Annotated in this window: 57 protein-coding genes and 1 pseudogene; 50 read left to right on the top strand and 8 right to left on the bottom strand. The window is 37.9% G+C overall.

What is annotated here, in order from left to right; genetic code table 11:
* Positions 1 to 60: 60 nt before the first annotated feature.
* From AAHB15_RS22745 to AAHB15_RS22680, 14 genes are all read left to right on the top strand, one after another.
* Complete coding sequence (locus tag AAHB15_RS22745) at positions 61 to 1,230, top strand: MFS transporter (RefSeq protein ID WP_335574824.1); 1,170 nt, start codon at positions 61 to 63, stop codon at positions 1,228 to 1,230.
* Between the two features lie 63 nt (positions 1,231 to 1,293).
* A complete protein-coding gene (locus tag AAHB15_RS22740; protein ID WP_342043398.1) occupies positions 1,294 to 2,001 on the top strand; it encodes an SDR family oxidoreductase in 708 nt (235 codons plus the stop codon).
* 561 nt (positions 2,002 to 2,562) lie between these two features.
* A complete protein-coding gene (locus tag AAHB15_RS22735; protein WP_335575018.1) occupies positions 2,563 to 3,234 on the top strand; it encodes a GntR family transcriptional regulator in 672 nt (223 codons plus the stop codon).
* Positions 3,235 to 3,301: 67 nt separating this feature from the next.
* The gene (locus tag AAHB15_RS22730; protein ID WP_335575017.1) at positions 3,302 to 3,754 is read left to right on the top strand and encodes a hypothetical protein; all 453 of its coding nucleotides are present in this window, start codon (positions 3,302 to 3,304) and stop codon (positions 3,752 to 3,754) included.
* A 26-nt stretch (positions 3,755 to 3,780) separates the two neighbouring features.
* Positions 3,781 to 5,241: a 4-hydroxyphenylacetate 3-hydroxylase family protein gene (locus tag AAHB15_RS22725; protein ID WP_335575016.1), complete on the top strand. Its 1,461-nt coding sequence runs from the start codon at positions 3,781 to 3,783 to the stop codon at positions 5,239 to 5,241.
* 45 nt (positions 5,242 to 5,286) lie between these two features.
* Entirely contained in the window at positions 5,287 to 6,057 is a 771-nt protein-coding gene (locus tag AAHB15_RS22720) for a carbon-nitrogen family hydrolase (RefSeq protein ID WP_335575015.1), read from the top strand.
* 25 nt (positions 6,058 to 6,082) lie between these two features.
* A complete protein-coding gene (locus AAHB15_RS22715) occupies positions 6,083 to 6,757 on the top strand; it encodes a DUF2848 family protein (RefSeq protein WP_335575014.1) in 675 nt (224 codons plus the stop codon).
* A gap of 1 nt (position 6,758) precedes the next feature.
* On the top strand, positions 6,759 to 7,106 hold the full coding sequence (locus AAHB15_RS22710; protein WP_335575013.1) for a cupin domain-containing protein: 348 nt from the start codon (positions 6,759 to 6,761) through the stop codon (positions 7,104 to 7,106).
* 146 nt (positions 7,107 to 7,252) lie between these two features.
* On the top strand, positions 7,253 to 8,065 hold the full coding sequence (locus tag AAHB15_RS22705; protein WP_335575012.1) for an FAD synthetase family protein: 813 nt from the start codon (positions 7,253 to 7,255) through the stop codon (positions 8,063 to 8,065).
* A 38-nt stretch (positions 8,066 to 8,103) separates the two neighbouring features.
* Entirely contained in the window at positions 8,104 to 9,429 is a 1,326-nt protein-coding gene (locus AAHB15_RS22700; RefSeq protein WP_335575011.1) for an MFS transporter, read from the top strand.
* 186 nt (positions 9,430 to 9,615) lie between these two features.
* A complete protein-coding gene (gene speB, locus AAHB15_RS22695; RefSeq protein WP_335575010.1) occupies positions 9,616 to 10,560 on the top strand; it encodes an agmatinase in 945 nt (314 codons plus the stop codon).
* Between the two features lie 37 nt (positions 10,561 to 10,597).
* Positions 10,598 to 11,953: an APC family permease gene (locus AAHB15_RS22690; protein ID WP_335575009.1), complete on the top strand. Its 1,356-nt coding sequence runs from the start codon at positions 10,598 to 10,600 to the stop codon at positions 11,951 to 11,953.
* Positions 11,954 to 11,975: 22 nt separating this feature from the next.
* Positions 11,976 to 13,601 carry an amidohydrolase gene (locus AAHB15_RS22685; RefSeq protein ID WP_342043396.1) on the top strand — a complete coding sequence of 542 codons (1,626 nt, stop codon included), beginning with the start codon at positions 11,976 to 11,978 and terminating at the stop codon, positions 13,599 to 13,601.
* A gap of 128 nt (positions 13,602 to 13,729) precedes the next feature.
* Positions 13,730 to 14,311 carry a TetR/AcrR family transcriptional regulator gene (locus AAHB15_RS22680; protein WP_342043395.1) on the top strand — a complete coding sequence of 194 codons (582 nt, stop codon included), beginning with the start codon at positions 13,730 to 13,732 and terminating at the stop codon, positions 14,309 to 14,311.
* Between the two features lie 99 nt (positions 14,312 to 14,410).
* On the opposite strand, the gene AAHB15_RS22675 is transcribed toward AAHB15_RS22680, so the two are convergent.
* Entirely contained in the window at positions 14,411 to 15,073 is a 663-nt protein-coding gene (locus AAHB15_RS22675; protein ID WP_335575006.1) for a TetR/AcrR family transcriptional regulator, read from the bottom strand.
* Between the two features lie 227 nt (positions 15,074 to 15,300).
* Between AAHB15_RS22675 and AAHB15_RS22670 the strand changes: the two genes are divergently transcribed.
* From AAHB15_RS22670 to AAHB15_RS22650, 5 genes are all read left to right on the top strand, one after another.
* Positions 15,301 to 15,939 (top strand): nitroreductase family protein, encoded by a 639-nt coding sequence (locus tag AAHB15_RS22670; protein WP_335575019.1) that lies wholly within the window; start codon positions 15,301 to 15,303, stop codon positions 15,937 to 15,939.
* 31 nt (positions 15,940 to 15,970) lie between these two features.
* Positions 15,971 to 16,267, top strand: a complete 297-nt coding sequence (locus AAHB15_RS22665; protein ID WP_144567582.1) for a putative quinol monooxygenase — start codon at positions 15,971 to 15,973, stop codon at positions 16,265 to 16,267.
* A gap of 358 nt (positions 16,268 to 16,625) precedes the next feature.
* Entirely contained in the window at positions 16,626 to 17,216 is a 591-nt protein-coding gene (locus AAHB15_RS22660; RefSeq protein WP_342043394.1) for a TetR/AcrR family transcriptional regulator, read from the top strand.
* Between the two features lie 16 nt (positions 17,217 to 17,232).
* Positions 17,233 to 17,574 (top strand): DMT family transporter, encoded by a 342-nt coding sequence (locus tag AAHB15_RS22655; RefSeq protein ID WP_342043393.1) that lies wholly within the window; start codon positions 17,233 to 17,235, stop codon positions 17,572 to 17,574.
* Complete coding sequence (locus tag AAHB15_RS22650; RefSeq protein WP_335575873.1) at positions 17,575 to 17,889, top strand: DMT family transporter; 315 nt, start codon at positions 17,575 to 17,577, stop codon at positions 17,887 to 17,889.
* Between the two features lie 105 nt (positions 17,890 to 17,994).
* On the opposite strand, the pseudogene AAHB15_RS22645 reads toward AAHB15_RS22650, so the two are convergent.
* Positions 17,995 to 18,534, bottom strand: a pseudogene (locus AAHB15_RS22645) (TetR/AcrR family transcriptional regulator).
* Between the two features lie 218 nt (positions 18,535 to 18,752).
* Here AAHB15_RS22645 and AAHB15_RS22640 point away from each other — a divergent pair.
* Both AAHB15_RS22640 and AAHB15_RS22635 read left to right on the top strand, forming a co-directional pair.
* The gene (locus AAHB15_RS22640; RefSeq protein ID WP_342043392.1) at positions 18,753 to 19,550 is read left to right on the top strand and encodes a carboxymuconolactone decarboxylase family protein; all 798 of its coding nucleotides are present in this window, start codon (positions 18,753 to 18,755) and stop codon (positions 19,548 to 19,550) included.
* 152 nt (positions 19,551 to 19,702) lie between these two features.
* Complete coding sequence (locus tag AAHB15_RS22635; protein WP_335575757.1) at positions 19,703 to 20,116, top strand: cupin domain-containing protein; 414 nt, start codon at positions 19,703 to 19,705, stop codon at positions 20,114 to 20,116.
* Between the two features lie 88 nt (positions 20,117 to 20,204).
* On the opposite strand, the gene AAHB15_RS22630 is transcribed toward AAHB15_RS22635, so the two are convergent.
* Positions 20,205 to 20,753, bottom strand: coding sequence for a TetR/AcrR family transcriptional regulator (locus AAHB15_RS22630; RefSeq protein WP_335575758.1), 549 nt, complete (start codon positions 20,751 to 20,753; stop codon positions 20,205 to 20,207).
* A 274-nt stretch (positions 20,754 to 21,027) separates the two neighbouring features.
* Here AAHB15_RS22630 and AAHB15_RS22625 point away from each other — a divergent pair, with 274 nt between their 5' ends.
* From AAHB15_RS22625 to AAHB15_RS22585, 9 genes are all read left to right on the top strand, one after another.
* Complete coding sequence (locus AAHB15_RS22625; RefSeq protein ID WP_342043391.1) at positions 21,028 to 22,206, top strand: MFS transporter; 1,179 nt, start codon at positions 21,028 to 21,030, stop codon at positions 22,204 to 22,206.
* 167 nt (positions 22,207 to 22,373) lie between these two features.
* Positions 22,374 to 22,514, top strand: a complete 141-nt coding sequence (locus tag AAHB15_RS22620; RefSeq protein WP_446715893.1) for a hypothetical protein — start codon at positions 22,374 to 22,376, stop codon at positions 22,512 to 22,514.
* Positions 22,515 to 22,583: 69 nt separating this feature from the next.
* Positions 22,584 to 23,309, top strand: coding sequence for a RibD family protein (locus AAHB15_RS22615; RefSeq protein ID WP_342043390.1), 726 nt, complete (start codon positions 22,584 to 22,586; stop codon positions 23,307 to 23,309).
* A 42-nt stretch (positions 23,310 to 23,351) separates the two neighbouring features.
* Entirely contained in the window at positions 23,352 to 24,329 is a 978-nt protein-coding gene (locus AAHB15_RS22610) for an aldo/keto reductase (protein WP_335575761.1), read from the top strand.
* A gap of 481 nt (positions 24,330 to 24,810) precedes the next feature.
* A complete protein-coding gene (locus AAHB15_RS22605) occupies positions 24,811 to 25,659 on the top strand; it encodes a MurR/RpiR family transcriptional regulator (protein ID WP_335575762.1) in 849 nt (282 codons plus the stop codon).
* A 647-nt stretch (positions 25,660 to 26,306) separates the two neighbouring features.
* On the top strand, positions 26,307 to 26,960 hold the full coding sequence (locus AAHB15_RS22600) for an RraA family protein (protein ID WP_420491237.1): 654 nt from the start codon (positions 26,307 to 26,309) through the stop codon (positions 26,958 to 26,960).
* Positions 26,950 to 27,873, top strand: coding sequence for an NAD(P)-dependent oxidoreductase (locus tag AAHB15_RS22595; RefSeq protein WP_335575854.1), 924 nt, complete (start codon positions 26,950 to 26,952; stop codon positions 27,871 to 27,873). The genes AAHB15_RS22600 and AAHB15_RS22595 overlap by 11 nt, the downstream gene beginning before the upstream one ends.
* A 495-nt stretch (positions 27,874 to 28,368) precedes the next feature.
* Positions 28,369 to 29,667 carry a CitMHS family transporter gene (locus AAHB15_RS22590; protein WP_335575855.1) on the top strand — a complete coding sequence of 433 codons (1,299 nt, stop codon included), beginning with the start codon at positions 28,369 to 28,371 and terminating at the stop codon, positions 29,665 to 29,667.
* Between the two features lie 352 nt (positions 29,668 to 30,019).
* A complete protein-coding gene (locus AAHB15_RS22585) occupies positions 30,020 to 30,205 on the top strand; it encodes a Fur-regulated basic protein FbpA (RefSeq protein ID WP_342043389.1) in 186 nt (61 codons plus the stop codon).
* A gap of 479 nt (positions 30,206 to 30,684) precedes the next feature.
* Here the strand turns inward: AAHB15_RS22585 and AAHB15_RS22580 are convergent, their stop codons facing one another.
* Complete coding sequence (locus AAHB15_RS22580; RefSeq protein WP_335575857.1) at positions 30,685 to 31,926, bottom strand: helix-turn-helix domain-containing protein; 1,242 nt, start codon at positions 31,924 to 31,926, stop codon at positions 30,685 to 30,687.
* 388 nt (positions 31,927 to 32,314) lie between these two features.
* Between AAHB15_RS22580 and AAHB15_RS22575 the strand changes: the two genes are divergently transcribed.
* From AAHB15_RS22575 to AAHB15_RS22560, 4 genes are all read left to right on the top strand, one after another.
* On the top strand, positions 32,315 to 33,688 hold the full coding sequence (locus AAHB15_RS22575) for an MFS transporter (protein WP_335575858.1): 1,374 nt from the start codon (positions 32,315 to 32,317) through the stop codon (positions 33,686 to 33,688).
* A gap of 134 nt (positions 33,689 to 33,822) precedes the next feature.
* A complete protein-coding gene (gene uidA, locus AAHB15_RS22570) occupies positions 33,823 to 35,610 on the top strand; it encodes a beta-glucuronidase (RefSeq protein ID WP_342043388.1) in 1,788 nt (595 codons plus the stop codon).
* Positions 35,611 to 35,813: 203 nt separating this feature from the next.
* Positions 35,814 to 36,728, top strand: a complete 915-nt coding sequence (locus AAHB15_RS22565) for an ROK family protein (protein WP_342043387.1) — start codon at positions 35,814 to 35,816, stop codon at positions 36,726 to 36,728.
* Positions 36,729 to 37,154: 426 nt separating this feature from the next.
* Complete coding sequence (locus tag AAHB15_RS22560) at positions 37,155 to 38,330, top strand: transposase (RefSeq protein ID WP_342043386.1); 1,176 nt, start codon at positions 37,155 to 37,157, stop codon at positions 38,328 to 38,330.
* 442 nt (positions 38,331 to 38,772) lie between these two features.
* Here the strand turns inward: AAHB15_RS22560 and AAHB15_RS22555 are convergent, their stop codons facing one another.
* Positions 38,773 to 39,597, bottom strand: coding sequence for a helix-turn-helix domain-containing protein (locus AAHB15_RS22555; RefSeq protein WP_342043385.1), 825 nt, complete (start codon positions 39,595 to 39,597; stop codon positions 38,773 to 38,775).
* Positions 39,598 to 39,796: 199 nt separating this feature from the next.
* Here AAHB15_RS22555 and AAHB15_RS22550 point away from each other — a divergent pair, with 199 nt between their 5' ends.
* Positions 39,797 to 40,606: a phytanoyl-CoA dioxygenase family protein gene (locus AAHB15_RS22550; protein WP_335572060.1), complete on the top strand. Its 810-nt coding sequence runs from the start codon at positions 39,797 to 39,799 to the stop codon at positions 40,604 to 40,606.
* Complete coding sequence (locus tag AAHB15_RS22545) at positions 40,560 to 41,495, top strand: sugar phosphate isomerase/epimerase family protein (RefSeq protein WP_335572061.1); 936 nt, start codon at positions 40,560 to 40,562, stop codon at positions 41,493 to 41,495. Before AAHB15_RS22550 ends, AAHB15_RS22545 begins: the two co-directional genes overlap by 47 nt.
* Positions 41,496 to 41,833: 338 nt before the next feature.
* Here the strand turns inward: AAHB15_RS22545 and AAHB15_RS22540 are convergent, their stop codons facing one another.
* Positions 41,834 to 42,154 (bottom strand): winged helix-turn-helix transcriptional regulator, encoded by a 321-nt coding sequence (locus AAHB15_RS22540; protein WP_342043442.1) that lies wholly within the window; start codon positions 42,152 to 42,154, stop codon positions 41,834 to 41,836.
* Between the two features lie 338 nt (positions 42,155 to 42,492).
* On the opposite strand from AAHB15_RS22540, the gene AAHB15_RS22535 reads away from it, so the two are divergent.
* From AAHB15_RS22535 to AAHB15_RS22495, 9 genes are all read left to right on the top strand, one after another.
* Entirely contained in the window at positions 42,493 to 42,921 is a 429-nt protein-coding gene (locus AAHB15_RS22535) for a MarR family winged helix-turn-helix transcriptional regulator (RefSeq protein ID WP_335572062.1), read from the top strand.
* Positions 42,922 to 42,977: 56 nt separating this feature from the next.
* Complete coding sequence (locus AAHB15_RS22530; RefSeq protein ID WP_342043384.1) at positions 42,978 to 43,376, top strand: DoxX family protein; 399 nt, start codon at positions 42,978 to 42,980, stop codon at positions 43,374 to 43,376.
* A 118-nt stretch (positions 43,377 to 43,494) separates the two neighbouring features.
* The gene (locus AAHB15_RS22525; protein ID WP_335572064.1) at positions 43,495 to 44,433 is read left to right on the top strand and encodes a ring-cleaving dioxygenase; all 939 of its coding nucleotides are present in this window, start codon (positions 43,495 to 43,497) and stop codon (positions 44,431 to 44,433) included.
* 22 nt (positions 44,434 to 44,455) lie between these two features.
* Positions 44,456 to 45,064, top strand: a complete 609-nt coding sequence (locus AAHB15_RS22520; protein WP_342043383.1) for a flavin reductase family protein — start codon at positions 44,456 to 44,458, stop codon at positions 45,062 to 45,064.
* 29 nt (positions 45,065 to 45,093) lie between these two features.
* Positions 45,094 to 46,041: a ring-cleaving dioxygenase gene (locus AAHB15_RS22515; protein ID WP_342043382.1), complete on the top strand. Its 948-nt coding sequence runs from the start codon at positions 45,094 to 45,096 to the stop codon at positions 46,039 to 46,041.
* Positions 46,038 to 46,649, top strand: coding sequence for an alpha/beta hydrolase (locus AAHB15_RS22510; RefSeq protein ID WP_335572067.1), 612 nt, complete (start codon positions 46,038 to 46,040; stop codon positions 46,647 to 46,649). The genes AAHB15_RS22515 and AAHB15_RS22510 overlap by 4 nt, the downstream gene beginning before the upstream one ends.
* A 25-nt stretch (positions 46,650 to 46,674) precedes the next feature.
* Positions 46,675 to 47,100, top strand: a complete 426-nt coding sequence (locus AAHB15_RS22505) for a DoxX family protein (protein WP_335572068.1) — start codon at positions 46,675 to 46,677, stop codon at positions 47,098 to 47,100.
* 331 nt (positions 47,101 to 47,431) lie between these two features.
* Positions 47,432 to 48,031: a nitroreductase family protein gene (locus tag AAHB15_RS22500; protein WP_335572069.1), complete on the top strand. Its 600-nt coding sequence runs from the start codon at positions 47,432 to 47,434 to the stop codon at positions 48,029 to 48,031.
* A 661-nt stretch (positions 48,032 to 48,692) separates the two neighbouring features.
* Positions 48,693 to 49,181 carry a CBO0543 family protein gene (locus AAHB15_RS22495; protein ID WP_342043381.1) on the top strand — a complete coding sequence of 163 codons (489 nt, stop codon included), beginning with the start codon at positions 48,693 to 48,695 and terminating at the stop codon, positions 49,179 to 49,181.
* Between the two features lie 52 nt (positions 49,182 to 49,233).
* Here the strand turns inward: AAHB15_RS22495 and AAHB15_RS22490 are convergent, their stop codons facing one another.
* Positions 49,234 to 49,704 carry a DinB family protein gene (locus AAHB15_RS22490; protein ID WP_335572071.1) on the bottom strand — a complete coding sequence of 157 codons (471 nt, stop codon included), beginning with the start codon at positions 49,702 to 49,704 and terminating at the stop codon, positions 49,234 to 49,236.
* A gap of 443 nt (positions 49,705 to 50,147) precedes the next feature.
* On the opposite strand from AAHB15_RS22490, the gene AAHB15_RS22485 reads away from it, so the two are divergent.
* The 4 genes from AAHB15_RS22485 to AAHB15_RS22470 all read left to right on the top strand — a co-directional run bounded on the left by AAHB15_RS22485 (position 50,148) and on the right by AAHB15_RS22470 (position 54,688).
* Positions 50,148 to 50,417, top strand: a complete 270-nt coding sequence (locus AAHB15_RS22485; RefSeq protein WP_335572072.1) for a CD3324 family protein — start codon at positions 50,148 to 50,150, stop codon at positions 50,415 to 50,417.
* 139 nt (positions 50,418 to 50,556) lie between these two features.
* Positions 50,557 to 51,207 carry a FusB/FusC family EF-G-binding protein gene (locus tag AAHB15_RS22480; RefSeq protein ID WP_335572073.1) on the top strand — a complete coding sequence of 217 codons (651 nt, stop codon included), beginning with the start codon at positions 50,557 to 50,559 and terminating at the stop codon, positions 51,205 to 51,207.
* Between the two features lie 222 nt (positions 51,208 to 51,429).
* Positions 51,430 to 53,769 (top strand): outer membrane protein assembly factor BamB family protein, encoded by a 2,340-nt coding sequence (locus tag AAHB15_RS22475; RefSeq protein WP_342043380.1) that lies wholly within the window; start codon positions 51,430 to 51,432, stop codon positions 53,767 to 53,769.
* A 304-nt stretch (positions 53,770 to 54,073) separates the two neighbouring features.
* Complete coding sequence (locus AAHB15_RS22470; RefSeq protein ID WP_342043379.1) at positions 54,074 to 54,688, top strand: nucleotidyltransferase family protein; 615 nt, start codon at positions 54,074 to 54,076, stop codon at positions 54,686 to 54,688.
* A gap of 80 nt (positions 54,689 to 54,768) precedes the next feature.
* Here AAHB15_RS22470 and AAHB15_RS22465 read toward each other — a convergent pair whose 3' ends face one another.
* A complete protein-coding gene (locus AAHB15_RS22465) occupies positions 54,769 to 55,686 on the bottom strand; it encodes an AraC family transcriptional regulator (protein WP_342043378.1) in 918 nt (305 codons plus the stop codon).
* 1,047 nt (positions 55,687 to 56,733) lie between these two features.
* Between AAHB15_RS22465 and AAHB15_RS22455 the strand changes: the two genes are divergently transcribed.
* Positions 56,734 to 57,585, top strand: coding sequence for an aldo/keto reductase (locus tag AAHB15_RS22455; protein ID WP_342043377.1), 852 nt, complete (start codon positions 56,734 to 56,736; stop codon positions 57,583 to 57,585).
* The last annotated feature ends 86 nt before the right edge of the window (positions 57,586 to 57,671 follow it).

The following is a 57,671-nucleotide window of genomic DNA, read 5'->3' as shown; positions in this document are numbered from 1 at the left end:
CCGTTACAGTAAATGCTCCCAAAAAATGGGGGCAATTTATCGTAGAAAGGAGTTGTTTTTTTGGCTAAACGAAATAATTTATTGATTTTTATATTAACCATAGGAGTATTCGGCATCTTAAATACTGAAATGGGGGTTATTGGGATATTGCCTTCCATTGCTGATCACTTTCAAGTCAGTATAGCAAAAGCAGGATGGCTGGTGAGTTTTTTTGCCCTTGTTGTTGCAGTATCTGGTCCAACGATGCCTTTATTGTTTTCGGGGATAAATCGGAAGATGGTCATGTTACTTGTACTAGGTATTTTCGTATTGGGGAACATCGTATCTATTTTTTCAACTAACTTTACCATTCTATTAATGGCTCGGATCATTCCAGCTTTTTTTCATCCCATTTATTGTTCGTTGGCATTTACTGTAGCCGCTGCATCAGTAAGTAAAGAGGAAGCTCCAAAAGCTGTTTCCAAAGTATTTATAGGAGTATCTGCCGGTATGGTAGTCGGTGTACCAATCGCAAGTTTTATAGCTAGTGCAACCTCTTTACAAATGGCGATGGTATTCTTTGCTATTGTAAATATGTTGGCATTCGTTGCTACCATACTATTTGTACCCTCTATGCCTGTTAAGAAAAGACTTTCTTACGGAGCACAAGTATCGGTATTAAAAAAATCTATTACTTGGCTTTCGATTGTGTCTGTTATTTTATTAAACTCAGCCGTATTTGGAGTTTATAGTTATCTTGCAGATTATCTGAAAACTGTAACGAATATGTCTCCCAATACCATCAGTCTAATATTATTCGTATTCGGCGGAGCCAATATTATTGGAACCATTCTCGCAGGGAAGTTACTTACTAAAAATGCGATTAAATCTGTAATGACATTTCCTTTTGCATTGGGAGTTGTTTACATCCTGTTATTCTTATTTGGACAATTTACCCTACCAATGGCGATCATTACTTTAATTTGGGGAATTATAGCTGGAATAGGGGGCAATATTAACCAATATTGGATTACGTCTTCTGCTCCCGAAGCTCCTGATTTCGCAAATGGCTTATTTTTAACATCCGCTAATTTAGGAACAACATTTGGCGCAGCTGTAGGCGGGTTAATTATATCGGATATGGGCACACAATACGTCGTATTGGTGGGATTCCTATCATTGATATTAAGTTTGATAACTATTTTACTAAGAAACTACATGTTTACCCCTACACAACAACTTTCAAAATAAGGAGTATCCCTATTAGATTTTAAGATACCACTCAATCTGAGAACAAGAAATGGAGGATTTAAAATGTCAAAAGATATAAAAGTTGCACTTGTCACCGGCGGGAATCGAGGTATTGGATATGAGCTGGTTAAACAACTGGCTTTGAAAGGTTTTAAGGTCATTTTGGCAAGTCGTGACCCAGAAATGGGTCATAAAGCTGCGCAAAAACTTCAGCAATCAAATCTAGATGTTTCGTTTGTGGTGATGGATATAGATAATCAAGAAAGCATCCATCAAGCTGCAATTACAGTAAATGAGCGGTATGGAAGAGTAGACGTATTGATTAATAATGCTGGCGTGTATCTGGAGGAAAATAAAAAGTTAGTGGCAATGGACCCTTCCATTTTGGAGAGAACAATGACAACCAATTTCTTCGGCGCTTACTATTGTGTCCGGTCATTTATTCCCCTCATGGAAAAACAAGGCTATGGGAGAATTATTAATGTTTCCTCAGAATATGGGGCGATGAGCGATATGTCATATCCAGGAGTAGGAGCTTATAAGTTGTCCAAATTTGCCCTAAATGGATTGACACGATTGGTAGCAGCTGAAATCAATGGGAATATTAAAATAAATGCAGTCGATCCGGGATGGGTAAGCTCAGATATGGGTGGACCATCGGCTCCAAGAACTCCGAAACAAGCGGCTGATTCTATTCTTTGGTTAGCGACTATTGGACCCGAAGGACCTAATGGGGGATTCTTTCGAGATGGAAAACGAATCGATTGGTAACCATGTCCGCCATTGCTGATCATTAAAATTAATCAAAGATATAAGTCGGTTTTCCTAATTGGATAATCGGCTTTTATCTATAAATTTGTGAAGGAAAGTAGTTTATCATTCTTATATTTAAATTTGAAATGTTCATGAAATTTCTTTCCATAATTTGCAGTATCACATTGTTTTTTGCAGTACCTATGAAACTTCTTATAAATGATAGTGAAAGATACAACATAACCTTTTTTATTATAAGTTGAAAATTCATATATTATTGTTGCAAAATAATATGAAAATTTCTTTATTGTATTACCTTCTATTAGTTTAACTTTTTTACTAGTCTCATCCATCACAGTACAAGAGGTTTCCAATTATACATTTCTAAACATTACAGGAGATCTTCCAAAAAAGTACTTAATAACAACTATTGACATTTATCAAAAGTGGCACAAAACAAATGAAACTGGTAAAAAATATTAAAAAAGTAGTTGACCTATGCATTCTGTGTTGTGTATTATGTATACATAAAGAACAATTCATAATTTTCGCAAGTAAGAGAAAAAGAAAGGAGTAGTTATGGAAGGAGTAAACTTAAAACCAATTAAGAAAGAGAACACAACACAAGATAAGGTTTATAAGCAAATTCAAAAGGCGATTCTTTTTGGCGGTATCTCCTCAGATGAAATCTTTACAGAGGTTCAATTAGCAGAAATGTTAAATACTTCAAGAACGCCTGTAAGAGCTGCTCTGCAAGATTTAGTAAAAGAAGGATTACTCGTTTCAATTCCAAGAAAAGGAGTAACCGTAAGAAGGATTACACAAGATGAACAGGATGAAATTTTTTTACTTCGTAGTTCGATTGAAGTTCAAGTGGTTAAAAAACTAACAGAAGTGATTACCTCTCCCGATCAGCTAAAGATATTAAGACTAATAGTTAAGGAGCAGCAGGAAGCAAAAGAAAATGAGGATGCTATAAAGTTTATTGAGCTAGACCATGAATTTCATCTTTCACTTACAAGATTGGCGAACTTTAGCATTATAGAAGAAGTATTACAAAATCTTCATAATCTGACTCAGCTTATGGGACTTAAAGCGGTCAGTAAACATGGAAGAATGAAAAACGTGATAAAAGAACACATCGAAATTATCGAGGCGTTAGAAACCAGAAATGCAGAGTTAGCATCAGCAGTAATTTTAAATCATTTAGATAATACAAAAGATACTTTAAATAATTTAGAGACCTCCTAATTTCTAGGGCTTTCCTAGAAATAGGTTGCTCAATAAAAGAAATGTCGACAAAGAAAGGATGAAAAAGATGAAAACGGTAGAGTCAACCTTGAGTCATGAAATGGAAGAGTTGCTTCAAGGGCAAACCTTGGTCTTTTGTCATACATATAGCAAAAGCTTAGGCAAAGTCATTTCGACTGCCTTGTCCTGGGTGTTTGCCATCGATTGTAAGACCGTACGATTTGTCGTAGACTGTAAATCAAAAATTGTGGAGGCCGTAAATGATCATAGTGAAATCACATTAAGTTTTATCGCGAATGAAAGCGTTTACTCGTTGTCGGGCCCTTCGAAAGTCAAAGTCGAAAAAACTCAAGATATGACCTTAAAGATGGCTATTATTGAAATCGAAGTAGAGGACCTTCGGGATATTACCTTTTATGGAGCACAAATTACCCAAAAGCCGCAATTTATCAAAACATACAAAGAATCACTGATCAAAAAGCTGGATAATGAAGTAAAAGAAGTCGTTTATAATCTATAAATCTATTAATAGAGAGGAAGATCATAGTGGTTAGGACAGGTAATGAATATTTAGAGTCTATTAGGGACAATAGAAATATCTATATTGGCGGAAATAGAGTAGATGATGTAACGACACATCCGGCTTTCAAAGGAATTACCGAAACAATTGCTAACCTTTATGATATTGCTGCAGACGAAAACAATAATATGATCTATAAAACAGAAGACGGAACGCTCGCAAATAAAATTTACATGATTCCAAAAAACAGGGAGGATTTAAGAGACCGGCGTGAAGCGATTAAAACGTGGTCTGATACTACATACGGATTTGTGGGTCGGTCTCCGGACCATGTTGCCTCCTTTTTTGCAGGGTTCGCAAGCTCTCCTGAAGTATTTGAAAGGGGACTTCCAAAACTAAAAGCTAACGCTGCAAATTTTTATAAGTTTGCCAGAGATAATGACTTATATTTATCCTATGTCATTATTCCACCGCAAATTGATCGAGGTAAAGCGTCCCATGAGCAGGAGAAAAAATTCTTGGCAACAGGTGTTTATGAAGAAAGAGAGGATGGCATTGTCATTAGAGGCTCGCAAATGCTCGGAACAGGTGCGGCCGTATCTAATTATTTGTTTGTAAGCTGTATTACACCGCTTCGCCCAGGTGATGAGGATTACGCTGTTTCTTTTGTGGTGCCAATGGATGCAGTTGGATTAAAGCTATATCCGCGCCCAAGCTATGCTGCAGACAAGCCTAGCACCTTTGATTATCCACTCTCCACTCGATTTGACGAGAGTGATGCGTTAGTTGTATTTGATGATGTATTCATTCCATGGGAGCATGTTTTTATCTATAAAGACATTGATCTCGTACGGGCACAATTCCACGAAACACCTGCCCATAAATTAGGGAATAGTCAGGCTCAAACCCGATTTACCAGCAAGTTGAAATTTGTCATCGGTTTGGCGAAGAAAATCACTGCTGCAAATGGAATCGACAAAATTCCAGCTGTGCAGGAAAAACTAGGTGAATTGGCATCGCTTGCGGCAACGGCGGAGGGGCTGCTCCTTGCTTCCGAGTATGAGTGCACTATTGATAAAAATGGTACGGCCGTTCCAAACCCACGTTTCTTATATGGGGCAATGGGTTTGCAAAATGAATTGTATCCTAAAGTGATATCGATTTTCAGAGAGTTAGTTGGCGGAGGGGTTCTGCAGGTACCATCCTCATTTGAAGAGCTGGTGAACCCGGAAACAAGGGATGATATGCAAAGGTATATTCGTTCAGCCACAGTACGTTCTGAGGAAAAGGTCCAATTGTTTAAGCTTGCCTGGGATGTGATTGGCAGTGAATTTGGCGGACGTCACCAGCAGTATGAAATGTTTTATGCCGGTGCCCCATTTGTTGCGAAAGGTTTTTCTTATCGTAATTATGGATATGAGGAAGCAGAAGCCTTAGCTGCGAAGTGCTTAAATGGATATAGCATTCCGAAAGATTGTTTAGTATAAATAACGTTTTCTGAATTTTAAGTATTTAAAAGGAGGGCTAATGGGGTGAAAATCGGTTCGATTCAACTAGAAATAAAAGACAATGAATCAAAACAAGAGCGGATCCAAAGAGTCAAAAACATGTTAGGTGATATGAAAGGTTACGACTTAATCGTTTTACCAGAAATATGGGCGACGGGATATTTTGGTTTTGACCGTTATGTTGAGGAAGCAGAAGAAATAGATGGTCCATTTGTTCAGGATTTTTCGCAAATTGCTAAATCTTTAAATGTCCACCTTTTTGCAGGAAGCTTTGTGGAAAGGGAGGGTGATGACTACTTTAATACCAGTATCTTGTTTAATTCAGAAGGTGAAGTCATTGGGAGCTATCGGAAAATTCATTTGTTCAGATACGGTTCCGAGGAAGGTAAATTGCTTACCCGTGGATCAGATATCACTGTTATTGATACACCTTTTGGAAAAGTGGGGTTATCGACGTGCTACGACCTACGATTCCCAGAGCTTTATCGAAAGCAAGTGGACCTTGGTGCAGAGATCTTATTAGTCACTTCAGCATGGCCCCATCAGCGTCTTGAGCACTGGAAGCTGTTTAATGTGGCAAGAGCGCTTGAGAATCAGTGTTTTCTCATTTCCAGTAACTGTGTCGGTAAGAATCATGGCATTTTATTTGGAGGGCATAGCCAGGTGGTCGATCCATGGGGAGTCGTGATTGCCCAGGCTGGTGAAAAGGAAACGATCTTGACTGCGGAGGTTGACTTGCAGGAGATTGCTGTCATTAGAGAAGACTTCCCGCAATTAAAGCATCGTATTTTATAAGAACTGAAAGGAGTGCTATGGCCAAATGAATTTTTATGTAAATGGGAAAGAAATCAGCTGGGAGCCACAAAACTTTATTATTGCAGGCTATACGGCAAAAGATCAGGCAGCACTAAAAGCACATATAGAAGAGTTAGAAAAAATAGGAGTGGCCGCCCCTAAAGCTGTACCGATGATCTATCAGCTATCCCCGGAATTACTCAGTACAGAAAGAGTCATTTCTACCGTAAAGAACGATGGAAGCGGCGAGGCCGAAGTGGTTTTACTCCATATTGAAGGGGGATGGTATGTGGGCATCGGCAGTGACCATACGGATCGAGTCCTTGAAGCAACATCCGTACAAAAATCCAAACAGGTCTGTGCCAAGCCAATTTCAAAAGAGTTATGGCCTTTAAACAGTATAGAAGATCATTGGGATGAGATTGAATTGAAGAGCTGGTATTCAGTTAATGGTGAAGAGCATTTATACCAATCTGGAAAATTGGAGGCTTTTTTATCGCCGAAGGAGCTTTTAAACATTATTGAAGCTCGCGGCTATACCACTGCAAATACTGCGTTATTTTGCGGTACTCTTCCAATTCTCTCAAAAGAATTTCTATTCGGAGAGGAATTTCGCGCAGAATTATATGATGCGAGAAATGATAAAAAACTAGAATTGTCTTATCAAACAAAAATATTAATCGATTCTGAGGTGGTTTAAGATGACAAAAAAAGAGTTAGAATTTACCGATTACCGTAACTTTGAAGTAGAACACTTTCCTGTTAAAGGGCTGTCACAAAGGGTCATTGCAGCTATTCCGGGAAGTGAGGTAGCAACGCGTATTCTTCAGTTTGAACCTGGAACAGATACATCTCCAAACGGCGTGCAAATTCATGATTTTTGGGAGGAACTGTATATCATTGAAGGGTCGATTATTGATCTGGAATTGAATGAGGAATTTAAAGCAGGTGCCGTTGCAACCCGTCCTCCTGGGATGAAACATGGTCCATGGAAATCCCCGGACGGCTGTAAAATATTTGAAGTCCGCTACTATTCCAAAGGCCAATAAAGGAGAAAATTAGCTATATCTCTATCAAACTAGAAATAGGGTATAGCTTTTTATAAAAAATTTTAGCTTTTTGTGTATACACAATACAGTATCCTAAAAAGAAATTTGAAACAGATTTCTTAGCTTAAAGGGGAGAGTGAAGCAACTTGGAAATTGAATACATCACACATTCACTGGATGCAGTAATAACGATGAGTGAACATCATGTCATGGCCTTAGGCTTTTTTGATGGTGTTCATCTAGGTCACCAATCCTTACTGCAGCAGGCGAAAGCGATAGCTAAAAAGGAGGGTGTGAAGTTCACTGCGATGACCTTTGATCCGCATCCACATGAGATCATTAAACGTGATACCGACCGGAGATATATTACTCCACTGGATGCGAAACTGGAGAGAATAGCTGCTATTGGTGCAGACAAAATTTTTGTAGTGAAATTCAATTTTTCCTTTGCTTCCCTTCCTGCTGATAATTTTATCCAGAAATATATTGTAGGCCTTAATGCCAAACATGTCGTAGTAGGCTTCGACTTCACTTTTGGCCATAAAGCCCAGGGGGATGTTGACTACTTACGTCATTTCAGTAAAGAGAGGTCATATGAAGTAACCGTTATTTCTAAACAGACACGAAATAACCAAAGAATCAGTTCTACACTGATTCGAAAGCTGATCAGTGAAGGCGATGTTCATCGGATACCGCATTATTTAGGAAAGCATTACGAAATTAGTGGATGTCTAGTTGAATCACCTATACAAGCGTTTCATATCCATAGCAAATATATGATGCCGAAGCCTGGTCTCTATCAAGTGGAAATCCTATCAGGGACGAAAACGACCATGGGATATCTTAGATGTGATGGTGAAAGCTGCCAGCTAAGCAGCAGTGCATTGGTCTCGCTAAAAAGCGGGGAAATTACGGTTAAATTCTTACACCAATCATTGATTCAGACTGTATCAGTATAGGAAGTCAAAATAGAAGATTTATTATTGGGGGAAAGAACGTGAAAGAGAACCAAAATAAAACTGCAAGCTCCAAAAAAGTTCTATTCGCTAGTTTAATTGGCAGCACCATTGAGTTTTACGATTTCTTTCTATATGGGACCGTAGCGTCACTCGTCTTTAATAAATTGTTTTTCCCAAATGATGATCCCCTTGTAAGCTTATTGCTTGCATATGCTACTTTCGGTGTGACGTTTTTTATTCGTCCTCTTGGCGGTCTGGTGTTTAGCCACATGGGGGACAAATTCGGAAGGAAAAATACTCTCGTTATTTCCCTTATGCTAATGGGGATTTCAACGATATCCATTGGATTATTGCCAACGTATAGTTCCGTTGGAGTCTTGGCGCCGATTTTACTTGTTTTCCTGCGCCTTCTTCAAGGGATTGCCCTTGGCGGCGAATGGGGAGGAGCTGTTCTGCTGGCAGTAGAATCAGCCCCGAAACAAAAACGTGGTTTCTATGGAAGCTTCCCAGCTATGGGAATTCCGCTTGGAATGTTACTAGGAACCTTCTCCGTATCGTTGATGAGTATGCTTCCAGATGGACAATTTCTAACATGGGGCTGGAGAGTTCCATTTTTACTAAGTGCCCTATTGGTAGCCATCGGTATTTGGATTCGCCGTGGAATTGTAGAAACATCGGCCTTCCAAGAAGAAAAACAAAAAGGGAATGTGGTCAAAGTTCCACTCATTGAGACCTTTCGCTATCATTGGAAAGCCGTATTAATCTCACTAGGCGCAAAATGCGTAGAAGTTGGACCGTTCTATATCTTCACTACTTTCTTTATTGCTTACTCCACAGGCACCATTGGTTTTTCAAGAACAACAGCATTAAATGTGATTACCATTTCAACTCTTGTCACAGCACTCTGCATTCCGTTAATGGGCATCTTATCGGATAAAATTGGCCGGAAACGTGTTTTCCTTATGGGTGCAGCCGGATTAGCTCTTTTTGCTTTCCCTTACTTCTATTTACTATCACTCAAGTCCACTTTCTGGGTCTATGCAATCTCCATCATTGCTTTAGGGATTCTCTGGTCTGCCATTGCAAGTATTATTGGTACCATGTTCACGGAGATGTTCAGTACGAATGTTGGTTACACGGGAATTACACTTGGTTACCAAACAGGATCTGCCTTATTTGGAGGAACCGCTCCAATGATTGCGACTGTTTTGTTAAAGTCTTACCATGGTTCATGGACCCCCCTAGCCATATTTATTTGTATTCTTTGTGTAGCATCCTTTATTTCCGTGACATTCCTTCGTGGAACTCAAAAGGCTGCTTCAGATGCCGTTTCAGTGCCTCGAAATAAAAGTGCAGTGAAATAGTGAATTTTCACATAGCAGGTAGGTTTGACAGTAGTATCAGATTCTAGTTCACGATTTTCAAGAAAAATAGCTTACTATATTGCAACTATTTTTAGGAATAGTTTGACTATTCCTAAAAATGTGACTATAATCAAATTAAACTAACTACCGGTAGTTAACTGGTAGAAAAATAAGGAGATGGGAAAGATGAAATATCCACTAACACCAGATGTACAACCAGAGTTTTGTACGACGGGAACATTTATGAGGTTACCCTCTACCAGAGAGAATGCGAAATTAGCAATTGTAGGAATGCCTTTTGATACGGCGGCTTCTTTTCGTGTGGGGGCCCGCTTTGCTCCGCAAGCCATTCGTCAAGCATCAATGACGTTATTTCCATACCACCCTATTCATAAGGTTTATCCATTTGAAGATAGCCATGCAATTGATATTGGGGATGTATCCGTTATTCCTCATAATATCCATCGCAGTTATAAATTGATTGAAGACGCGATGTTTGAGTTGATGGATAAAAAAATTATTCCTATTGGTTTAGGAGGAGACCATTCCGTTACATTAGCCAACCTCCGCGCTGCAGCTAAAAAACATGGACCGGTGGCGATGATTCATTTTGATTCACACACTGATACATGGGACACTTATTATGATGAAAAATATTGGCACGGTTCGCCATTTATCCGGGCGCATGAAGAGGGGTTATTGATCGCTAATAAGGTATTTCAAATCGGAATAAGAGGGACACTGAACCATCCTGGAGACTTAGAGGCAAGCTATGATTTAGGTTATAACGTAATCACTACCCCTGATATTCACGAACGAGGTTTTGAAAGTATTCTACTTGAAATGAAAGAAGTGATTGGCGATGCCCCGTGCTTTTTAACGTTTGATATTGATTTTGTCGATCCATCCTGTGCGCCGGGAACAGGGACACTAGAAGTTGGGGGATACAATAGTTTAGAGACCTTGAAAATGATTCGCTCGTTAACAGATTTTAATTTTATCGGTTTTGATATAGTGGAAGTGCTGCCATCCTATGATCCTACTCAAATTACTTCACTCCTAGCTGCCACGCTTGTCCATGAATTTGCTAGTTTGGCCACCTTGAAAATAGCAAAAGAGAGCAAAAATTAACCATAATCTATTTTTTAAGAGAGGGTTGATAAATGGGATGAATAATTCTCCAGGACTAAAACGCTCATTATCATTTGGGCATGTTATATTATTCGGACTATCCTTTATGGCTCCCATAACTGTTTTCAGTACGTATGGAATTGCGATTAAAAGCACGCACGGCATGATCCCTACTGCTTACATCATTTCTTTATGTAGTGTGCTTTTTACTGCATATAGCTATGAGAAAATGGTAAAGGAGTTTCCAACAACTGGTTCTGCCTATACCTATGTACAAAAAGGAATGAATTCTTCAATGGGTTTTCTTGTTGGCTGGATGATTTTGTTGGACTATTTACTTAGCCCCATGATTAGTGCATTGTTATTTGGAATTTTTATTCATGCCTATTTACCGGAGATTCCAGTACCAGTGTGTATAATTACTTTCGTTGTGATTATCACTGTCATCAATATCCTAGGAATTAAGTTGGCAACAAATGTAAGCGCTGTATTGCTTGCTTTTCAAATCCTTTTCATTATTACTTTTTGCATCTTTAGTATGAAAGGGCTATTGAATGGAAAAGGAACAGGAGATTTATGGTCGATTACCCCATTTTTTGATTCTACTGTTCATTTTTCGAGTATTTTATCGATAGTACCCCTATTATGCTTTAGCTTTTTAGGCTTTGATGCCGTGACAACGTTGGCTGAGGAAACGAACGATCCAAAAAAGACTTTACCGAAAGCCATCTATTTAATCACTATAATTGGAGGCATTTTATTTGTTGCTTCGACTTATTTTGCTCAATCCATTTACCCAAATTTTACATCCTTTAAAGATCCTGAATCGGCAGCGGTAGATATTTTAGTCAATGCTGGCGGCAATTTCTTAAACGCGTTTTTCCTTAGTGTTTCGGTGACAGCATCTATTGCTTCAGCTGTTGTTTCTGGTGGAAGCGGTTCTAGAGTTTTATATGCAATGGGCAGGGAAAGTATTCTTCCTATTAAGGTTTTTGGTTATCTTTCACCCAAATTTAGGACACCTGTCTATAATATTATGATGATTGCTATTTTCGCATTGAGTGCATTATTTTTAGATTTAAATACAGCTGCAGCCTTCATTAATTTCGGTGCATTATTTGCATTTACCTTTGTTAATCTTTCGGTAATTGTTCATTTTATCGGCAGAAAAAAACAGCGGAAGGTGAAAGACATCATTTGTTACTGCATTATTCCGTTAGTAGGTGCATCAATCACAGCATTATTCTGGTCAAAATTAGATATTCATTCCATGATCCTAGGGAGTATCTGGGGATCGGCTGGATTTATTTACCTCTTGTACTTAACGAAATTTTTCAGGGAGCGGCCACCTGAGTTAGATTTTGATGAAACAAATTTTGAAGTGCAAACGTAAAACAAAGAATGGAGAGATATATATGAAAGCAGATATTATTCTTTCAAGTGAGGCGGTTTTTACTGGACTTGAGGATGGACCAAAGCCAGCGGCCATCGCTATTTCAGGGAATCGAATCATAGCTGTCGCCCCACCTGACGAAATTGAATCGTTCATTGGTGAAAAAACGTTAGTCCATCACTATGGTGATCAATTAATTATTCCGGGTTTTCACGACTTTCATGTTCATACGATGATGGGCGGACTTTCACTTGAAAGTTTAAATCTTTTTGAAGCCCGATCCGAAAGACAAGCTGTTGAAATGGTCCAGCAGTATTCGGAAACGCAAGAGGAAGCAGAATGGATTATTGGATTTATGTGGGATTCCAGCTATTGGGTAGACAAAAAGTTTCCGAGCCGATACTCTTTAGACCATGTAATTTCTGATCGGCCGGTTGTATTATTCCATGCAGAGGGACATTATACTTGGGTAAATATCAAAGCATTAAAAATGGCTAATATAGACAGTCAAACCCCTAATCCCCCTAATGGAATAATTGAGAAGGATGAGAATGGTGAGCCCACAGGGATCTTAATTGAGGAGGCCACATCACTTATTACGAAATACGCGTATGATTTTTCAAAACAGAAAAAAAGAGAACTATTTAAATCCTTTCTAAGTGAGGCAGCCAAATTTGGTGTGACCTCGGTTAACAATTTATATGGTACCGAAACGCTGAGTAAATTGGATGATTTTGAGATTTTCCAAGAATTTGAGGAAGAAGGAGAACTCACCGTACGGATGCACCTTTTTCCAGCTCTTGATGGTGATATTGAGGGAGCTGTAAACTTACGAAAAAAATATCAATCGGATAAATTATGTGTTTCAGGACTGAAGCAATTTATTGACGGTGTGATAACTAGCAGAACTGCATACATGCTGGAGCCTTATACAGATAAGCCTGAAACGTACGGAATGCCTGCTCATTCAGCCGTAAAAATTAAACAATGGGTGGCGGAAGCCGATCAGCATGGGTTTAGCATTCGGTTTCATGCGATTGGAGATGCTGCAGTCCGTTTAGCACTTGATTCCTATGAGACTGCACGAAATATCAATGGAAAAAGAGATTCCCGACATGCCATTGAACACATCGAAGTGATTCACCCGGAAGATATTTCACGTTTTGGTGAGTTAGAAGTCATTGCTTCAATGCAACCCAATCATTTTGCCTTGTCTAAAAGGGGAACATATACAGAGCGAATTGGTTTGGAACGTGAAAAATATGTGTTTGCCATCCGTTCTTTAAAAAATGCTGGAGCAAAATTAACATTTGGAACAGATTTCCCCATTGATTCTTTGAATCCTTTGGTGCAAATTTATCGTGCAATTACCAGAATCGATAGCAGTGGAAAGGATGTATGGAATCCTAATGAAAGAATTTCGCTTGCTGATGCGCTTAAAGCTTATACTTACGGTCCTGCGTTTGGGACATTCCGAGAGCATGAACTTGGGACAATTGAAGAAGGGAAGCTTGCCGATCTTGTTGTATTAGACCGAAATCTGTTTGATATTTCTACAAAAGAAATCATCCAAACCTCTGTTCAATTGACAATAAGTGATGGGAAAATTGTTTTTTCGAATTATACGGATCTTGTCAAAATGAATTAAAAAAATGAAAAAGTTTTGTTTTTGTAAAGAAAACAGGACTTTTTTGTTTCCATAAGGTATATTTTTTAGATTATCTGCTATTTCCAGTTTATAATTTAGACAACTAGAGTTAGTTCCGGAGGACAAATATGACCAGAGATAAGATTATTGCGGCAGCCCTAACGCTTTTTTCCAAAAATGGATATGAAGGAACCAGTTTGACTGAAATTGCAAAGGCAGTTGGAATAAAAAAACCTTCTATTTATAACCATTTTAAAAGTAAAGATGAAATCTTCCTTACCATTTATGAGAATATTTTATGGCTACATGTACAACAAGTAGAAAAATTAATAGAAGATATAAAGGGCTTAAATGCAAAAGTGCAGCTTTCTCAAATACTAGATTTAACGTTTCAATATTATATTGATTTTGAGGAGCAATCTACTTTTCTAAAAAGATCAGTTTTCTTTTCCCCAGAGAACTTAAAGGAACAATTGCATGAACAGTTTATGGCCGCAGAAGATGCGATGTCTGCTATTTTAAGAACAATTATCAATAAAGGCATGGAAAACGGAGAAATCCGTAAGGGAAACATTGATGATTTTATCGTGTCATATTATTGTTTACTTGACGGGATTTTTATTGAATTATCTTATTATGGTGTTGAAAAGATGAAACCAAGGATAGTAAACATCTGGACCAATTTTTGGTTTGGTTTTAAAAATGATTAAAAGCTATTAAGGAAATCATCCTGGGTGAAGCCGGAAAGCAATTCAATTAACTGTTAATTAATAAGCCCTTGGTTTACAAGGGCTTATTTTTTACAGTAGTTAGATGGATGCTAGTTTATTCAGGATGGACTCCACCATGGCATGGACATCCTCATCTTCCGTGTTTTGCAGGTATGCAGGCGTAAAGACCTGGGTTTTCTTCGCCACATAGTAATCGAATAGCGCTTGTTTCAAGGACAAATCCTCTTCCATTAAGAAGGAGGTATTCACTAATTTACCTAGTACCGTTTCATCCTGAATAATGAGGATTGAGGCATTCAATTCGTTAAACACCTCTGATTTCATGCCATTTTGATAAAAAGTATGAATAATGGACAATTGTTCTTTTCTTGATTGCATCTTTTTTTCATAAAGATGTAGGCAGCTTTTTTTTAGGTCATGCAAATAAATATCTGAAGCATATACAGCTGAAAAAACAGCCTGTTCAAACACTTTTTGAAGACGAAGTGGATACGATAACTCTTCGTTGGTAATGGTTTGACCCGCTTCATTTATATAATCAATACAGAGATTCGTCAGCTCCATGATGATGTCTTCCTTGGAAGAAAAATAGTTATATAAGGTAGCCCGGCTCAAATTCATCGTGTGGGCGATATCTTGAATGGTAAGGGAAAGGAATCCTTGAGTACGAACAAGGTGGATCAATTTTTTTACATGGATTTTTCTCATCATCTGTCTTTCATCAGGTGCGATTTTTCTCAAAGTACCACTTCCTTTATCCCGAAATTATATCATAATCCAATAGAGTGAATGAAGATTTTGATATTCCAATTCTTCCTAGTTTACAACTAACAGAAAGTGGAGTATGTTTATACGTAGGTAACATTTTAGACACTTTATATCAATTTTGTCTAAAATGCATAATGTTTTTTTTCTAACATTAGAATAAATGCAAAATGGGAAAAGAGGAGAATATAAGAATGACCACCATGACAACAGCACAAGTAACGAATGATTTTATTAAAATTGTAACAGAACGCCGTTCCATAAAAAATTACGATCCATCCGTAAAAATTAGCCGCGAAGAAATGGCAGAAATTCTTACCTTCGCAACACGTGCTCCTTCTTCCGTAAATATGCAGCCATGGCGTTTTCTTGTGATCGAAAGCCCTGAGGCAAAAGCAAAACTTGCCCCTCTAGCTCGGTTCAATCAGACCCAGGTTGAAACATCATCAGCTGTTATTGCGGTTTTTGGTGATTTGAATAATTTTGAGAAATTCGAAGAAATCTACGGCACAGCTGTAGATAAGGGATTTATGCCTTTAGAGGTAAAAGAGCGAATTCAGGCATCCTTTTCTAGCTACTTTGAAACCATTTCACGCGAAGAGATGAAAGAGGTTGTTTTGGTAGATGGCGGTCTTGTTTCAATGCAGTTAATGCTTGCTGCCCGCGCTTATGGATATGATACAAATCCAATTGGAGGATATGAAAAAGACCAAATTGCTGAGGCTTTTGGATTGGATAAGGACCGTTATATTCCGGTTATGTTGATCTCTATTGGTAAAGCAGCTGATAACGGGCACCCATCTGTACGTCTCCCAATTGACCAAGTCGCACAATGGAAGTAATGATAAATAAACAAGAGAGGATACAGGTTTAATGATTATCATTCATGCTACATTCCAAATAAACCCAGCGAAGGAGAACCTGTTTCTAGAGGAAATCCAGCCGCTTATTGCCGCTTCAAGAGAAGAGAACGGAAATATTTCTTATCGCCTTCAAAAAGATATAGAAAATGAACATGTATTTATGATGGTGGAAGTTTGGCAGGATATGCAAGCTGTTGCCAGTCATAATTCAAGCGATCACTTCACCAAGTTCGTAGCTAAAGCGAAAGATTTCTTGGCTGCACCATTAGAGGTTAAAGCATTTGAGGGGCAGCCATTAAAATTATAAATGTTAACAAATATAATTAGAAATAGGGAGGGTGTCCTAAAAGTATAACTTTTAGGGCATCCTCTTTTTTATGTCCCTTAAAAATAGGGGATGAGCCATCCTATGAAAAAAGAGGTCCTAGGTACAAATAAGTTGTTCTATTTTTGTGGAAAAAACATAAAAAGCAACCATTTTGGGGACCCTTTCTTCTTCATGAAGGAGGGAACGGACAGGGGATTCCACTTGTGGAAAGTGCGAAGGATGTTCCGCGTTATCCTGGTAAAATTATCGGGATTTATTTGGACAGCACCAACTTTCCATTGACAAAAAATGTATGATTTGATAAATTTAACTGACGAACGGTCGGAAGGGTGAGAATATGACTTCAAATCAAATTAAAGAAGTTGCACTTAATTATTTTGCCAAACACGGATATGAGGGAACATCCATGGCACTCATTGCCGAGGATGTAGGGATCAAGAAACAATCAATCTATACTCATTTTAAAGGAAAAGATGACCTCTTTCTTCAGGTATGCAGTGGTGTGTTCTCAGATCAAATCAGGTTTATTCTTGATTATATTGAAAGCAATCAAGCTTGCAAACTAGAAGAATTATTATATGCATTTATTTTAAGGTATAAAGAGCGGTATGAGAGGGACGAAGCCACAAAGTTCTGGCTGCGAATCTCCTTTTTTCCACCCAATCATCTATATGAAGAGGTCATGACACTTGTTTATGAGACGCTAGACCGTATAGAGGAAATCCTATTTCCGATCATTGAAAAAGCAATGCAGGAAGGGGAAATTAGTTCAGAGGCTGGAGGGAGGAGAGCTACGGCTGCTTACATGGGCGTGTTAGATGGAATCTTTGTTGAAATGTTATATGGAGGTTCGGATCGATTAAATAAAAGAATAGAGTCATCCTGGTATCTTTATTGGCGGGGATTATCAATGGGGTTACGGGAGTGATATGGAGGAAAAGGGAATGAATCGTAACTGGATACTTGTTATTATCGCTGGATTAATCGAAGTTTTGTGGGCAATTGGGTTAAAGTATTCAAACAACTGGATTTCTTGGTTAGGTGTTGCGCTGCTTATCTACCTATCGTTCATCTTCTTGCTGAAGGCTACAAAGACATTATCAGTGGCCACGGTTTATGCCGTTTTTACAGGAATTGGTACAGCGGGAACCGTTGTGGTAGAGATGATTTTTTTCAATGAGGCTTTTAACTGGTCAAAAGTATTTTTTATTGTATTGCTTATAGTGGGTATAGCGGGTTTAAAACTTGTAACTACAGAATCAGCGGAGAAGGAAGGGGGAGTATAAATGGCATGGGTCTATCTTATTTTAGCTGGAGGATTTGAAGTGTTCGGGGTAATCGGAATGAACAGGGTACTAAAATACAAGAGCTTCCAAGCATATGCTGTCTTGTTCGGTGGATTTATCTTCAGCTTTAGCTTTCTTACATTGGCCATGCAAACCCTTCCCAGCGGCCTTTCTTATGCCGTTTGGACAGGGATTGGGACGATCGGAGGCACTTTAGTAGGAATATTTTATTATGGGGAACCTAAGGATTGGAAACGATTATTGTGTATCGGTACGATCTTGTCAGCCATCATTGGGTTGAAGTTGACGTCATAAATGATATTGCAGTCCGAATTAAAAAAAGAGGAGAATGCTTATCCAGAAAAAAGTGGACACTTAGCATCCAGGAAAATGTTGCTTAGAATTGGCAATTAGAATTAACTATACAATCCTCTCTAACAAAATCCCCAATTCTTTTGCTATTGACTGAGGTGGAGATGGCATTCCTTCCTTTAACCATGATTCCAAAACCGCTACATATGCATTTGCAGCAAATTTAACAATAGTATCTTCACATAGACCTTGATTTTTCCCTTTGTCCACTTCATCCTTGAATTCTTCGATTAGAAACTCAAGAAACTTACTTCGAAAAGAAGGAGCCCCTTTACTCGCTAACATGGTCGAAAAGAATAAATAATTACGCTCAAAGTATTCAAAAAAGATTAGAGTGGCATCTATCCATTCCCTTTCACATGCCGATTCACTCGTTTCCTTAAGTTTGTTTATATGTTCTTCCATCAGCTTATCCAGCAGGTCATATTTATCTGTATAGTGTAGATAGATGGTTCCTCGATTAACATTTGCCTTGTCGGAAATATCCTAAATGGTAATTTCATCGAAACTTTTTTCTGTCATCAGTTCTATAAGAGCATTTTTGATGGCTTCTTTGCTTTTGGGTATTCTTCTATCCACTTTAGACACACTAATTCACCAACTATTCCTAAAGATACTCAACAATTTTAATTAATTTGTTGAGTAATCAACGATTTGCGTTAATTTAACCATTGAAAGTATGAAGGGCTTTTTTATAATTATAAACAGATGTTGATTAATCGATCAATATTAATTATTAAAAGCACCATTTTTAACTAACCTTTGGAATAATAAAAGTAAATTAACTTTATACAGGAGGCTTATTTATGGACAGAGTTGAAAAGAGCAAGGAAAAATACAAACAATTATTTGGTAATGGAGTACCAGCCGCGTACGCTACCGATCCTGATTTTCAGGACATTCTTAGCCGCTTTATTTTTGGAGAAGTTTTCTACCAAGGTAATCTGGATGATAAGCAACGTGAGCTAATCACTTTGGTAGTGCTTGCTGCCAACCAGACATTACCTCAGCTCAAAGCCCATGTTGGTGCCGCTCTGAACGTTGGGTTAACACCTGTAGAAATCAAAGAGGCTGTTTATCAGTGTGCTCCTTACATTGGATTTCCCAAAACATTAAACGCCATCAATGAAGTCAATGAGGTTTTCAAATCCAAGAACATTGGATTACCAATTGAAAGTCAAAAACAGACTGTAGAAGATAACCGTTTTGAAAAGGGGCTTGCAACTCAAGTAGAGATTTTTGGAGATGTCATTAAAAAAATGCAGGAGAGTGCTCTGGCAAATCAAAAGCATATGCAGGAATACCTTTCCGCTTTTTGCTTTGGAGATTTCTACACCCGCGAGGGACTTGATTTGAAAACACGGGAGTTGTTGACACTCTGTATTATCAGTACGTTAGGCGGTTGTGAAAGCCAAGTAAAGTCACATGTGATTGGTAATAAAAATGTGGGAAATGACAAGGAAACATTAATCACCGCCATCACTCACTGTCTCCCATATATGGGCTTTCCGAGAACACTGAACGCATTAGCTTGCGTTAATGAAATGATTCCTGAAAATAAGATAGGGTGTTATGGATCCAGCGATGAAAGCAGAATTGGATGAATTTTACCAAGTGGCGATGAATGCGGAAAACATTGCACTTGCCATTCTTTGCCACCTGAGCAACCATTAGATGTCGCCATTAATGGAATGATCATTCGTCCAACTGTTCAAGTTGGATAATAATAAAAATAAAGTTTATTGGAGGAATTAACATGGCAAAACATGAAGAAGTAAAAAATGGCGTTATTTTCCCAGTGGGAGAAAAAAATGAAGCATTTGCACAATTTTTTGTGGGACAAAGTTATCTTAAATCATTAGTTGCTGATCCCAAAGTGAATGTTGGTGTTGGAAATGTGACTTTTGAACCAGGATGCCGAAATAACTGGCATATCCATCGTGATGGATTTCAAATTTTATTAGTAACTGGTGGAGAAGGTTGGTACCAGGAAGAAGGAAAACCTGCTCAATTTTTAAAAGCTGGCGATGTTATTGTCACTCACGATGGCGTGAAGCACTGGCATGGTGCCGCAAAAGATAGTTGGTTTGAACACATTGCAATTACTGCAGGAAGGCCGGAATGGTTAGAACCTGTTTCAGATGAAGAATATGAAAATGTAACTAAATAAAAATAAATGATAAAACTAAACGCATCGAATTATTGAATTCGATGCGTTAGCTCTTTGTGATAAATGATTACTTTACAATCATAATGAACTAATCTAAGTTCCTATCTAACAATGCCCCTGTCTGTTCAGCCATGACACGAGATGGCAAAGGCATTCCATTCTTGAACCACCATTCCACTGCCCCAACAATCGCCGAGCCAAAAAATTGAAGAATAACATCTTCACTTAATCCTTGATTTTTTCCTTCGGATGTATCCACTTCAGGTTTATACTCTTCTACGACTAAATCAAGAAACCGACTACGAAAATAAGGAGCACCTTTACTCGCTAACATCGTCGAAAAGAATAAGTAATTACGCTCAAAGTATTCGAACCAGACATAATTTCCTTCTTGAAATGTCATTTCTGATGCTGATTGGCAAAGTTCTCGGAGATTGTTTATATGTTCTTCTATCATCTTATCCAGTAGATCATATTTATCCGTGTAATGAAGGTAGATCGTTCCACGATTCACATCTGCTCTATCAGCAATATCCTGAATGGTAATCTCATCAAAACCTTTTTCAGACATCAGTTCAGTAACAGCTTTTTTAATTGCTTCTTGGCTTTTCGTTATTCTTCTATCAACTTTTGACAATAGAAATCACCAAACTTTCCCAAAGATAATCAACAATATTAATTGATTTGTTGAGTAATCAACGAATTGCGTTAAATTAACCATTGAACGTACTCGTAATCTTTTTATAATTATAAACAGATGTTGATTAATCAATCAATATTAATTTTTACAGCATGTATAAAGTTGTGTAAATGAGGATGATGTTCAAGCCGTTGTTGATTTGGCAATGGAAAAATACGGTCGTGTAGATGTACTACACAACAACGCTGGGAGGAGTGATTAGGAAAAAATTATGAACAACACTTGGAAAATTTACCTGTTGGCCGTTATTACCTTTATGGTGAGTACATCTGAGTACGTTATTGCAGGTATTTTGGATAAAGTCGCTGCCTCGAATCATGTTTCTGTATCGATGGCAGGACAACTGATCACTGTATTTGCGGTGGCGAATGCGGTTGGTTCTCCATTGGTTGTGATGGCGACGACAAAAATGAATCAGCGTAAGTTAATGATGCTTTCTCTTGCTTTAATGGTGTTCGGCAGTGTGATGACAATCACTCTTCCTGGTTTCGGTTTTCTTATCGTCTCTCGCATTATACTTGCTCTAGGAAGTGGAGTTTTTGCCATTGCTGCTAAAACTGCCGCAGCAAAATTAGCACCACCCGAAAAACAAGCAGGGGCTATTGGCACAGTTATTCTTGGGTTTAGTGCTGCCATCATCATCGGCGTGCCAATTGGCCGGGTTGTAGCGCTCCTCTACAATTGGAAGCTAATTTTTGTGGGTATCGGTGTTCTTAGTTTACTAGCAATCTTCATTATCATCCGAACGATTCCTGCCGCAAATAACGGGGTGGCCGTCCCTCTGGGCAAGCAACTCTCTTATTTAAAGAACCCGAACATCTTAATGGGCCTTGGTGTCACGTTCTTTTGGCAGTTAGGATATGGGGTGATGTATTCATATATTGCTCCTTTCCTATTAACCGTTACTTCTATGACCGGACATGAAGTTAGTGTTGCTCTCTTTTGCTTTGGCATTGCTACCTTAATAGGCTCTAAGTTTGGGGGATTTATGACGGATCGGATTGGTAATCCCAGAACTCTTGTCGGCGGTTTGATTTTACATGTTATAGCTTTAGTGTTGCTCTCTACTATCGCCAGTTCAACCTTTGTCGCCATTCCATTGCTCATGATATGGTCCTTCTCGGCATGGTCGTCTGGCCCAGGTATGCAGTATAACTTGGTTTGGCTTGCTCCGGAAGCTTCGGGAATCATGCTTAGCCTGTATGGCTCCTTTATACAGTTGGGGATAGCGGCGGCCGCAGGAATTGGGGGTATTGCAGTGAGAAGTACATCCGTTCATGCAGTTAGTTGGATTGGAGCTCAATCAGTCGCAATTGCAGCCATTCTTGCGGCGGTTTCATTTAGTCTTAGTAAACCCACGAAGTACGAGAAGGCCATCTTGCAAGAATGAAAGGTAATTTTATTCCATAATCAACAAAATGCATTAAATTAACGATTGAAGAATCTTGTTTCTTTTTATAATTATAAACAGCTGTTGATTAATCAAATAGTATTGATTTTTTAATAGTGGAAATGAAGAAAGGGTGTCATTTATTATGTCTAATATTGGACCCAACGATGAAAGCAGGCTTGGAGGATTTTTACAAGGTTGCTATTGATGCAGAAAGCATTGCTCGTGCGATTTCCTTTGCGATTGAGCAGCCAGCAGATGTTGGTATCAATGAAATGATTATCCGGCCAACAGTTCAAGTAGGTTAAGTTAATCTCTTAGCTGCCCCATTTACACACTTTTGGGGCAGTACTTTATCAATTAAAGGGGAAAAATACATGGAAAGACCATATATCATCTGCCACATGCTAACTTCATTGGATGGGAAAATCATTGGAGATTATTTGAAAGAAGAACGAGCAGCGTATTTTACAGACGAATACGAAAAAATTCATGGACGTTACGGATGCAAAGCATGGATGTGTGGCAGGATTACCATGGAGGAACACTTTACTTTCGGACATCAATTAGATTTAAAAGAAGATAACATTCCTACGATCCCCAGAACGGATTATGTAGCAAATAAGGATGCAAAAAGTTATGTCATAGCAGTAGACCCTTCTGGAAAACTAGGATGGACAGAAAATTCAATTGCACCATGGAATGAGGATAGGTCAGAGGACCACATAATAGAAGTCCTTACAGAGCAAGTATCTGATGCTTACTTAGCTCATCTGAAAAACATAGGTATATCTTATATTTTCGCCGGAAAAGAACGATTAAATTTTACTGTTGTCGTGGAAAAACTCAAAAAACTATTTTCAATCGAAGAACTAATGCTAGAAGGTGGGGGCTTTTTGAATGGCTCCTTTTTGAATGAAGGATTAATTGATGAATTGAGCCTGATTTTAGTTCCGATTGCGGATTGTGCCTCTAATTCAGTGACGCTATTTGAAACGAGCTCTTTTCTAACAAATCAGCATCCAGTCAATTTCTTCTTGAAAGAAGTCGAAAAACTGGATGATGGCGGTTTATGGTTGAAGTATGTAACAAAACGTGATTAACCGCCTTTTAACAAAAGATTGAATAAATATTGGAGGTTCATTATGGAATATCGTACAGTAGGAAAAACAGGAATTCAGGTTTCAAATTTATGTTTTGGTGCCATGTCTTTCGGCGGAGACGCTGATGAAGAAACATCTAAAGCCATGTATAAACGGTGTCGGGAAGCTGGTATCAACTTCTTCGATACTGCCGATGTTTATGGGCGTTCTGAGGAAATTTTAGGTGAATGCATCGCACATGAAAGAGACGAAATTGTTTTAACGTCAAAAGTGTTCTGGAACACGGGTGCTGATGTGAATGCGAGAGGCTTGTCTAGAAAACATATGATGCAAGGTATTGAAAATAGCCTACGTCGCTTAAAGACGGATTATATTGATTTTTATTTCGTCCATGATTTTGATGAACAAACTCCAATGGAGGAGACACTACGGACACTCGATGATTTACAGCGTCAAGGAAAGATTCTTTACTCAGCAGTAAGCAATTGGGCTGCATGGCAAATCACAAAAGCATTAGGAATTTCTGCAAAAGAGCAGCTCACTCGTTTTGAATTGATCCAACCTATGTATAACCTTGTTAAACGCCAAGCAGAGGTTGAAATTTTACCAATGGCTGCTTACGAACAAATTGGTGTCATTACTTATAGCCCACTTGGTGCCGGACTTCTTTCAGGAAAATATGGAGTGAATAAACGTCCTAAGCAGGGCCGCATTGTACAGAATGCCCGCTATGGCGACCGTTACGGTTCCGATGAAGATTTTGTCACGGCTGAACTGTTCACCAAGTATGCACAAGAACATGATGTTAAACCTGCAACTCTAGCAGTTGCTTGGGTCAAGGCTAATCCCGCTGTTACTGCCCCTATCATTGGTGCACGTAATTTAGACCAATTAGAAGATTCATTAAGAGCGGCTGATTTTAATATGACAGAAGAAATGTACGCTGAAATTACCAATTTATCAAGGACACCTTCACCTGCAACGGATCGAACAGAGGTATTAACTGGTAAATGGAAGTAAGGCTTACAATCTCTTGATGAAGAGGGTTAAGAAGGATGTATATCTGTACACCCTTCTTTTTTAACGGCTTAAAGTTCGCTTTAGGCAGTGCTTTTGTTGGAAGGAATTTGTTTTTATTTTGCTAAAACATTTCAGCAAAAGCCAATGAACTGTCACGAATCTTTCCTAGATTATGAGTTTAGTAGAGGGAATGGTTCGATTTCATTTCGTGAGATGAGGAAGGAATTCGAGAGTTTTCCAGCTATAGCGGGGTATTTTAAGAAGGGGTGAGGAGAAGAATTATAGTCGGGTCCTGTTGTGATTCAACTGTTTGGGAATATTACTAGCGGCAATTTAAAAAGGAAATACTTTTAATTCAATTTATGGAGAGCTTTTACATACAAGAACAAAGATGATAAAATCTCATTAATGGTTGTAATAAATCTTTTATACAAAAATAGAGATGTAAAATCTACTACATATGTTCAATTGGAGAGAGAGTATGGAGAATCCAATATTAAAGTTGAAAGATAAAGCCTCAAAGTTAACGGAAACACAACGTAAGGTTGCGGACTATATTATTAAAAACCCTTTAGATGTAGCATTTTTGACAGTTGATCAGTTAGCTGGGATTGTTGGTACGAGTACCACCACCATAATGAGATTAACTTTTAGTCTAGGTTATTCAGGATACGCAGAATTTCAAAAAGGACTTCAGGAGATTTTGCGAAGTCAAGCAGCGCCCCAAACTAGACTAGAGATAAATTTATTAGATTTAAATCAAAGTAATTTATGGCAGCGCTGTGCAGAGCATCAACTTCAAAATATTCAATCCACTTTTGAAATGATCACTGTTGAGACTTTAGACCAAACGTTGGAAATGATTGTATCTGCAGAACGAATTATTTGTACAAGTGTTAGGAGTGGGATGCCGGTAGCACAGTATTTAACTTTTGGCCTTAACCGCTTGCTTGGAAACTGTGATTTAATTGTTTCGGATCTAAGTGACTGGATTGATAAAGTAGCCAGTCTTACTTCCTCGGATTTAGTTATTGCAGCTAGTTTTCCAAGATATGCACGAAGAACAGTTGAATTTGTTAATGCAGCTAAAGAAAAGAATGCGAAAGTAATTTCCATAACAGACAGTTACTCTTCTCCTTTAGTGAAGTATTCTGATTTAATATTACCATGTAGTTCAAGCAGTATTGCTTTTCACAATTCTGCGATATCATCAATATTTGTAGCTGACTATCTTATCAGTGCTTTGGCTATAAATTATCCGGAAAAAGTAAAGTCTCGTCTTGATGAAGTTAATTCGATACTCACAAAAATAAATTATCACTATGAATAATTGAAATGACGAAGGTGATGGGAATAAGAAATTCGAATTTACAGTTTCATTCGAATTCTATGTTTCTGTGACCTTTTTCTTTTTCTTTTAACTTTTGAGCAGGAAAAATTGCTTAAACCCAAATACATAAAGTTAATAATACTGAATTTTTTAGGGTTCTCATACCATAAAATTCAGTATTATTTTTTTTACTTTCTGAATCCTCCTTGAATAAGTAATATTTATAACATTTATTCTGTCTGAGTTTTCTAACATTTTAATAAAAAAGCGTTTACTTCAATAAATAATAATGATAAGATACACTTAAATAGTAATAAAAATTACTACTATATATATTTAAGTAATAATTATTACACACAACAAAATAATCTCAAACTTAACAGTATAGAAAAACTGTGACCATTCAAAAATATTTGATTCCAACTTTAAATGATGATTTTTGAATGGGTATAACATTAATTGTTTAACTAGGTGAAATCAGGTTAAAAGTCCAGTATGTACTTTGTAGAAAAGTTAAAGGAAATAACTTAAATTTTCACCTAATCTATCAAATGGAATTAACACTCTTCAATGAAGTGGTGATTCATACATTATCAAAAATAAATAAGGGGTGTATGTCATTGTTTAAATTAGAGCCGCACTTATCTATGGAAATTATTGAAAGAGTAAAACGTCTTAACACTACACTTATATCGGATGCACTAGGATGCACTGGTTCCATGGATTACAAAATAAAGCCAGTAGCAACAGGGATGAGGGTTATAGGAACTGCCATTACAGTCAGCTTGAGGCCTGGAGACAATCTATTTCTTCATCAAGCGATTTATTCTGGGCAAGAAGGATATGTACTAGTTGTAGATGGTAAAGGTCATACCTCAAATGCTTATCTTGGAGAATTAATGGTTGGAGCAGCTAAGGCAATGGGACTTGAGGGCATCGTCATTGATGGATTGGTTCGTGATAAAGAATCCCTTTGTAAATTAAATTTCCCTATTTTCGCTAAAGGATTTATTCCCAACGGCCCTCTTAAGGATGGTCCAGGTGAAATAAATATCCCGATTTCTTGTGGAGGCGTATCTGTTCATCCAGGCGATTTGATATTAGGTGACGAAGATGGTGTCGTTGTCGTGCCAAGAGAAAAAATTAACGACACACTTGCTAAGGCAGAGAAAAAATTAGGTTATGAAGAACAACGTTTAGAAACAATCCAAGAATATGAAAGAAAACGACAGCAAGGCATTGAGGGAGGAAGTATTCAGCCTCCTTGGTTAAAGGAGAAAATGGAATCTTATGGATTGTAAAATAGGAGGCAGTGTAAAGATGAGATTAGGTTTAATTGGATTTGGTGAAGCAGCTTTTGAATTATCAATTGGGTTAAGGAAAGAAGGATTAGAAACAATTTACGCACATGATGTGATGTTAGATCATCCAATCTTTGGCGCTCAAATAAAAGAGCGAGCCAGTCAAGCTCAAGTCCAAATTCTTGCTACGCCGGAGGATGTGCTGAAACAAGTTGATGTAGTTATTGTGGCGGTACCCGCAGATAAATCTTACAGAGTAAGCGAAGAGTTGAAGCCACACCTAAAGAAAGACTGTATCTATGTTGATGTATCTGCTTCTACTCCTGTGGTGAAACAAAACATTTCGAAAAATATCGAGGAAAATGGCGTACTTTTTGTAGATGCAGCGATGATGGGCCCCTTACCGGTCTATAAACATAAAGTGCCCATCTTAGCGAGTGGTAGTGGAGTAGACCGATTTATCTCTTTGATGACCCCATATGAAATGGTCATCAAAAAAGTCAGTGGCAATCCTGGAGATGCTTCCGCAGTGAAACTAATCCGAAGTATTCATATGAAAGGTGTAGTGGCACTTTACTTGGAGTTGTTGGAAGCTGCACACGCATTTAACGTGGAAAAATTGGTGTTGGATTCGTTGAGTGAGACCATGGACAGCAACGGTTTTGAACAAACCATGAATCGGTTAGTAACTGGCACCTCTATTCATGCATTAAGAAGATCCATTGAACTAGAAGGGTCAATTCAAATGTTAGATGCTTCCAATATTAATTCATCCATGTCTAAAGCAGCAAAAGAAAAGCTTGAACACCTAGCCAAGCTTAACTTAAGGGGAAAATTCAAGGGACAAAAACCGGATAGTTGGTTGGACGTCATTGAAGCTTGTAAAGAAAAAAACAAAGCAATCAATAGCTAATAGGAAATTAAGGAATAATTATTAATATTTGTCTTATTGTTTCTATCAGGCCAAAACTTTAAAGTTTCGAAAAATAAATCTTTGTTGGTTTCTGGTCTGATTAATTATTATTGGACAAAATGTTATGAAGTATAGTAGGGTACTCTGGTTATAACAATTAATTATCTAATTAAAATGAAAATAGCCAATTAGTATAGGACTGATTTAGTATCTAGAATAAGGTGAAAGTAACAATTATATTCGTTCTATATTTACAATAACTTTTTTGCTAAGATTTATTAGATGTGCCTTAAAATATAGTTTCATAATAGTAAAAAATGTTCGACATATATTATTAACTTCATCGTAAAAAAATTATGATTATTAGATTTGTAAGCCTTTACAGAGGGGGGCATTGTCACTTAGTGTCTTTAATGTTTCATTGTGTTTATTTTATACGTGCTAAATAATGATAAGTAATATAGGAAAATCAACGAAATATGGAGGAATTATATAATGCTAGCATTTCTGGGATTTGCAATGATCGTGGTCTTTATGTACTTAATCATGACTAAGCGTTTGTCAGCGTTTAACGCACTAACTATTGTTCCAGTTGTTTTTGCATTAATTGGCGGTTTTACAGACTTGGGACCAATGATGTTGGGGGGGCTTGAGAAAATTGCTCCAACTGCTATTATGATTATTTTTGCCATTCTTTACTTTGGTGTGTTAATAGATACAGGTTTTTTTGATCCACTAGTATTGAAAATTTTAAAAATGGTAGGGGGAGATCCATTAAAAATTGTACTTGGAACGGCAGTTTTATCGTTGATAGTCGCTCTTGATGGTGACGGGACAATTACGTATCTTATTGTAGTAACAGCATTTCTTCCATTGTATGAACGTCTAGGTATGAATAAACTGATTTTAGCCTGTATTCCCGCATTGGCGATGGGGGTTATGAATTTAACACCTTGGGGAGGACCGGCTGTTCAAGCTGCTACAGCTGTAAATGTAGATATAATAGAAATGCTCTTTCCAATCATCCCTTCTATGGTTGCAGGTGGGTTATGGGTTCTGACCGTTGCCTATTTTCTCGGACGTAGGGAACGTAAGCGGTTAGGAGTTACCAATATCGATGTAGATATTAACGATGAGGTCGCTGCTACTCTTGACATAGGAATGGATTCATCAATAAAGCGGCCAAAATTATTCTGGTTTAATCTAGTTTTAACTATCTTAGTAATGTCAGCTTTAATTGCGGGCTTCTTACCGATACCTACTTTATTTATGCTTGGATTTGCGATTGTTATGGTTGTTAATTATCCTAACTTGCAGGACCAAAAAGACCGGTTGCACGCACATGCAGGGAACATCTTAACTGTTGTCTCTATGATATTTGCAGCGGGTGTTTTTTCGGGTATTATAGAGGGCACTGGAATAGTTAAAGCTATCGCAGATGTTTTAATTGCAGTAATTCCAGATGCACTTGGACCTCGATTAACCGCTATTGTCTCACTAATTAGTATGCCATTTACTTTTTTTATGGCGAATGCTCCCTTTTATTTCGGAATTATTCCTATCATGGCGGAAACTGCAGCCCACTTTGGGATTCAACCAATAGAAATTGGGCAAGCTTCATTATTAGGACAGCCGTTTCACTTGTTGAGCCCACTTCAAGGTTCTATTTACGTACTAGTAGGGCTTCTTGGTATTGATATAGGTGACCATATTCGCTTTTCAGCCAAATATGCGTTTGGGACTGCAGTGGTTATGACAATTGTAGGTGTTTTGATCGGAGTGCTATCTATTTAATAAAATAAACAATAAAAGCCTAAGTGTGCTTTAATTTTAGAATTTTAACCCTTATAGAGACATTACTTGATCGTAATTATAAAATTTTGAAATTAACTCCTGAATGCTAAATGAAAAAGAGGTTGTCATAATACCGGCCCTTGTCATCACGTTTTTAGCTTTGATTGTCCGATTCCATACCGTTTGTCAATGAAATCGCGAAGATACTGTCATGATGATAGTGTCTTCTTTATTTGATTTTAATTCATACTTTACTGATAGGAATTATAGGTTTATAATAAAATTAATCAAATAAACGAAATTAAATGTGGTTGTATTCAAGGAATGTTTTTGTAAAACTAAAGGAGTGTTTATGATGAGAAATAATGTTGAAAAAAGGCGACAAAAACTTATCAATAAATTAATTTTTTTAAACGTATATAACAAAGACGATCATAAGCTTAATGAGATGCCACTATCAAAATTAGAATATGAGTATAGAAGATTTAAATTACAAAACCATCCCCATGGTGAGTTTGGGTCTATTCAGTGGGTATAAAATAAATATGGTTACGTTACATTAGACTGTAGGGTGTTTCCACACCTGCGGTCTTTTTTTTGGCAAGGAATTCTATAAATTTTCCAAACACGTGGTAAGTGGCGAGGGCCAATTTCGGGGGGAGAATTAACAATATTCACCTGGAGGTTGTTACTAATTCTTACGGACATAGACCCGAGTACACTGGGTCTATGTCCGTAACCAAGTGTTGAAAAAAAAGCCATTTGATATCTAGTAGAACAAGCGATGAAATTTTTAAGCAGAATTTATAATTGTCTCCTGGAATTTAAATGAATAGCAGCTCCGGTATTGAAGCTGTTTTTCGTTTCTTAGCATAGGAACGGCGAGCTTCTTCTTCAAGGAACTATCTTGGCGAAAATAATGTTTCTACCCGTAAAAACACATAGACACTATTACTGATTTTACAAGGTGTGCGGCCAATAAAATTTTAGTGTAATTATTTACAATCTCTCAAATTTTTAAGAACCATTCAAATTTCCATTTATAAATTGTTTCGGTGTAATTCCAACAAATTTTTTAAAGACCTTGGCAAAATAACTTTGATCATGAAAATTCAGAAGGGTAGATATCTCCGCCAAAGTATAGCTAGAATAACTTAACAAGCTTTTTGCTTCCTCTATCTTAGTTTGCTGGATAAATTGCAGAATTGAGATTCCAACTTCCTTCTTAAAAAGATTGGATAGATAATTTGGATTCAAGGATGTTAATTCAGCTAGTTCTGAAAGAGTTATATTATCGTAAAGATGATTGAAAATAAAATTTTGGCACACGTTTATGGGCTTGGAATATTTATGTTTTTTACTATTTTCCACTCGTTCAGCGAATTCTAATAAGGCATTTTCTGTTAATTGATCGACTGCTTTACTTTCAGTTAGTTCCTCGAGTTTCTGTATATACAAATCACTTAGATTGTAGGCTATTTCTTGATAAAGTCCACCTTCCACTGCTGCTCTTGTTGCGAGTGTGATAATTGAAATAGCTAGATTTTTTTGGCTTCGCAAATAACTTGTCTTCGAAAGTACTCCTTTTTTTCCTTGTTTTTGATTAGTATGGAAAGTTTCTATTAATTTATCTTTTTTCCCCATCTTTATATAATTTAAGAATTTCTTTTCAATTGATATGTCCGTATGAACAATTTTAGTTTGGCGTCCTTCGGTTATTTGGAAATCCGGAGGCTCTATCTCAATTCTTTTCTTATTTACTTCCTCATTATTTTTCAAGATATCTACCAATTCTAATTTTTGTTGATAAACCATGTAATAAATGACCATGCTCATATTAATAAAATTAAAATTACTTATAATGGGAAGTTCAGTATAATACCGAACCATCTCTTCTTTATTTATACTGATTTGCAGGTCTCTTAAGGTACCATTGATGGTTTCCTCAGTCATCCTAAAATTAATAAAAGGGCCAACGATTATATTTCCGCTAAATTGATGATTTGAATATATACTAATTGAAAAAAATTTCTCTAGGTATTTTGTTTCCTTTAGTACGGGAAAATCATGAAGTCCGGTTCCCGAAAACAGTTCGGCTATAATAGCAGAATTTGAAGGATACAAGGGATTATGCAGAGAATTAGGGGCTGTATCATAGACTAAATCCCCGCGATTATTATAAAAGTAAACTGGTATTTTATACATGTTAAAAGCTAATTTACAAATATATTCGATATCCTCTTGTTTAAAGATATGCACTCTTAATCCCCCAATCTTGTATAAAAAGAGAATGTAAATTAATGTGTGATTTTTACTTTTTATCTGTAAAATATACCATAATATATTAAAAATAAAAACTATAATCTTTTTAAGAAATCGATTTCAAAAGTTTAATAAGGAGGTAGAGCTAAGAAACAAGAGTGGAGAGGTTATCTCGCAAGCAATGCTAATTAAGCGTACTCATTTAAATTAATGCAACTTATAATTGGCAAAAGGGATTTATGCATGGAAAAGGAATCCTAATAATAATTCCAATTTCTTTAGTAAAATTAAACAAAATGTAAGCGAATTCAAAAGTAAGTATTAAGCAATCCATTATTTACTATTCGCAATCTATCGAAAATCAAAATTTTTTGAGGTGACTTGTATGCGTCCATTTGGTTTCAGAGATAAGATCGGGTACTTGTTTGGTGATTTTGGAAATGATTTCTTTTTTGGCCTCGTAGCATCATTTTTAATGGTCTATTACACTGACGTTTTTCATCTTAATCCTGCAGGCGTGGGGGGATTATTCTTGTTAGCTCGTTTGTGGGATGCAGTTGCAGACGTTTCATGGGGTCGCTTTATTGATACAAAAAAAGCAGGGAAAAACGGGAAATTCAAGCCTTGGATTTATAGAATGTCATTCCCGCTTGTGATTTCAGGTATATTAATGTTTATTCATATTCCAGGGATGTCAAATGGATTTTATACAGCATATGCCTATGTAACCTACATCCTTTGGGGAACATTGTATAGTACAGTTAATATTCCGTACGGCTCAATGGCTTCTGTAATTACAGCGGACCCAGTAGAACGTACAACTTTATCAACTTGGAGATCTCTTGGAGCAACTTTGGCACAATTAATTGTCGGAGTAGTCGGACCATTGCTCATGTTCGTAAATAATAAAGCTGATGCTAATCACTTTTTAATGGGAGCCATTATTTTCGGAATTCTATCAATCTCAAGTTATATGGCTTGTTATAAATTAAGTGTTGAACGAGTTGTAATGAATGAAACCGCAAAACCAAATGTTAATTTGGCAAAAACCCTAAAAGGTATTTCAAAAAATAAGCCATTAATCGTTTATCTTATTGGATCCCTTATATTCTTAATTAGTTTAATGTTAATTGGAACTGTGAATACTTATTTGTTTAAGGATTATTTCGGAAATGCAAAAATATTAAGTATGCTCAGCCTTGTTCAATCAGCAACGATATTTATTGGGATGCCGCTTGTTAAACCCTTGGTATCAAAGTTTGGGAAAAAAGAAGTAGCTTCGGCAGGGTTCTTGCTTTCAGCAATGGTCTACTTCATTTTATACCTATTGCCAAATTTGTCAGCGATACAATATATTGCGATTTTATCAATCGGCATGTTTGGTTATGCCCTATTTAACTTAGTTAGTTGGGCGTTCATTACGGACTTAGTTGATTACCATGAATATTTAACTGGTTTACGTGAGGACGGAACCATTTATTCTCTATACTCTTTTGCCCGTAAAGTAGGACAGGCTGTTGCCGGCGGTATAGGTGGTGCAGCGGTTGCAGCGGTTGGCTATAATCCAGCACTTCAGTCACAAACTCAAAGTACACTCAATGGAATCCATACACTTGGCACTTTAGTACCAGCTATAGGTCTATTGTTGGTTTTTGCATTTATTGCCTTCTTATACCCATTAAACAAAAAACGTACAGCCCAACTTGTAATTGATTTAGAAGTAAAAAGAAATGAAATGAATTCTGGTAAAACCGCATGAAAAAAAGGAGATAGTTATCTTACACTATTAACTATCTCCTTTAAAAATAAAATAAATTTATTAGAAAAGTTACTTTCTTTGCCATTCGATCAAAGTACACTGAATCTATTATTCTATTAAGAGGAGATTTAGAGATGTTATATCCTATCATTACTGAAACACGTAGCATAATTGATTTAAATGGGATTTGGAATTTTAAGCTCGATCCAGGAATTGGATTTCAAGAAAATTGGCATAATGCCAAATTATCCGATACTAGAAGCATGGCTGTTCCATCATCTTTCAATGATATTGGGGTGAATTCAAGTATACGTGACCATGTTGGTTGGGTTTGGTATGAGCGAGAACTTACACTTCCGAATATTCTTGCCGCTGAACGAGTGGTTTTGCGATTTGGTTCTGCCACACATTTAGCAAAGGTATATGTAAATGGAGAACTCGTTGTTGAGCATAAAGGTGGTTTCTTACCATTTGAGGCGGAAATAAATAATTTTTTACAAAAAGGAAAAAATCGATTAACTGTTGCAGTCAATAATATTGTGGATGAAACGACCTTACCGGTTGGCTTTGTAACGGAAAAGGATATTCCCGGCGGTGGAAAGGTTATTCGGAACCAGCCTAATTTTGACTTTTTCAACTACGCTGGTTTGCACCGCCCAGTGAAAATTTATACAACACCGGCTACTTATGTTAAGGATGTAACGGTTATAACTGAATTAGATGGAAAGGTTCATTATTCTATTGATGTAGCTGGTTCGGCACATGTAAAAGTAAAGGCTGTAGACGATTTAGGTGTTGTCGTTGGAGAGGCTGAAGGAGTTTCCGAGACAATTACAATCCCAAACGTAAAGCTGTGGGAGCCATTAAATGCCTATTTGTATACACTTCGGGTAGAGCTGAAAAAGCATGGAGAAATCATTGATGTTTATGAACAGCCATTTGGTGTCAGGACAGTAGAGATAAAAGAAGGGAAGTTCCTTATCAATAATAAGCCTTTTTATTTCAAAGGCTTTGGCAAGCATGAAGATACGCCTATTCATGGAAGAGGATTTGATGAAGCAGCAAATGTTATGGATTTCAACCTAATGAAATGGACTGGAGCAAACTCGTTCCGTACGGCCCATTATCCGTATTCGGAAGAAATCATGCGTCTTGCTGATCGTGAAGGGTTTGTCGTCATTGATGAAGTGCCAGCAGTCGGTTTGCACTTGAACATGATGGTCATGTACAACGGAGGTAACCTTCGGAATACTTGGAAGGAGCTCAAAACCTTCGAGCATCATCAACAGGTTATCAAGGAATTAATTGAACGTGATAAAAACCATCCGTCGGTCGTTATGTGGAATATAGCAAATGAACCTGCATCAGAAGAAGAGGGGGCATATGAATACTTTAAGCCGCTAGTTGAACTGGCAAAAGAACTTGACCCGCAAAAACGACCTATTACTCTCGTAACTCAAATTGAATCTTCACCAGAAAAAGACCAAGTTGCGGAACTACTGGATATCCTTACTTTTAATAGATACTACGGTTGGTATGTTGATGGCGGTGATTTCGTGTCAGCTAAAGAAAAGCTTCGTACAGAATTTAATGGCTGGCTTAAACGATGCCCTAACAAACCGTTCATGATGACCGAATATGGTGCTGATACGGTTGCGGGATTGCACGATGTAGAGCCGGTTATGTTTACAGAAGAATATCAAGTAGAGTTCTATAGGGCAAATCACGAAGTGTTTGATGAATTTAACCAATTTGTTGGGGAGCAGGTGTGGAACTTTGCTGATTTCTCAACAAGTCAAGGAATTATCCGTGTTCAGGGAAATAAAAAAGGAATCTTTACCCGTGACCGAAAGCCTAAGTATGTCGCACATGAGCTGCGAAGACGCTGGACAATCATTCCTGATTTTAACTATAAGGGCTAAGTCTTACTATAGTAACTTTTAAATTTTCTAGAATGTAAAGGAATTCTATTGACCATTAATAAAAGCAAAACTCACAGGAGTCATTGCGGGTTTTGCTTTTTTCAATTCTAATGGCTAGGTCAAAGTCGTGGTGAAATATGGAAGGTCTTTTTGTGTCAAAAAAAGAGTACCCCCGGAGGAATTCAGTAGAGAGGAGATTAATAATGTATTTAGTAATTGATATAGGAGGAACTTTTGCCAAATATGCATTGATGGATGCAGCAGCAAATATTGTGATAAAAGGAAAACGGCTGACTCCAAGAACAAATGTAACCGATTTTGAGAATGTGATTTTTTCTATTATTGAGGAGCATGTTTTGTCAGATATAAAAGGGATTGCAATCAGTTGTCCAGGAACAATTGATGTAGACACAGGTATGATTTATTTTGGTGGTTCATTTCCATTTTTACATGAAGTAAATCTGAAAAATAAAATTGAAAAGAAATATGGTAAAGAAGTGTTTATCGAAAACGATGCAAAGTGTGCTGCCTTAGCTGAATTATGGCTTGGTAGTGTGAAGGGTACTAAGAATTCGGTGGTGCTCGTACTAGGAAGTGCAGTTGGAGCAGGAATCATTATTGATGGAAAACTTCATCGTGGGGTCCATCTTTCTGCTGGTGAAGTAAGCTATATATTGAATCAAATCAACCCACAAACAAGAGCAGCAGAATATTTTGGATTGATTTGTTCTGCTGTTGATATGGTACGCAGGATTGCCGAAATAAAGAAACTTGAAGATTCAACAGATGGAGAACAAGTGTTTAAATACATTAACAACAACGATGTAGAAGCCAATGCCATCTTCAATGAATATTGCATTAACTTAGCAGCGCAAATATTAAACCTACATTATATTTTAGATCCGGAAGTTTTTGCGATTGGCGGCGGAATTAGTGTTCAGCCAATTTTGCTCGAAAGAATTCAATGGGCTATTAATGAAATCAAAAATGCCAATCCTTTGCATACAGCAAACCCTAAAGTTATTGCTTGTAAGTTTCATAATGATGCCAATCTTTATCGGGCACTCTATCATTTCTTTGTTAGCAAAGAAAACACATTTTCTCTTAGTCACCTATGATAATTAATAGGGGCTTTTTTTTGTGCATAACGGTGCTAAGCGCGGAGTCAGGATTGGAGCTATCATGTGTAATAAAAAAACCTTTCCGACTATATTAAAGTTCCTCTTTATAATGATACATTTGATTTTATGATTGATACAAAAATTTATCAACCTAACTCCTTGGATATCAAGGCTTTCCCTATATCAATTCGACAGTTGATACATTGCGTTATCAGTTTGTATGGTTCCATTAATCTATAAATACCGTAGAGATAGCATAAAACCAATCAATTCTTAGAGGCGCTCTGTTGGCATAATGTTTGCAATATTTAAATTAAAAGTACATCACTTTTGTATTAAGGTTGGAAGGAGGTTAGAAAAAACAATTTTGTAAGCGGTTTCTCGGTTGGTTATTATTTAAAAAATACAAAGGGGAAATATCACATGCTAAAAATTGATTTTGAAAATCATTTTTACGATCAAAGTTTACTAGAGGAATTATCTAAAAGACAACAGCCGCCATTTTATAGAAAAGAAAAGAATGTGATTACTTGGACAGATGCCATTACAATGCCTCAAGATGCTATACTGCCATTCGGAAAAGGTAAAAGGGTGCATTTTAAAAAGTACGGACAATTCAATACGGTTGAGGGAAAAAACAACGACGCTGGTTTAACCTACGAAAACGGAGTTTTATATTGGAATGGTTTAGAAATGAAAGTTCATATCCCAATGAAAGATAAATACATACAGAAGGCTCTACTCGATGAAATCGCCTATTGTCGCCTGGTTCGAAAGACAATTTGGGGGACAGTCAAATATTATTTGCAGTTAGTATTAAAAGGTACTCCTCCACAAAAACACAATACTTGTGATGGTGAAGTCGGATTAGATATTGGTATATCAACCATTGCTGCTGTATCGGATAAAGAGGTAATGATTGAGGAATTTTGTGAAGGCTTAGATATGTTGGAGAAAGAAAAACGGAGAATTTTTAGAAAAATGGATAGGCCTAGGAGGGCGACCAACCCAAATAAGTACAATGAAAACGGAACTATAAAAAGGGGGAACAGAGATAAATGGATATGTTCTAAACATTATTGGAAACAGTTGTTTAAGCTAAAAGAAAACTGCCGTAAGATAGCCTCTGTTCGAAAAATCATGCATAATAAACTAGCTAATACTATTCTCAAGATGGGAAACCAGGTATATTTCGAAAAAATGAATTACAAGGAGCTCCAGAAAACAAAGTTCGGCAAAAGAATTGGATACAAAGCACCAAGCATGTTTTTATCCATTATTAATAAAAAACTATCTTATCAAGGATTAAAAATTGAGGACGTAAATACTTGGGGGGTGAAAGCTAGCCAGTATTGCCATATGTTAATTGATTATCAGAAGAAGAAGTTGTCTCAACGATTTCACATCCTACCGGATGGAACAAAAATACAGAGAGATTGTTACTCCGCATGGCTAATTAAAAACGTAAATAAAGCAAAAAATAAAGTAAACAGAAAGAAATGTATAACCGAATATTTTTCGTTTCTTGAAAACTACAAAAAGACCGAAGAGTTTCTTCGGTCGTTAAATAAAAAGTTTATATCTAGTAACGGATTTTAAATTAAACCTTTGCCGTGTTGAATCCCACGGAAGAACAGGAAATCTATGACGTTAGTTTTAGATATCTCTTGTTTGGCAGGTTAAAGCCGGATGCGAATACTAAATGGCGACTGGAAACCGTCTGGTTTCCGCCATGTCTAAGACTGTATTTCTTTTGCGTGGAAGAGCTGTTCGTTCGCGAATGTTGCATGGAAAACGCATGAGTCTAAACGGCAAGAATTGAATTATCTTATGTTCTTGATTAGTAAGGAAAGGAGAAAGTACATTTACCCTTCATTCAAAGAAGGTCTAATCTTTTAGATCCACCCTATTTCAATGGGGTGAGGATTCAGTCTCATGTATGCAGTATATCATCGGTTTTGAAAGCTATTGAAGTAATGTTGGAAAGCGATCAGGTTCGACAAGTGAGGCATTTATGCATTTATGTTCCCTGTAAAATCAACTAATTTGGGCGCAGCTTTTCTTTGGACCGGACGCTTTGGCTGAATTCGCTTGGAGTCAGCCCTATATATTTGCGAAACTGCCGGGTAAAGTGGTTGTAATTTTGAAAGCCCACGTCATGGGCAGCTTCAGTTGCATTCCGATTCGTATGTGAAAGAAGTAAGGCAGCCTGCTTAATTCGCATGCGGTTAAGTGCCTCCACAATAGATTCGCCGGTATTCTCTTTAAATAGATGCGATAGTCTCGAAGCGGAGAGCCCAACACTGCGGGCCAGATCTTCGACTCGAACCGTCTCCTGCATCCGCTGGGCGAGCAAATACAGCGTTTCTTCAATCCGCGGGTCAAACCCGCTGGTTTGCTGTTTTGCGAGCAGCATCAGGACCTCCCGCAGTGCGCTCAGGCACAGCTCGTGCCAATAAGGACCTCGTTCCCTTGAGTCAGACAGAATTCGGAGAAAAGCCTGATAGATCCGCTCCCTCACCGCTTGCTGCTCAATCTGCCGAATGGTCAGCGCATCGAGTGGCAGTAGACTCGCATCCATGAAGCCGCCAGTAAAATGCGCCCAAACAAAATGCCAGATTTTTCCTTTTGGCGTGCCATATCGATGGGGTGCTCCCGGCTTCAACAGTGTTACATCCCCGGCTCTTACGCGCTGCTCGCAGCCGTCTGCCTCGAAATAACCTTCACCGCCTAGCGTGTAAGTGATAAGCCAGTCGCTCATCCCGTCCGGACGTACGGTAGAATAGGTGTCGTGCTCGTGGAAATGTCCGGCGATCACCATGCTGTAGGCCAATCCGTCATAGTTGGAGGGGCGGTCGAGTTCCATAGTCCTCATCCTTTTCTAAATAGTATTTTATTGAGGATAGTTTAGCTTAACTAACGGCAGCACACAAGTGTAATTGTGGAGAAATAGCAGAATCGTATGCATTGTTAGCAAGATCCATCCTTCTTCTAATGGTTATTCTAACTGTAAAATGAAGATGTGCTAAATATCACTTGCAGTAGAAATAGGGGAGGATAAAAACATGGTGTATAATCATCGAGTGTTAACTGATGAGCAAAAGCAACAATTTGAAACGGAAGGTTATTTAATTGTCAAAGGATTGTTTACGGAGGAGCAACTGGCGGAGATTGACAGAACCTTTGTGGACATCAGCCATCAGGTGATCCCGGGGCATTTTGAGCCGGATTTGCAAGAGGAAACGACCGACCCGCTAAAGCGTTATCCGAGGGTCATGCATCCGCACCGGTTTAATGAAACAGCCAAACGGTTTATGCTGCATCAACCGGTATTGGATGTGCTTGCTGATTTGTATGAGGAAGAACCATTGGCGGCCCAAAGCATGTTCTATTACAAGCCTCCGGGCTCACGGGGACAGGCGCTTCATCAGGATAACTTTTACTTAAAGGTCGAGCCGGGAAACTGCATCGCCGCTTGGACGGCGATTGATCCGGCGGATGAGGAGAATGGCGGGCTGTTAGTCGTGCCAAAGACGAGTACGTATGATATCGTATGTCCTGAATTGTCCGATTCCAAGGAATCGTTCACTACACACTATGTTAAACCGCCGAAGGATCAGAAGGCAATTCCGGCAGTGATGGAGAGGGGCGATGTGCTCTTTTTCAATGGGAATCTGATTCACGGCTCATATCGCAATAAGACGAAAGATCGTTTCCGCCGCTCGTTCATTTGCCACTACGCCAACAGCTCGGCCACGCGCATTTCCACGTATTATCGTCCTCTGTACCGTGCCGATGGGACTCCGGTGGAACTGGAGACCAATCCGAATGGAGGACCGTGCGGCGTTGAATACGATACACCGTATATCCACTAAACATGAGCCACGGCTAGAGGTGCTGATGTCCTGGTGGGGGATGAACGGACTGGGAGTTCGAAACGGCGCTGGTGACGAATGGAGCATGGAGGAGAAGGTGCGGTGCATCGCCGAAGCGGGCTACGACGGCATTAACGGCATGCTGCCGGAGGACATGGAGGCCGAACGATGGCATCGGTTGCTGGATCAATACAACCTTTCATACAGCGTAAACGCGTATCCGAAAACGGCGGAGGAACTGTACGTTTTTCTTTGCAAGGCAAAATCGTTCGGAAGGGTCGATTTCGTCAACGTACAGGTGATAAGGCCGTTTCTGGTCGGAGAGCAAGCGGTGCAAATGCTTGCGGACATGGCGGAGATGTCGCGGTCTGCGGGCATCCCGACGTATATTGAAACGCACCGCGGTACAATCACGCAGGATCTGCTGCGCACGGTAGAGTATGCTCAGCGCTTGCCTGGACTTGAGCTGACGATCGACTTTTCACATTATGTCGTTGCCGGGGAAATGCATACGGTGTCGGACGAGGCAGAAGAGCTGCTCCGGACGCTGCTCCCTCGGACGAAGAGCATACACGCTCGCGTATCGAACGGGGAGCAGGTGCAGATCGATATACCCATGTTTGGAAGCGTGGATGGGGAGGGTGCCGCTGACCGCGAGTTCGACCATCCGATGTTGAATCACTTTCAACGTTGGTGGCTCGGAGGGATGCGCAGCTGGCGTCAAACGGCACAGCAAGACGAGGTGCTGCCGTTTGTCTGCGAGCTGGGGCCGCCACCATATGCGATCACGGTCCGCCGCCAGGACGATGTGCAGTACGAGGTGAGCGACCGCTGGACGCAAGCACTGCTGTTTGCCCGGATCGCCCGGTCCTTATGGGAACAGGTTTAAACATAAAAGAGCAGGTTAATGTGTAGGTTTTAAAACCTGTTTACCAATTGGAAAAGTCCTTGTAAATCAAGGGCTTTTTCGGATTAAAAGCAATGCCTTGCATCAAGGGCAAACATATGAGTAAAGTGAGAAAACACCGAGCGCCAATTTTAAGGGGTGCGTTGGTGGACTTTAGGTTATTCTAGGCCATTAGGTGCTGGAACAGTTTGTTGCCGAAGGAAACGGGTATGCCAACTTCTAAATCTTCGGAAAATAAATTATTAATGAGGAAACTCGAAGAGTTGGAATCACAAAATCTAGGCTTTTGCGTTTTTTATTGTTTATTTAATAAAGTTGATTTATTTCTCTTTCATCCAGCAAGAAGCCCATTGACTAATGGGTCCAAGTATTTTTCCTAATTCGCTTCCTTTTTTAGTTAATAAATATACCGTTCTAATTGGTCGCTCTGGAATAACTTTACGTAAAACAATCCCATGCTCTTCTAATTCTTTCATTCTTTCCGTCAACACCCTTTTACTTAAATCAGGGATAAGTGAATTGATTTCACTAAAACGTTTTGGTCCGCTAGATAATACATATATGATTAATCCAGTCCATCTTTTTCCAATTAATTCAAAAGTTTTTTCAACCTCAGGACATAGGTCTGCCTGTTCTTCCATCATTGATAACCTTCACCTCTTTCAAACAGACTAAATATTGTTCTTGTTTACTTATTGTAACCAAGTTTCATTTAATTACAAAGTAAAAACCATATAAATTTTTATAAAAACCCCCATTGTATGTTAATTTGTCAAATAATCGCCATAAATGATTGTTTTTTAATAATAATAGGAAACAAAATAAAGTGAACATATTAAAAAATGAAGAGACAGCTTATCAAGAAAAAGAAATATGTAAGTTTTATTGAAAATATTATTGACAAAGGGGTCTTAAAGTTTTATTATTATCTCATATTCAAGATATTTTAATTTGAGGTGTTTTGTTGGAGGTGAAATAAATGGAAAAAACATGCACTAATTTACCCTATCTTGTTTTAATGCAAACTTCAAAAGCAGTACAGGATTGTATGAGAGTGGAAATGAGTCAGTATAACCTTAGTATTACTGAATTTTCCGTTCTAGAAGTGCTTTACAATAAGGGAAAACAAACAATCCATCAAATTGGTAATTGCATTTTAATTTCAAGTGGCACAATGACTTATGTTATAGATAAATTAGAACAAAGAGATTTATTAAGTCGTCATGCATGTGTTGAAGATCGCAGAGTAATCCATGTTACGTTAACAGACACAGGAAAAGAAATGATGGCAAAGATCATGCCAAAACATCTAGAATTTGTAGATTCTATGTTTTGCTCTTTAAATAAAGAGGAGAAAGAAATATTTGTTAAACTCCTGAAAAAGATAAATAGGAAAGAACAAAGTTAATTTTTTTAGTTTTATATCTCGAAATCGAGATAAATATTGTATTAGGAGGATTTGAGATGATAAATCTTGGTTTATTAATAATTCGTTTAGTAGTGGGTATCTTATTCATTGGTCATGGAGCTCAAAAATTGTTTGGATGGTTCGGCGGTTATGGTTTAAAGGGTACAGGAGGCTGGTTTGATTCCATTGGCATGAAACCTGGAATAACCATGGCTCTATTGGCAGGATTGGCAGAACTAGTTGGAGGCGTTTTGTTTGCTCTAGGTCTTTTAACCCCACTTGCAGGAATTATTATAGCGGGAACAATGATAATGGCTATCGTCAAAGTGCATGCTCCAAACGGATTATGGGCAACAGCAAATGGATATGAATATAACCTTACGCTGCTTGCAATTGCAATTGGTGTAGCTTTAATTGGACCAGGTCAATATGCTTTAGATGCTTTTTTATTCTAATTATCTCGATTTGGAGATAATTGAATTGAAGTAAATAGTTTAAGATTTTATTTTCATCCTGGGAACAAAATAGGTAAGAGTGGATTTTTAAAATTAAATCAGAAATGGAGTGGTGAAAATGAGTAAGAAAACAATGGGGATTCACCATATCACAGCAATCGTTGGACATCCGCAAGAAAATGTAGACTTTTACGCTGGAGTTTTAGGATTGCGTTTGGTCAAACATACTGTAAATTTTGATGACCCAGGAACTTATCACCTTTATTTCGGTAATGAAGGTGGTAAGCCAGGAACCATTATTACATTCTTTCCGTGGGCAGGAGCTCATCAAGGAATTATCGGGGACGGTCAAGTAGGAGTTACTTCCTATGTAGTTCCAAAAGGGGCGATGAAATTTTGGGAAAAAAGACTAGAAAAATTCAATGTCCCTTTTACAAAAATGGAACGCTTTGGAGAGCAATATTTGGAATTCGATGATCCGCATGGTCTTCACCTGGAAATTGTCGAAAGAGAAGAAGGAGAAAACAATACTTGGACTTTCGGTGAGGTAATACCTGAAGTTGCTATCAAAGGTTTTGGAGGAGCAATTCTTTTATCAACTCAGCCTGATAAAACGGGAGAATTATTAGAAAAAGTAATGGGACTTGAATTAGTCGGTAAAGAAGGAGATTTCGCACGTTACCGTTCTTCTGGGGATATCGGAAATATTATTGATCTAAAATTAACTCCAATTGGACGCGGACAAATGGGTGTGGGAACCGTTCACCATATTGCATGGCGGGCTATTAATGATCAAGATCAATTGGATTGGCAAAAATATGTGGCAGCGAACGGTTACGGAGTAACTCCTGTTCAGGATCGAAATTACTTCAATGCCATTTATTTCAGAGAACATGGAGAAATACTGTTTGAAATTGCAACGGATCCTCCAGGATTTGCTCATGATGAATCACAGGAAACAATGGGTGAAAAACTGATGCTTCCATCACAGTATGAGCCTCATAGAGCTAAAATTGAAAGAGTTTTATTACCGTTCAATGTAAGAGAACTAGACTGATTTCACGAAAGGGATGATATCTTTGCTTTCAATTGATCCAGCCTCATTGTCTGAACGAGAAAATTATAAATTTCTAATAGGAAGCATCATACCTAGACCAATAGCCTTCGTCACATCGATTTCAAAAGATGGTGTTTTGAATGGAGCACCCTTTAGTTATTTTAACATCGTATCATCCAATCCCCCGATGATTTCATTATCTATTCAACGCTCAGCTGGGGGACAAAAAGATACAGCAAGAAATATTACTGAGTCCAAGCAATTTGTTGTTCACATTGTTGACGAACACAACGTGGAAAAAATAAATAAAACAGCTGCCGGCCTTCCTCCTAATCAAAGTGAGATTGAGTTAGCTCACTTAACTCCAGTAGATAGTGTAAAAATATCAGTTCCTGGAGTTAAGGAAGCGAAAATCAGAATGGAATGTTCCTTAGAGCATTCCTTAGAATTGGGAGGCTTGGACATGCCAGGGTGTGACCTGATTATAGGAAAAGTTGTTCAGTTTCATATCGATAATGACATTTATGAAAAAGGAAGAATTGATCCAAGGGGCTTAGCAGCGGTCAGCCGATTAGCTGGGAATAATTACGCAAAAATTGGTGAGATATTTGAAATTGAAAGACCTAATTAAAGCCCCATTCGATGATTGGAGAGGGTAAAATGCAAAAAACAGCGGGTATCCATCATATCACAGCAATGGTAAACGATGCTCAAAGAAATATTGATTTCTATGCAGGTGTACTGGGGTTAAGGTTTGTCAAAAAAACCATTAATTTTGATCGTCCAGAAGTGTACCATCTCTATTTTGGGAATGAAATAGGTCAACCAGGTTCGGTAATAACATTTTTTCCATGGGCTAAACAACTAAAAGGTCGAATTGGAATCGGTCAGGTTGGTGTGACTAGTTATGTGATTCCGAAGGGTTCGGTTCCTTTTTGGGAGAATCGATTACGGAAATTTGGAATCGAATTTACTTCATCCAATCGGTTTGGGGAAAGTTATTTAAAATTTCATGATCCAGACGGACTCCTATTGGAATTGACAGAACGAGACGAAGGTCCAGTAAATACTTGGAACTTTGGAGGAGTTCAAGCAGAAAATGCGATAAAAGGTTTTGGAGGTGCGATTCTTTTTTCTGCACAGCCACATAAGACAACTGATGTTCTAGAAAACGTTTTGGGTTTGGAATGCATTGGTCAAGAAAATGAATTTTTACGATTTAAATCTGAAGGTAATATAGGAAATACAGTTGATATTCAGCTAAATCCTTCTGTTCGAGGGCTGATGGGGGCTGGAACGGTTCACCATATAGCATGGAGAGCAAAGGATGAGGAAGAGCATCAAAAGTGGAGATCGCTTCTCCTTGAAAAAGAGTATTATCCTACAGAGATTCTTGACCGAAACTACTTCAAAGCTCTATATTTTCATGAACCAGGGGGTATCCTCTTCGAAATTGCGACCGACCCACCGGGTTTTGCGGCGGATGAACCTATAGAGGAACTCGGGAAAAAACTTATGCTGCCATCTTGGTTAGAGTCAAGAAGAGAAGAATTGGAAGAAACCTTACCGCGGGTAGAGGTTCGTGTTCTGGAGGGAGATAAATTATGAAACACATATTCAATAAAGGCCAAGATCCAACAAAACCAACACTATTATTGCTTCATGGTACCGGTGGCAATGAATTAGACCTGCTGCCTCTTGCTGGAAGAATTGATGATGAAGCTTCCGTTTTAAGCGTTCGAGGAAATGTATTAGAAAATGGAATGCCGAGATTCTTCAGAAGATTAGCGGAAGGTGTATTTGATGAAGAAGACCTCGTTTTCCGAACAAAAGAATTAAATGAGTTTCTCGATGAAGCCGCTGAAAAGTATGGTTTCGACCGAGATCATATTATCGCCATTGGATACTCAAATGGAGCGAATATAGCAGCGAGTATATTATTTCACTATCAAAATGCCTTAAAGGGTGCCATTCTTCATCATCCTATGGTGCCGAGAAAAGGGATCGACCTTCCAGATTTATCGGGTAAGTCTGTGTTTATAGCAGCTGGGACAAATGATCCGATTTGCTCACCAATGGAATCGGCTGAACTTGAATCATTATTAAAAAAGGCTAATGCGAATGTAGAACTTCATTGGGAGAATAGAGGTCATCAATTAACCGCCCATGAGGTCGAAGCGGCAGTAAGTTGGTATCGAAAGTTAATAATCAAATAATACAAGAATTTCGGAGGATTATAGAATGTTGGTAAGAAACGAAATAGGAGCACTTATTTTACGAGTAACATTAGGAGTATTGTTTTTAATTCATGGAGTTGTAAAATTTCAAGGTGGAATTGAGAATATTGTAGGATGGTTTGATAGTATCGGCTTGCCTGGATTTATGGCATATGGCGTTGCATCTCTTGAAATTATTGGTGGGATCGCCATAATCATTGGATTGGCAACGAGATTTTTTGCAGCATTGTTTGCATTACTAATGATTGGGGCAACTTTAAAAGTAAAACTTTCTGTTGGTTTATTAGGAAATGGCCAAATGGCAGGCTACGAGTTAGATTTAGCATTCCTAGCAATAGCATTTTTCCTTGCAATCAATGGAAGCAAGCTATTGTCAGTTAGTTCCATGATATTTAAAAAGGATTCAAAAGAGTTAACAAAAGCTGCTTAATGCTTAATCAACCTATTAAAAGAAAGAAATAATAGGTGGTGATTGTGATGGGTGTCTTATCCAAACTATTTGGATATTCTACTGAGAAGGAGACAGAGAAAAGGGCAAATGTAATATCGTCACTCTATTGGCAGCAGACTGCTGGCTGATTATAGTTTCTCATACTATAAAATAGTTCGATGGGAACCATAAATATATCATTGTTAATTTTACCAAAAGTAGAAGTCGAAAAATATTTTAAACAAATGAATTGGCTTTTAATTCTGAATTAAATTATTGTTAATTTGAGATGTTTAGCTTCAAAATATAATTTGCTGGAGGGTATAATGTTATGACTAAAGATTTTTATTCTGTTCTAAAAGAAAGACGTTCATTCTATGGAATTAATAAAGACGTACAAGTTTCGGATGAGAGAATTAATGAAATTGTTGAATTTGCAGTAAAATACACACCTTCTGCTTTTAACTCGCAAACAGCACGTCTTGTAATACTGACTGATGAATCTCATGATAAATTATGGGATATTACTACTGAGACCTTAAGAGAGTTAGTTGGAAATGGGGACTTTTCTGGAACTCAACAAAAGATGGAATCATTTAAGGCGGGGTACGGAACAGTATTATTTTTTGAGGACCAAGATATTATTAAATCTCTTCAAGAACAATTCAGTACATATGCTGACAATTTTCCCGTTTGGTCAAATCAAGCATCAGGTATGCACCAATTAGTTGTTTGGGCAGCATTAGAATCAGAAGGGCTAGGAGCATCGTTACAACACTATAACCCACTTATTGATGAAGAAGTGAAAAATGAATGGAATATTCCTTCTAATTGGAAGTTGATTGCCCAGATGCCTTTTGGTAATCCAACAGCTCAACCAGGTGAGAAAGAATTTAAGCCAGTAGAAGATCGTGTGAAATTTTATAAATAAGATAGTTGAAGAGTTTTTTTCATAAATGAAGCCTGATGGTAATTTCCATCAGGTTTTTTGTTGGGAATGGGGGGAGTCAATAGCGTGTGAGCCAGAACTGCCGCGTTTCGAAGCAGCTCATACGATGGTGGGAGAAGGGGGGGGGCACCCCCTCCGTATTTATTAAGTGTATTTCCTTCAAATTTTAAGAGGTTCCCATCTTTACCTTTTTAAGCTTGTTTGCTTTCTTTCTAATATTATATACGTTTTATCATTTCTACAATTTCTTTTCGTTCATCTTCCTTGTTCATTTCTATATTTGCTCGTTTCTTGCAAAATTCACATTCGCAATCCTTATTATGTTGATCCAATTTTTTATTGTTTTTGTCCATCTTTATTCTAGACTCCTTTCAAACTAATGACAGGTATCTTAAACCAGATTACAACAGGGGATAGAATCATCTGTCTGAATTAAGCATTCCCAAAATTACAGAGACAATACTTGAATATAAAGATTTAGGTACATTCAAATGGGATAAGGAAAATTCGAGTGAATGAACTAATCCATTGTATTGCTTTATGGGTTTTTATTTAAAAATTAATTAAATTACGATTGAGTATTAATGGTAAATTTAGGGCATTTTAAGGATATCAATATGATAATGTGAGAGGATGTTAATTAGTGGAGAGAAAGTTGTTAAAGTTACTATTTGCAGGATGTGTTTTATCTTTTCCATTTTTATTTAGAGGTTTAAAAATGAGAGAAAATCTTTTGATCTTTTTCTCAAAAGGAGTTATTGCGACTCTTATTGATGCTTATGTTGTTGGCACCAAAAGAATTGAATACCCAGTTCGCCCTTTTTCAAAAATTTTTAAAACAAATATTATTTATGACATGTTATTTTTCCCAATTCTAAGTGTTATCTGGGTGAAAATATCGTATAATGATAAATTCAGTAAAATTCTAATGAAAAGTTTGCTTTTTAGTGTTCCCATGAGTCTAGGTCAATGGTTTATGGAAAAGAACACGAGATTATTTAAATGGAACAAATGGTCAGCCTTCCATACTTTTGCAAGTGTTAATTTTACTTTGTTTATCATTAGAGGGTTTGTTGGTTTATTAAAAATGTTAGATAAGTTGAAAGGTAAACAAAATATTACCGAATATTAAAGGTTAATTCTAAGAAAGGTGCATCACTATTGTGATAGCACCAATGAAATGGCTAATCCCAGATACGAATTCTTGGAACCCCTGCTGTTCTTAAATAATCCAATAACTGACCAGTATGAACTGATTCATGATAGGCAACACGTAACAGCATGTCACCTAAATCTCTTATGTACCCTGAATCGGAGCGGTCAATCTTAATATTTGCCAAGTCTTCTTCAGTAAATGACTTGATTGAATCAATGAAATCATTTCGATAAGGTTCTGCAAATTCCAATTCTGCATTTACAGAAGTAAAGGGTCTATTTTCGAAAGGTGAATCGAAAACGGATAAACTCCCTCGATTTTTAATGGCCAGGTGGTAATAATGCTCGCTTTCCAATACGTGTCTAATCATTTCTATGCAATTCAGTGCTTCATCATCTGGTCTCCATTCGAGTTTTTCTCTAGGAATAGATGTCCAAACCTTTATGCTTCTTCTTCTAACTTCATTAAAGTTAATAATCAATAAATCAATTGAGTTCATATATGTTCCTCCTTTGATAAATATATTATTATTATATACACGAATGGATGTTCGTGCCAATATGTTGGAGGGAACCTTTTCATATTTTTGAAAACATTGAATTTAAGACGCTTATTAAATTAACGGGTGAGCTTTAATAACAAAGGATCATTTTTTCTTATTCAAGTAAACCAGCTAATAATTTCCTTGAAATTTTATTTTAAAAAGCTATATCGATTCAATCGAATAGAAAATTTCGCTATAATTAAAAATTAAAGGGGGTGTTTACAGATGGAGAATCACTTAAGATTGTCTGGTACTTCTTCCACTCATGCAAAGCCTATTATTGGAAAGGCGATACTTTGCGTGGGGCGAAACATTTAATTTTATCGCTTAACAAGCTTTTCTAATATTTTGGCTTTGCACCTTATTTTTATGAAATCCAAAATAAGGAGCGGGCAAAATTGAAATATCTTAATGCAACAAAAGTTTTACCCGAAAAGCTAATCGTGGAAATCCAAAAGTATGTCCAGGGGGAAACTCTTTACATTCCTAAGCCGGAAACGGAGCATCGGAAATGGGGAACCTCAAGTGGCGGGAGACGGATGCTTGATCACCGTAATGCCGCTATTAGAAATTCCTTCATTAGTGGCAGCAGTATCCAGCAGCTAGCTAATGAATATTACCTCTCAACCGAAACCATTAAGAAAATTGTTTATTCACATAAAAAGTAGGCAAACAGCACTGGTGAAATCCTTCATCAGTGTTTTTTATGTAAAAAACGGTTCTAAGTCATATTCTCCATTTTAAAATCTTAATGCATTTTTTAAAATAAGTGTAAGAGAAGTCTGCAAATAATAGGAGAGAAATGTAATGACCGAAAAATTTATTAAAAATGAGCAGTTGAATTTTATAAAAAAACAGATTGCTATGATTAATGACAGTGCTAAAAAGAATATACCCCCAAACGTGTTGGCTGCTGTGATCGACTTAGCCAATGCCAAAATCTTGGACCTCATTCCAAATGCATCAGTGGATCAACAAGTAATGCTGGATCTTTCCAGACTAAAAACGGATACTGAGTATGAGCAATATATCCAACGTCTTTCAGACTATTTGCTTCCCTTTCCAAAAATCACCGAGCAGCAACTGAAAAAGATGTTTCCGAAGAATAAAAAATTAAAGCTTCCTGATTTATCAAAAATTGACCACAGCCAGCTGACATATTTAAGCTGGAACGATCTAAGATCTAATAAAAAATTTATTGTATATGAAATGGATGGAAAAATGGTAGGCATCGAATGTAGTTTTACACCGACTAGTAAAAACAATATTTGTTCTTTCTGTAATTGTTTTGGAGAGGTTGCCTATTTTTCCACCGTCACAAAAGCGAAAAAATCTAAAAATCCGGATTATTACAAGGCCATCGGAAATTTTATTTGTGCCAATAGCAGCGAATGTAATAAAAAAATAACCAGTGTCGAATATTTAACAACTTTTCTAAAAGACTCATTAGGTATGTGAATACTTGTCATAGTGTTACTATAATAATTATTTTAGTTAGTCTTTTTAAATATTTTTGTTTATTAAAGGTTTCAATTTTTTATATTTACAACCAGAAATAACTTTTTAAATAAATGAGTGTTTTAAAACATCATACTTCTCGTCCAAATGACATCACATCACCATGTAGGTATTTGTGCATAAAATGATGAGTGCACAATGATGGAGGTGTGATGTTCAAACATGAGCTATTTCAATTATTATAGACCATATACTCCAGTTACAGCTTATCTAGCAGATAGACCCATTTATGTAAATGGGGCGGAAGTAAATACAGGGATCTATCCTGTTCTACATTTTCAGCGTAATCATGCACAGTATCCATCCGTATATGTACCGATATCGGAGCTTACAAGAATAGGAGCTAGGGTTTTTTGGGACGAAAAACAAATGGTTTTTCATGTAACGAGTGATTATGAGGTCTTAAAAGCTCAAAACGAACAATTAAAGCAAAAGATAACGGAATTAAACAGGCTGGTAAGGAATCAGGATTTGCGGGCTGATAGCCAAAACTGGCAAATGCATTTAGGCGATCAGGGTAATACAAATTACTCCACTGCCACTTTGCCCGTGGAGTTAACGTTAAAGAAAGATCCCTTTAAAAATGCTTCATCTCTGTTTAGTGTAGACCAAAATCAGCTGTACTCTGTGGAACGGATTGAGAAAAAAATTCTTTCTGCAACAAACTTGGACACCAATCAAGAGAAATGGAATTTTTCAACTGAAAACCAGGATGCTTTTCTTGATTTGATTGCAAATGATGGAGTGGTTTACGCTTCAACCATGAATAAACTTTATGCGATTCAGGATAACAGCACCTATACGCAGACACTTTGGAGCATTGATACGTTTGCAAATCGGCTCTTATTAGACCAAAATACATTGTTTTATTACACCAGGAACACCGCAGGTCTTGAAGGAATTGGCGCTGTCGACGCAAAAACAGGCCAAAGTAAATGGACTTATACCCTTAAAACTAATGAGCAAGTGGCGGGTGTTCTTGCTGCAGGTGGAAACCGTTTGTATGCCAATATACGGAACCCGGTCCAAATGACCTCTAAAATGTATGCATTTGATACAGCTTCGAGTACCGTTCTATGGACACTGGATGTTGCCTCAGGGGCCTCAATCTATGGAGCTCCTGTTTATAAAGAGGAAAAGCTTTACTTGGATTCGAAAAATACAACGAGGAACATTTTTGCCATTGATGCCGCAACTGGGAGGACTTTGTGGAAGTTTAGTCCAACGGGTATGTATACACAGCCTCTTTCTGTAACAAATGATTCTGTCATTGTCCTCGATGATACAAATATCTTCTCCATTGATAAGAATACAGGAATCCAAAAATGGAAGACCTTGTACGCTGAGCAGATCGTTGCTGGCGGACTACAGACCATTAGAGGTTCTGATGGAATGGTCGTTGCTTCAGACAAAATAATCTTAGAAAACTATAACAAAATAAAGTTCTTTAATACAGCCACTGGCCAGTTGATTTTTTCTACACTTCAGCTTTCTACTCCTACAGGCGGTGTTGGAGTACGGCCAATCGGCGTCATCAATGACACCATTTTTGTAACAGAGTCCAATCAAATCCTTTATACGTATGCAGTTCCAAAACCAACCCAGGCAGATACAGTAAAGCCAACGGCGACGATTGACTTGCCGGCAGTTAGCCAGCTTTCTGTCCAGGACGGAAAATATCAAATAAGTATCCCTGTTACAATTAGTGAAGATGCCGATATGGATGTAACCATTGTCGATGAAAGCGGGCAGACAGTTCAAACAATTGGCTGGGGACGTCACCTAAAGGGGACATCCAATTTCTATTGGGATGGAAAAAATAACAGGGGCTTTAATGTAATCCGTGGAAATTACCATCCTGTTGTCAAGCTCGCAGATCTGGCTGGAAATACGAATGTATATGATGCACGTGACAAGGTCATTCAAATTACAGCAGGTTTTGGTTTAACTGTTAAAAATGCAAATCTTCGCACGACTGCAGACACACAAAGTGCAATAATAACGACAATTCCTGCCGGTTCTGAGGTGGCCATAACAGGAGAAACAGGGGATTGGTACCAGGTAGAGTACAGGATAATCAGCTCCGTACTAAAAGGATTTATTTTCAAGCCATTAATCAAAGTTCCATCCAATCAGGAGATTCAAACCATCGACAATGCTAAGACAAGAACAAACGCCAATGTCAGAACTTCTGCTGGAACGCAGTATGCTTCAAAAATCGTGCTTCCAATGAATACGGATATTAAAATTATTTCCGCTCTCGGTGACTGGTATTTAATAGAATATAAGAAAGACACCATCTATTCGGATCAAGGATATGTGGCCAAATATATTGTCACTCTTCCAACTGTATCAACTTTTGTTTACACCGTTGTTTCCGGCGATACTCTCTGGATGATTGCCCAGAAGTATGGTGTAACGGTCGACGCTATAGTCAAAGCCAATAATCTTGATGTTAATCAACCCATCTATGTTGGTCAGAAACTGACCATTGTGAAATAGAACCACTTTAAAAGAGAGCAAACATGCTCTCTTTTTCAATTAATGTAATGTTAAATAAATTCTAGAAACGTAAAAAGGATATTCCTAGCATATATGAATCTACTTTTGAGCACGGAGATGTGTTTTTCAGCTCGGAAGTCGGGGAGCAAGATGGTCATGATCCATTTATAGAAACTGAAAGTGAAGAGTTTGGCGATATGTTACTGCCTCTTTACCATCTTTAGAACATATTCAAGCTAGTGTAGGAATAAACTTACAAGACTAATACATGAATAAGATTAAAAGATTTATAGAGGGTGAAAGCATGGAAGCAATCGTTTTAGCTGCTGGATATTCCAGTCGAGCGAATGCATTTAAAATGACTTTGCCACTGGGGCAAATGTCTGTGTTAGAGCAAACGATTTCCAAATTTGAAGGAGTATGCAGTAAAGTTATCGTCGTAGCTGGGTTTAAAGCAGAATTCATCGAAGAGGAAATCGCAAAAATCTGCCATAAAAACGCCTTTTCATTTCAGATAAGGTTTGTTTATAATGAAGACTTTCATCAAGGAATGTTTTCTTCCATTCAAAAGGGCTGCAACGAAATAAGTGCCTCATCCTTCTTTTTAACACCTGGAGATTGTCCACTTGTAAAAAAAGAGACGGTTCAGCTACTAGCAGAACACGAAGGAAACGTAGTGATTCCCAGCTTTCAATATAAAGGTGGTCACCCCATCCGATTATCAAAACAAGTGAAACAGGAAATTCTCGAAACCAATCCAGAAAGTAATTTGCGTGCGGTCCTTAATGGTTACGAAAGGGAATACTTGAATGTAGATGACCCGGGAGTAATCATGGATGTTGATACGTTGGAGGATTACCAGAAAGCCATTCATTATTGTGTGCTATTAAACAAGCAAAACCCCTTCAGATACAGTTGAAGGGGTTTTTATAACTATTTTTTTTCGATGATAACGAGTAAAACACTATAAAAATTCACCCCCGCCATTTGGCAGGGGGTTCATACGTTTATCGTTTGGTCATGTTTCTCTCTCAGGCGCTTTATATCTTCTTTAGGTGGAAAACCAAACATACGAGAATATTCACGGCTGAATTGCGACGGACTTTCATAGCCTACACGGAATGCGACATCAGCTGCATCTGTCGACTCGGATAATAACAGGCGACGTGCTTCCTGAAGTCTGACTTGTTTTTGGAACTGAATAGGGCTCATTGCAGTTACTTGTTTAAAGTGCCTATGAAGTGAAGAAACACTCATATTTGCAATTTCCGCAAGTTCCTCAATCCGAAAAGAGCGATCATAGTTATTCATGATCTGTTCGATAACGTCTCTGATAAGATGGGTAGAGCTTCCTTCTATTGCCATTTGTTCCAACGTACCCCCATGTTCCCCTTGCAGAACCCTATAAAGAATCTCCTTCGTAAATAGAGGAGCAAGTATCGGAATATCGTCCGGATTAGCTAGCAAACGAGCTAACCTGATGACGGCATCCAACATCGATGACTCCATCGGGCTGACAAACAAACCCCGCTTAGCATTCTCTTTCTTTCCACCCTGAATGTTAAAATCACGTAAAACATCTAAGATTTGACTCGGTGTAAATACAAGATTGAGAGCCAGATACGGAACATCGGAAGAAGCTTCCACAACTTGCGCGGCAACCGGCAGGTCAACCGATGCAACAAGGTAATCGGAAGGACTGTACCTATAGCGCTCCTGAGAGAGCATTACTTCCTTCGCTCCCTGAACGATAATGCATAAAGAAGGCTTGTAAACACTGTGATTTAGATCGGTAATATGAGAGCGGCGAATAAAATATAAAGACGGAACCTCAGTCGCGTGAACACCATCCTGTCCTGAGTAACGCTCTATGAGTTCAGCCAGCTCAACCTGCTGTTTATAGATTTGATCAGACATAAAAGGCCCCCATGTTCTTTATTCTTGCTAGTTTCATTCTAATGCATATTCGCCTATTGCGAAAGTGGATGTGATAGGATTAGGCAATCAATTGATAGGAATGTGATACCATTCGCTTTTTTATATGAAGGATAATTAGGAAGAACACAATGAACAACTCGTGGAATTAAGGTGACAATCATATAAAAGAAGGGAAGATAAAGAATGCAAAAGCGTAAATTGGGTAAAAGTGACTAGAAGTTTCTGCTATCGGACTAGGTTGCATGGGAATGAGTCATGGTTTTGGTCCGACATCAGACACGAAAGGAATGATATCACTGATCAATAAGGCAATTGAACTATTGAAGTCTAATAGCGTCATTACATCGGAGCAAGTTGAAAAAGCTATGATACATGTAGCAAGAGTTGGTTTTTCTCACCCTGTAATAGAAAGTCATGAACTGAAACGGATAAGCAAAAGTTTCGAGCGCCCTGTGAACGAATGAACTTCCATTAACCTGGAATTACAAAATGGCGCGATTTACAAACATTATGTCGCCCTTCGCTAATTAAAAAACGACGTTCAATAGGTAGAATAATAAATGTATCATCCACTACGAAAGGTACAGTTCCCAACCAAACCTTAGTGTGTAAGTATTAGAAAGTGGCGATGATGCATGACGGCGCATTCCTTAGACCGCATAAAAGTCCCCGTAGCAACTTGGGCAGGCTTTCATCAATTAGGTATATCTCCTCAGGACGTGGTTAAGAAAGCACAGCCGCCGCTCACCATTCTTACCGAATCGGTTGAAGTGACTACAGCTCAGTATTTCGCGATTTGGACCGCCACTTTGTCACGTACAATGCGGAGCTGCTAGACATACTAGTTCCTGCACTAGAAAAATCTATGGACGATAAGAAACGCAGCAAATCAATGAACGAGATCGTCAAGTGGATTATAAAGGTAGTCAAGATTTGCTGTTTATTCACTAAAGATAGTTCAGTAATTTCCAATAAATCTTTAAGTAAATTTACAAGTGAAATTTTATAAAACAGGAGGAATTTTTTATGCAAAAAGTTGTTTTAAACAATGGTGTTGAAATGCCGATACTCGGTTTTGGTGTTTTTCAAATTCAAGATGAAAAAGAATGTGAACAAGCTGTTTACGACGCTATTATGGCAGGCTATCGTCTGATTGATACCGCTGCCTCTTATCTAAATGAAGAAGCGGTCGGCAGAGCTATTAAGCGAAGCGGGGTGCCAAGAGAGGAATTGTTTATTACTACGAAATTGTGGGTTCAGGATACAGGTTATGAACGCACAAAGAAAGCATTTGAGAAATCGCTGGAAAGATTGCAGTTGGATTATTTGGATTTGTATTTAATTCATCAGCCATTTGGCGATGTTTACGGTTCTTGGCGTGCGATGGAGGAATTGTACCGTGAGGGGAAGATTAGAGCAATTGGAGTTAGCAATTTCTATCCGGATCGTCTGATTGATTTAATCCTTCATAATGAAGTTGTTCCTGCAGTTAATCAGGTTGAAACACATGTTTTCAACCAACAAATCGAAAGTCATAACTTTATGAAAGAGAACAATGTTCAGATTGAGTCTTGGGGACCTTTTGCTGAAGGAAAAAATAAAATGTTCCAGAACGAAATTTTAATATCAATAGCCGAAAAGCATAATAAATCAGTTGCCCAGGTGGTTTTACGTTGGTTAACACAAAGAGGAGTCGTTGCGATTCCAAAGTCTGTTCGTAAGGAAAGAATCATCGAAAACTTTAAAATCTTTGACTTTGAATTAAATCATGAGGATATGGAAAGAATTGCTGCCTTAGATACGAAACAAAGCTTGTTCTTTTCACACCAAGACCCTGAAATGGTAAAATGGATCGGGACCCGTAAACTAGATATTTAATGTTCTTCTTATCAACACAATCAAAATGATATTCTCGGGTGAGTTTACCCACCAAAAGATGGGACCGCTGTGGCGGTCCCTTATTG

The organism is Bacillus sp. OTU2372, from assembly GCF_038440275.1.
GTDB classification, from domain to species: domain Bacteria; phylum Bacillota; class Bacilli; order Bacillales; family Cytobacillaceae; genus Neobacillus; species Neobacillus bataviensis_B.
The sequence above is the reverse complement of the archived record's forward strand: the minus strand, read 5'-3'. Positions and strand labels throughout refer to the sequence as shown.

Excerpts from the sequence above, each read along its gene's own strand:
- AAHB15_RS22740 (WP_342043398.1), top strand. The coding sequence starts at position 1,294 with ATGTCAAAAGATATAAAAGTTGCACTTGTCACCGGCGGGAATCGAGGT.
- AAHB15_RS22735 (WP_335575018.1), top strand. The coding sequence starts at position 2,563 with ATGGAAGGAGTAAACTTAAAACCAATTAAGAAAGAGAACACAACACAA.
- AAHB15_RS22730 (WP_335575017.1), top strand. The coding sequence starts at position 3,302 with ATGAAAACGGTAGAGTCAACCTTGAGTCATGAAATGGAAGAGTTGCTT.
- AAHB15_RS22715 (WP_335575014.1), top strand. The coding sequence starts at position 6,083 with ATGAATTTTTATGTAAATGGGAAAGAAATCAGCTGGGAGCCACAAAAC.
- AAHB15_RS22710 (WP_335575013.1), top strand. The coding sequence starts at position 6,759 with ATGACAAAAAAAGAGTTAGAATTTACCGATTACCGTAACTTTGAAGTA.
- speB (WP_335575010.1), top strand. The coding sequence starts at position 9,616 with ATGAAATATCCACTAACACCAGATGTACAACCAGAGTTTTGTACGACG.
- AAHB15_RS22690 (WP_335575009.1), top strand. The coding sequence starts at position 10,598 with ATGAATAATTCTCCAGGACTAAAACGCTCATTATCATTTGGGCATGTT.
- AAHB15_RS22685 (WP_342043396.1), top strand. The coding sequence starts at position 11,976 with ATGAAAGCAGATATTATTCTTTCAAGTGAGGCGGTTTTTACTGGACTT.
- AAHB15_RS22680 (WP_342043395.1), top strand. The coding sequence starts at position 13,730 with ATGACCAGAGATAAGATTATTGCGGCAGCCCTAACGCTTTTTTCCAAA.
- AAHB15_RS22670 (WP_335575019.1), top strand. The coding sequence starts at position 15,301 with ATGACAACAGCACAAGTAACGAATGATTTTATTAAAATTGTAACAGAA.
- AAHB15_RS22665 (WP_144567582.1), top strand. The coding sequence starts at position 15,971 with ATGATTATCATTCATGCTACATTCCAAATAAACCCAGCGAAGGAGAAC.
- AAHB15_RS22660 (WP_342043394.1), top strand. The coding sequence starts at position 16,626 with ATGACTTCAAATCAAATTAAAGAAGTTGCACTTAATTATTTTGCCAAA.
- AAHB15_RS22655 (WP_342043393.1), top strand. The coding sequence starts at position 17,233 with ATGAATCGTAACTGGATACTTGTTATTATCGCTGGATTAATCGAAGTT.
- AAHB15_RS22650 (WP_335575873.1), top strand. The coding sequence starts at position 17,575 with ATGGCATGGGTCTATCTTATTTTAGCTGGAGGATTTGAAGTGTTCGGG.
- AAHB15_RS22640 (WP_342043392.1), top strand. The coding sequence starts at position 18,753 with ATGGACAGAGTTGAAAAGAGCAAGGAAAAATACAAACAATTATTTGGT.
- AAHB15_RS22635 (WP_335575757.1), top strand. The coding sequence starts at position 19,703 with ATGGCAAAACATGAAGAAGTAAAAAATGGCGTTATTTTCCCAGTGGGA.
- AAHB15_RS22625 (WP_342043391.1), top strand. The coding sequence starts at position 21,028 with ATGAACAACACTTGGAAAATTTACCTGTTGGCCGTTATTACCTTTATG.
- AAHB15_RS22620 (WP_446715893.1), top strand. The coding sequence starts at position 22,374 with ATGAAAGCAGGCTTGGAGGATTTTTACAAGGTTGCTATTGATGCAGAA.
- AAHB15_RS22615 (WP_342043390.1), top strand. The coding sequence starts at position 22,584 with ATGGAAAGACCATATATCATCTGCCACATGCTAACTTCATTGGATGGG.
- AAHB15_RS22610 (WP_335575761.1), top strand. The coding sequence starts at position 23,352 with ATGGAATATCGTACAGTAGGAAAAACAGGAATTCAGGTTTCAAATTTA.
- AAHB15_RS22605 (WP_335575762.1), top strand. The coding sequence starts at position 24,811 with ATGGAGAATCCAATATTAAAGTTGAAAGATAAAGCCTCAAAGTTAACG.
- AAHB15_RS22600 (WP_420491237.1), top strand. The coding sequence starts at position 26,307 with ATGGAAATTATTGAAAGAGTAAAACGTCTTAACACTACACTTATATCG.
- AAHB15_RS22595 (WP_335575854.1), top strand. The coding sequence starts at position 26,950 with ATGGATTGTAAAATAGGAGGCAGTGTAAAGATGAGATTAGGTTTAATT.
- AAHB15_RS22590 (WP_335575855.1), top strand. The coding sequence starts at position 28,369 with ATGCTAGCATTTCTGGGATTTGCAATGATCGTGGTCTTTATGTACTTA.
- AAHB15_RS22585 (WP_342043389.1), top strand. The coding sequence starts at position 30,020 with ATGATGAGAAATAATGTTGAAAAAAGGCGACAAAAACTTATCAATAAA.
- AAHB15_RS22575 (WP_335575858.1), top strand. The coding sequence starts at position 32,315 with ATGCGTCCATTTGGTTTCAGAGATAAGATCGGGTACTTGTTTGGTGAT.
- uidA (WP_342043388.1), top strand. The coding sequence starts at position 33,823 with ATGTTATATCCTATCATTACTGAAACACGTAGCATAATTGATTTAAAT.
- AAHB15_RS22565 (WP_342043387.1), top strand. The coding sequence starts at position 35,814 with ATGTATTTAGTAATTGATATAGGAGGAACTTTTGCCAAATATGCATTG.
- AAHB15_RS22560 (WP_342043386.1), top strand. The coding sequence starts at position 37,155 with ATGCTAAAAATTGATTTTGAAAATCATTTTTACGATCAAAGTTTACTA.
- AAHB15_RS22555 (WP_342043385.1), bottom strand. The coding sequence starts at position 39,597 with ATGGAACTCGACCGCCCCTCCAACTATGACGGATTGGCCTACAGCATG.
- AAHB15_RS22550 (WP_335572060.1), top strand. The coding sequence starts at position 39,797 with ATGGTGTATAATCATCGAGTGTTAACTGATGAGCAAAAGCAACAATTT.
- AAHB15_RS22545 (WP_335572061.1), top strand. The coding sequence starts at position 40,560 with ATGGAGGACCGTGCGGCGTTGAATACGATACACCGTATATCCACTAAA.
- AAHB15_RS22540 (WP_342043442.1), bottom strand. The coding sequence starts at position 42,154 with ATGGAAGAACAGGCAGACCTATGTCCTGAGGTTGAAAAAACTTTTGAA.
- AAHB15_RS22535 (WP_335572062.1), top strand. The coding sequence starts at position 42,493 with ATGGAAAAAACATGCACTAATTTACCCTATCTTGTTTTAATGCAAACT.
- AAHB15_RS22530 (WP_342043384.1), top strand. The coding sequence starts at position 42,978 with ATGATAAATCTTGGTTTATTAATAATTCGTTTAGTAGTGGGTATCTTA.
- AAHB15_RS22525 (WP_335572064.1), top strand. The coding sequence starts at position 43,495 with ATGAGTAAGAAAACAATGGGGATTCACCATATCACAGCAATCGTTGGA.
- AAHB15_RS22515 (WP_342043382.1), top strand. The coding sequence starts at position 45,094 with ATGCAAAAAACAGCGGGTATCCATCATATCACAGCAATGGTAAACGAT.
- AAHB15_RS22510 (WP_335572067.1), top strand. The coding sequence starts at position 46,038 with ATGAAACACATATTCAATAAAGGCCAAGATCCAACAAAACCAACACTA.
- AAHB15_RS22505 (WP_335572068.1), top strand. The coding sequence starts at position 46,675 with ATGTTGGTAAGAAACGAAATAGGAGCACTTATTTTACGAGTAACATTA.
- AAHB15_RS22500 (WP_335572069.1), top strand. The coding sequence starts at position 47,432 with ATGACTAAAGATTTTTATTCTGTTCTAAAAGAAAGACGTTCATTCTAT.
- AAHB15_RS22490 (WP_335572071.1), bottom strand. The coding sequence starts at position 49,704 with ATGAACTCAATTGATTTATTGATTATTAACTTTAATGAAGTTAGAAGA.
- AAHB15_RS22480 (WP_335572073.1), top strand. The coding sequence starts at position 50,557 with ATGACCGAAAAATTTATTAAAAATGAGCAGTTGAATTTTATAAAAAAA.
- AAHB15_RS22475 (WP_342043380.1), top strand. The coding sequence starts at position 51,430 with ATGAGCTATTTCAATTATTATAGACCATATACTCCAGTTACAGCTTAT.
- AAHB15_RS22470 (WP_342043379.1), top strand. The coding sequence starts at position 54,074 with ATGGAAGCAATCGTTTTAGCTGCTGGATATTCCAGTCGAGCGAATGCA.
- AAHB15_RS22465 (WP_342043378.1), bottom strand. The coding sequence starts at position 55,686 with ATGTCTGATCAAATCTATAAACAGCAGGTTGAGCTGGCTGAACTCATA.
- AAHB15_RS22455 (WP_342043377.1), top strand. The coding sequence starts at position 56,734 with ATGCAAAAAGTTGTTTTAAACAATGGTGTTGAAATGCCGATACTCGGT.